Genomic DNA, 54,494 nt, shown 5'->3' with positions numbered 1-54,494 from the left:
GCCCTGCGGCACCATGGGCCACACCATCGAGTCCTTGGACACGATGAAGTCGATGACGACCGGGCGGTCGTTCGTCTCGAGGGCGAGCTGGATGGCCGCGTCGACCTCCTCGGGCTTCGTGACCCGGATGGCGAGGCAGCCGTACGCCTCCCCCAGCTTCACGAAGTCGGGGATCATGCGCGCGTCGTCGCCGGTCTCGAGGTCGGTGAAGGCGTAGCGGCCCTCGTAGAAGAGGTTCTGCCACTGCCGCACCATGCCGAGCGACGAGTTGTTGATGACGGCGACCTTGATGGGGATGTCGTTGAGCGCGCACGTCGCGAGCTCCTGGTTCGTCATCTGGAAGCAGCCGTCGCCGTCGATCGCCCAGACGACGCGGTCCGGCTCCGCGACCTTCGCGCCCATGGCGGCGGGCACGGCGTAGCCCATGGTGCCCGCGCCACCGGAGTTGAGCCACGCGTTGGGGCGCTCGTAGCGGATGAACTGGGCCGCCCACATCTGGTGCTGGCCGACGCCGGCGGCGAAGACGCCCTCGGGGCCCGTGAGCTCGCCGATGCGCTGGATGACGTGCTGCGGGGCGAGCTTCCCGTCGGTCGTCGGCGCGTAGCCGAGCGGGAAGCGCTCCTGCAGGCCGTGCAGCCGCTCCCACCAGTCGGTGAGGTCGGGCCGACCGCCGAGCACGGCGTCCTGGAAGGCGACGGACAGGTCGGAGGCGACGTCGCGCACGTCGCCCACGATCGGCACGTCCGCCGTGCGGATCTTGGAGATCTCGGCGGGGTCGACGTCGACGTGGATGACCTTGGCGCCGGGTGCGAACTCGGATGCCTTGCCGGTGACGCGGTCGTCGAAGCGCGCGCCGAGGGCGAGGATGAGGTCGGACTCCTGCAGCGCGAGCACGGCGGGCACCGTGCCGTGCATGCCGGGCATGCCGAGGTGCTGCGGGTGCGAGTCGGGGAAGGCGCCGCGGGCCATGAGCGTCGTGACGACGGGCGCGCCGATCGCCTCGGCGAGCTCGCGCACCTCCGCCGACGCGCGGGCGCGGATGACGCCGCCGCCGACGTAGAGCACGGGGCGCACCGACTGCGCGAGCAGCGCCGCCGCGGCCTGGATCTGCTTGCCGTGCGCCTTCGTGACCGGACGGTAGCCGGGCAGCTCGACGCGGTCGGGCCACACGAACGGCGCGGACTGCTGCTGCGCGTCCTTCGTGACGTCGACGAGCACGGGGCCGGGGCGGCCGGTGGAGGCGATGTGGAACGCCGCCTGCAGCACGCCGGGCACCTCCGCGGCGCTCGTCACGAGGAAGGAGTGCTTCGTGATGGGCATCGTGATGCCCGTGATGTCGGCCTCCTGGAAGGCGTCCGTGCCCATGAGGTGGCTGAAGACCTGGCCGGTGATCGCGACGAGCGGCACGGAGTCCATGTACGCGTCGGCGATCGCCGTGACGAGGTTCGTCGCGCCCGGTCCGCTCGTCGCGATCGCGACGCCGACCCTGTTCGACGCGGCGGCGTACCCCTCGGCGGCGTGCCCGGCGCCCTGCTCGTGGCGCACGAGCACGTGGCGCACGGCCGACTGCTGCATGAGCTCGTCGTAGAACGGGATGATGGCGCCGCCGGGCAGCCCGAAGACGTCGGTGACGCCGAGCAGCTCGAGCGAGCGCAGGATGGCCCCCGAGCCGGTGAGGACCTCAGGCCCCTGCACCCTCGGCGGCGTCGGACGTGGCGCGATGGTCATGGCGATCTCCTTGGCGACGCGTGTCGCGTGGCGTCAGCCCGTGACGGCTCCTTGCGCGGCGGAGCGCACGAGACGGGCGTACTTAGCGAGGACTCCCCGCGTGTAGCGCGGCGGAAGCGGCTCCCAGCCTGCTCGGCGGGATGCGAGCTCCTCGTCATCGACCTGGAGGTCGATGCGCTGAGCCGGGATGTCGACGCGAATGGTGTCGCCATCACGCACGAATGCCACGGGACCTGCGTCCACGGCCTCCGGCGCGATGTGTCCGATGCACAGGCCGGTTGTGCCGCCTGAGAATCGTCCGTCCGTCAACAGTAGTACATCCTTGCCGAGCCCTGCTCCCTTGATGGCGGCCGTGATGGCCAGCATCTCGCGCATGCCGGGTCCGCCCTTGGGTCCCTCGTAGCGGATGACGACGACGTCGCCCTTCTGGATCTCGCCGTTCGTCAGCGCATCCATCGCGGCGCGCTCGCGCTCGAACACGCGCGCGGGTCCTTCAAAGACCTCGGCGTCGAAGCCCGCCGTCTTCACGACGGCGCCCTCGGGCGCGAGCGAGCCGTGCAGCACCGTGAGGCCGCCGGTGGCGTGGATGGGGTCGTCGATCGCGCGCACGACCGTGCCGTCGAGCGGCGCCGGCGCGAGCTCGGCGAGGTTCTCGGCGACGGTCTTGCCGGTCACGGTGAGCGCGTCGCCGTGCAGCAGGCCCGCCTCGAGCAGCGCGGCCATGACGACGGGCATGCCGCCGACGCGGTCGAAGTCCTGCGCGACGAAGCGGCCGAACGGCTTCACGTCGGCGAGGTGCGGCGAGCGCGCGCCGATCTCGCGGAAGTCCTCGAGCGTCAGCTCGACGCCCGCCTCGTGCGCGATCGCGAGCAGGTGCAGCACGGCGTTCGTCGAGCCGCCGAGCACCATGGCGACGGTGATGGCGTTCTCGAACGCCTTGCGCGTGAGGATGTCGCGGGCGGTGATGCCGCGGCGCAGCAGCTCGACGACGGCCTCGCCCGAACGGTGCGCGTACATGTCGCGACGGCGGTCGGCCGACAGCGGCGTCGACGAGCCGGGCAGGCTCATGCCGAGCGCCTCCGCGACGCACGCCATGGTGTTGGCCGTGTACATGCCGCCGCACGCGCCCTCGCCGGGCGCGAATCCGCACTCGATGCGCTTGAGGTCCTCCTCGCTCATCGTGCCGGCCTTGCACGCGCCCACCGCCTCGAAGGAGTCGATGATCGTGAGCTCCTTCTCGGTGCCGTCCGAGAGCTTGACCCAGCCGGGAGCGATCGATCCGGCGTAGACGAAGACGGAGGCGAGGTCGAGGCGCGCCGCGGCCATGAGCATGCCGGGCAGCGACTTGTCGCAGCCGGCGAGCAGCACGGTGCCGTCGAGGCGCTCGGCCATGACGACGGTCTCGACGGAGTCGGCGATGACCTCGCGGCTCACGAGCGAGAAGTGCATGCCCTCGTGGCCCATCGAGATGCCATCCGAGACGGAGATGGTGCCGAACTGCAGGGGGTAGCCGCCACCGGCGTGCACACCCTCGCGCGTGCCCTGCGCGAGGCGATCGAGCGAGAGGTTGCAGGGCGTGATGTCGTTCCACGACGATGCGATGCCGATCTGGGGCTTCTCCCAGTCGTCGTCGCCCATGCCGACGGCGCGGAGCATGCCGCGGCTCGTCGTCGCCTCGATGCCGTCGGTGACCGCGCGCGAGCGCGGCTTGATGTCGATCGCCATGGAACCCGAGTCTAGGAGCGCCGCGAGCGCCGCACGGCATCCGCTCGACGCGTCCGCGTCACGCGTCCGACGCGCGAGGGCGCTAGCGTGACGCGAGTGATCCCCGTCGGACTCAGCACCATCAGCGTCTTCCCGCGCCCGCTCGAGGACGGCTTCCGCCTGTCGGCGGACTGCGGCTACGACGGCGTCGAGGTCATGGTGACGACGGATGCGCGCACCCGCGACGCCGACCGCCTGAAGGTGCTCGCGAAGGCGTACGACCAGCCGATCCTCGCCATCCACGCGCCCACGCTGCTGCTGACGTCGTTCGTGTGGGGCAACGACCACTTCGTGAAGCTCGAGCGCTCCGCGCAGCTCGCGGTCGACACGGGCGCCGAGACCGTCGTCGTGCATCCGCCGTTCCGCTGGCAGGGCAGGTACGCGGCGACGTTCGAGGAGTCGGTGCGCGCGACGGAGGACAAGTACGACGTCGCGATCGCCGTGGAGAACATGTTCCCGTGGCGCACGGGCGGCAAGGATCGCAAGGCGTACCTGCCGGGCATCGATCCGAGCCTCATGGACGTGCGGCACGCGACGCTCGACTTCTCGCACTGCGCGCTCGCCGGCCGCGACTCGCTCGAGCTCGCGAAGGACCTCGGCCCGCGGCTGCGCCACCTGCACCTCACCGACGGCATCGGCGGCAAGGACAACCGCACCTCAGACGAGCACCTCGTGCCCGGTCGCGGCAACGAGCCCGTCGCCGAGGTGCTGCAGATGCTCGCGAGCGACGGCTTCGACGGCCAGGTCATCGCCGAGATCAAGACGCGCGGCGTGCGCACCGAGAAGGACCGGCGCGCGCTCATCCAGGAGACCGTCGACTTCGCGCGCATGCATCTCGGCCAGGCCTGAGCGCACGGCGCCCCTAGCGTCCCCACGCCCGCGCCGCGAGCCCGATGCCGTCTTGGATGGCGCCCCGGTAGCGTGTGCTGCGTGCGCAAGTTCATCCTGAACCCTGGGGTCATCGCCGCCGTCGCGAGCGGCATCGGCGTCGCGAAGATGACCCGCGAGGGTCCCCGCGACTGGCGCCTCGGCCTGCTGTGGGCCTCGTGGGGCATCGGCGTCGCCCTCGCGGTCGGCGCCGTCGTCGACGAGGACAAGCGCGTGCGGGCGCAGGAGCTCGACCGCTCGCTGGGCCTCTAGGCGCATCTCGTGACTCGCATCGCCGTCGTCGGCGACGCGCTCGTCGACATCGTCGACGGTCGCACCGTGCCCGGTGGCGCGGCGCTCAACGTGGCCGTGGGCCTCGCCCGGCTCGGCGTCGACGTCGACCTCGTCGCGATGGTCGCGGACGACGAGCCCGGCCGGGCGCTCGTCCGGCATGCCGCGTCGCACGGCGTTCGGCTCGCGCGCACGCCCGCGCCGCTCGGCACCGCGACCGCCACCGCCACGCGCGACGGCGACACGATGCGCTACGTCTTCAACGAGGCGGGCGTGCGTCGCCACGTCGACGTCACGCCGCTCGTGCCGCTGCTCGACGCCGCCGACCTCGTCGTCGTCTCTTGCATGGCGCTCGACGATGCGAGCCAGGCCGGGCCGCTGCTGCGCATCGCGGACCCTGCCGCCAGGCTCGTCGTCGACCCGAACCCGCGTCCCGGCTACCTGCCGACGCCCGAGCACGTCGTGCGGTTCCGCGAGGCCGTCGAGCGCATCGCAGCGCAGGCGCGCCTCGTGAAGGTGGGCGACGAGGATGCCGAGCTCGTGTGGGGCACGGAGCCGCACACCGTCGCATCCCGACTGCTCGCGCTCGGCGCGCGCGGCGTGCTCGTGACCGAGGGCCCGGAGGGCGCGACGGCGTACGCGCACGCCACGAGCGTGCATGCGCCGATCCACGCGATGGCCGAGCCCATCGTCGACACGATCGGCGCCGGCGACGCGACGATCGCCGCGGTCTCGGCTGCGCTCGCGGAGGCCGAGATCACCGGCACCGAGGTGGGCGAGGAGTGGTGGCGCGACGTGCTCGACGACGCCATGGCCATCGCCGCCGCGACCTGCCGCGTCTCCGGCGGCCTGCTGCAGCTGCCGCCGCGCTGACCGCGTCCTCGCCTGTGGCCACCGGGCCGCGGAAGCGGCAGTGGCCGTGCGAGCGCGCACGGCGTGCGACCTAGCATGGAGCGATGGATCTCAAGTCGCTCGACCAGTCGTCGAAGCTCAAGCACGTCCTCTACGAGATCCGAGGGCCCGTGCACGCCGAGGCCGCTCGCCTCGAGGCCGAGGGTCACCGCATCCTGAAGCTGAACATCGGCAACCCGAAGCCGTTCGGGTTCGAGACACCCGAGACGATCGTGCAGGACATGATCGCCGAGATCCGCAACGCCGAGGGCTACTCGGAGTCGAAGGGCATCCTCTCGGCCCGCCGCGCCGTCGTCGCCCGCTACGAGGGCGTGGAGGGGTTCCCGCAGCTGACGGTCGACGACGTCTACCTCGGCAACGGCGTCTCCGAGCTCATCACGATCACGATGCAGGCGCTGCTCGACGAGGGCGACGAGGTGCTGATCCCCGCCCCCGACTACCCGCTGTGGACGGCGATGACGAGCCTCGGCGGCGGGACGCCCGTGCACTACCTGTGCGACGAGGCGAACGGCTGGCAGCCCGACCTCGCCGACCTCGAGGCGAAGATCACGCCGCGCACGAAGGCGCTCGTCGTCATCAACCCCAACAACCCCACGGGCGCCGTCTACTCGCCCGAGGTGCTGCGCGGCATCGTCGACCTCGCGCGCCGGCACTCGCTGCTGCTGCTCGCCGACGAGATCTACGACCGCATCCTCTACGACGACGCGCGGCACACGTCGATCGCGTCGCTCGCACCCGACCTGCTCTGCGTCACGTACAACGGCCTGTCGAAGACGTACCGCGCCGCGGGCTTCCGAGCGGGATGGATGGTGATCTCCGGCCCGAAGCATCACGCGCGCGGCTTCCTGCAGGGCATCGACCTGCTCGCCTCGACGAGGCTGTGCCCCAACGTGCCCTCGCAGTACGGCATCCAGACGGCCCTCACGGGGCACCAGTCGATCGAGGACCTCATCGCGCCCGGCGGGCGCCTCCTCGAGCAGCGCGACGCGACCGTCGCGGGCCTGCGGTCGATCCCCGGCGTGTCGGTCGTCGCACCGATGGGGGCGCTCTACGTCTTCCCGCGGCTCGACCCCGAGGTGCACGCCATCCACGACGACCAGCAGCTCGTGCTCGACCTGCTGCTGCGCGAGAAGATCCTCGTGGTGCAGGGATCGGGCTTCAACTGGCCCGCGCCCGACCACTTCCGCATCGTGACGCTGCCGCACGCCGACGACCTCGAGGTCGCCGTCGAGCGCATCGGGAACTTCCTGGCCTCCTACCGGCAGTAGTTGTTCCAGGTGACGCAAGGGCGCGAGGAAGATCGTGGATGACTGGATCTGGTCTGCACTGACCGCGCTCGCAGCCGGGCTAGTGGGCGCAGCAGTGAGCATTTTCGTGGCTCTCCGAGACGTTCGCTTTCGTGCGGTGCTGGAGCAGCGACAGTTGTGGCGCGAAGCACTGAGGACTGATCTGCCCTTCCTGCTCACGACTAGGTCTGGTCGTGAGCGTCGAAGGCTTCGCGAGGCGATCTTCCTTCGCCTCAATCCATACAAAGACCAATCCTTGCTGCGTGCCATCGACGACTTCCTCGATGAGCCCTCATCCACGAACAGCCAGCGCGTGACCCAGCACGCGCAGGCGATGCTGAAACACGACTGGGAGCGCGCAAAGCTCGAAACTCGGTTCTGGGCGCCATTGTCTTCGGGCTGGGCGGACCTACGGATAGCTCGTCAGCGACGCAAATACGGCGAGTACGAGCGTTCCCGGCGTGGACAGTAAGCGGCGCGGCTCAGCCAAGGCCGCAGGAGGCTGCGACGTAGGCGAGCAGCGCATCGCGCGTCGCGTCGTCGCTCGGCAGCTGCAGGGTGCGCTCGACGCCGTCGAGCACGACCTGGAAGACGAAGATCGTGCCCTGCTTGTCCTCGGCGATCGCGTGGGCGTCGCAGCGGCCGGGCCGCACGGCGAAGGCGATGGTCTGCGCGCCGCCGTCGGGCTCGATCGTCACGTCGAGCGGCACCTCGGTCGTGCGCTGCCCGGCGGCGTCCACGAGCGCCAGCAGCACCGTCGGCTCGACGGAGCGCACCTCGAGGGCCCCATCCCCCGTCGGCGTGAGGCGCAGCGAGACGGTCGCGTCGGCGCCGAGCGCGGGGTCGGGCACCGCGATCGGCAGCCATGCGACGTCGACGACGCGCTCGACGGCGAGGCGCGTGCACGGCGCGTCGGTGAGCGTGGGGATCTGGTCGTACGGGTCGCCGGGGTCGAGGCGCACCTCGGTGCCGTCGGCGAGGACGACGACGACCTCGTCGACGATCGGACCCGTGGCGCACGTCGGCTGGGGCAGCGTGCCGCGGAGGGCGCGGGATGCGCCGGCGGGGATCGTCGAGTCGTCCCCGCCGACGAGCGGCTCGACGAGCGCCGAGGATCGGTACTCGGCATGATCGACGACGACTTCCTCGTCCGAGTCGTTCGTCACGACGATGGCGACGACGCCGTCGCGCACGTCGCCGCGACCCTGCACGATCTCGGCGCTGAGCGCGGGCGGTGCCCCGCTCGTGCTACCCGGGTCCGCCTCGCCGCCTCCCGCCCCTGCGCTCGCGCACCCCGCGAGGACGAGCACCATGGCCGCGGCGAGCGCGCCGATGCCCCGGCTCCCGCTCCCACGTCCGCTCATGCTCATCCTGCGCACCCATTCAGCATCCGACAGATCTGAGGTTCTCGGCCGAATGTGACCTCACATCCGGCCGAGAACCTCACATCTGCTTGGCGACGCACAGAGTCGACCGCGCTGCCGAGCCGAGATGGAGCGGAGTCGCCAGAAGGGCCTCATCGTGATCGACGAGGCCCTTCTCGGTGGTACACCCCCCCGGGACTCGAACCCGGAACCAATCGATGAAGAGTCGACCGCGCTGCCGAGCCGAGATGGAGACGCAGAAGAGGCCCCGTCGTGATGACGGAGCCTCTTCGGTGGTACACCCCCCGGGACTCGAACCCGGAACCAATTGATTAAGAGTCAACTGCTCTGCCAATTGAGCTAGAGGTGCTCGGCGCATCGCTGCGAACCGAGGAATCACTTTACCACGATGCGAGCCGCGTGTCGGACCGGGAAGGATGGAGGCATGCCTCTCGCAGTCGGCGACCTCGCCCCGGACTTCGTCCTCCCCGCCCACGACGGCTCGCACGTGCGCCTGTCCGACCTCCGCGGGCAGCGCGTCATCCTCTGGTTCTACCCCGAGGCCATGTCGCCGGGCTGCACGCAGCAGGCGTGCGGCTTCCGGGACGCGATCGAGCCGCTGGCCGCCGAGGGGCTCACGGTGCTCGGCATCTCCCGCGACGCGGTCGAGCGCCTCGCGCGCTTCGCCGAGCGCGACGCCATCCCGTTCCCGCTGCTGAGCGACGAGGACCTGCAGGTGCATCTCGCCTACGACACGTTCGGCGAGAAGCAGCTGTACGGGCGGACGGTGCAGGGCGTGCGGCGCACGACGCTCGTCGTCGACGCCGACGGCCGCATCGAGCATGCCTTCTACAACACGAAGGCGAAGGGCCACGTCGAGATGCTGCGCAAGCGGCTCGGCTTCGCCGCCCCGGCAGCGGGCTGACGCGCCGTCAGGCGTCGATCGGGCGAACCATGGTGGTCGTGCCGAGCGTGGCGTCGCCCGTCGCGGCGCGCAACCACGCGGGATGCGCTCGCAGCACTTCGCGCCAGCCGTCCGCTCGATAGCGGCGCAGCGCCGCGGGATTGAGGTCGACGACCTCGAGGCACGGATGCCGCCCGGCACCCTGGACGTCCGCCACCACGGTGGCGAGGAGTCGCGATGCGAGCCCCATCCCGCGCAGCTCCGGCGCGAGGAACAGCGACGAGACCCAGGCGAGCTCGTCGACGCCGCAGCCGTGCGCGGCGGCGCACGCCTCCGCCGCGGTCGTCAGGCGTCCCGTCGGGTCGACGCCGCGATCGTCGCTCGCGGCCACGGTCGGCACCCAGCACGCGTGCCCGAGCGCACGCCCATCGAGCTCGACCGTCCATGCGCCGGCGGCGTCGTGCGCGTGCAGGAACTCCTCGACCGGGAACGGCAGCGAGTCCCGCACGGGGTAGCGCGTCTGCGGCTGCTGCGCCCAGAGCACGTCGACGAGCGGCGCGACGTCCTCGTCCCGTCGGCGCCGGATCGTGGCGTCCTGCGTGCGGTGCGCCGCGTCGAGGGCAGCCGTCATCGCTCGCTCACGATGCCGTGCTCGACGTGCCAGCGACGGTCGACGCGCACGGCGTCGAGCATGCGGCGATCGTGGGTCACGAGCAGCAGCGTGCCGGCGTACGACTCCAGCGCCTGCTCGAGCTGCTCGATCGCGGGCAGGTCGAGATGGTTCGTCGGCTCGTCGAGCACGAGCACGTTGACGCCTCGCGCCTGCAGCAGCGCGAGGCCCGCGCGCGTGCGCTCGCCCGGCGAGAGCTCGTCGACGGGGCGGCCGACGTGGTCGGCGCGCAGGCCGAACTTCGCCAGCAGCGTCCGCACGTCCGACTGCGACCAGTCGGGCACCTGCCGCTCGAACGCGTCCGCGAGCGGCGTCGTGCCCGCGAGGACGGCGCGCGCCTGGTCGATCTCTCCGACCGCGATGGATGCGCCGAGGCTCGCGGAGCCCTCGTCGGGTGCCTGCCTGCCCAGCAGCAGGCGCAGCAGGGTCGACTTGCCCGCACCGTTCGGTCCCGTGATGCCGATGCGGTCGCCCGCGCGGACCTCGAGCGAGAGCGGTCCGAGCACGAAGCCGCCGTCGTCGCCGTGCCGCACGACCGCGCCCGACAGGGTCGAGACGACGCTCGAGCCGCGGGGCGCCGCGGCGATCGCGAGCTCGAGCCGCCACTCCTTGCGCGGCTCCTCGACCTCCTCGAGCCGCGCGATGCGCGACTCCATCTGCCGCACCTTCTGCGCCTGCTTCTCGCTCGACTCCGTCATCGCCCTGCGACGGTTCTTGTCGTTGTCGGGCGCCTTGCGCATCGCGTTGCGCACGCCCTGGCTCGACCATTCGCGCTGCGTGCGCGCGCGGGCGACGAGGTCGGCCTTCTTCTCGGCGAACTCGTCGTACGCCTCGCGCGCATGCCGCCTCGCGGTGGCGCGCTCCTCCAGGAACGCCTCGTAGCCACCGCCGTAGACGCGGTTCGTCGACTGCGCGAGGTCGAGCTCCAGCACCGTCGTGACGCAGCGCGCGAGGAACTCGCGGTCGTGGCTCACGAGCACGATGCCGCCGCGCTGCTCGGCGACGAACCGCTCGAGCCGCTCGAGGCCGTCGAGGTCGAGGTCGTTCGTCGGCTCGTCGAGCAGCGCCACGTCGAACCGCGACAGCAGCAGCGCGGCGAGCCCGACGCGTGCGGCCTGTCCGCCGCTCAGGGAGGTCATGGCCGAGTCGGGGCCCACCGCGCCTGCCGCACCGAGCCCGAGGTCGGCGAGCACCTCCGGGAGGCGTTCGTCGAGGTCCGCGGCGCCGGACGCGAGCCAGCGCTCCAGTGCCACCGCATACGCCTCCGAGGGGTCGCGGCCGTCGGCACGGGGGCCCGAGTCGGCGAGCGCCGCCGCCGCGGCGTCCATCTCGGCCGTCGCCTGGGCGCAGCCGGTGCGGCGCGCGACGTGCTGGGCCACCGTCTCGCCGGGCACCCGCTCGTGCTCCTGCGGCAGCCAGCCGACGAACGCGTCCGAGGGGTCGGTCATGACCGTACCCGCCTGCGGCGCGTCGACGCCGGCGAGGATGCGCAGCAGCGTCGACTTGCCGGCGCCGTTGGCGCCGACGACGCCGACGACGTCGCCCGGCGCCACCGTGAGGTCGAGGCCGGAGAAGAGGGTGCGGTGGCCGTGTCCACCGGCGAGATCCTTCGCGACGAGACGCGCGCTCATCGCACGAGCTCCACCGCGGGCTCGGTCGCCTCGAACGAGTCCCACATCGTCACGGAGGACCATGCGATCGGCGCATCGGCGTAGATGGGCTCGACGACGTCCCACATCGCCTCGTGGTCGAGGCCGTAGAAGAAGACGTCGTAGACGACGCCGTCGGATCCGTTGCCGTCCAGGTAGCCGACGCCGGCGTCGACGAGCGCGACGCCCGCCTCCATCTCGAGCGTCGTGAGCGCCTCCCAGGCGGCCTCGTCGTCGGCAGCCGGCACGTCGGTGAAGGTCATGACGATCGAGGCGTCGCCCTGCACCTCCTCCGGGACGTCGTCCCAGTACTCGGCGAGCTCGTCGCCGTCGGCGAGATGCGCCGTCGGGATCGTCTGCTGCGGCGGCAGGAGCACGCAGCCGGAGAGCGCAGCGGCGGCGAGCATCGTGGTCGCGAGGGCCGCGGCGAGGCGCGCGCTCATCCGGCGTCGCCGTCGAGCTTCTCCTGCCGCTCCCGCGCGAGCCACTCGCGCGTGGGCTTCCGGAAGACGAGGATGAGCGCGGTGAGGGCGGGCACGAACATCGCGAGCGCGAGCGGCACGGGACCCTCTGCGCCGTTGAAGGTGCCGAATGCGATGCCCATCTGCAGCACCTGCCAGACGACCACGGCCGCGCGCGACCAGGAGCGGCCGTCGAGCACGCCGCGGCCCGCCTGCAGCAGGAAGAACGACAGGCCCACGAGGCACGCGCCCCAGAAGAGCCCCGCCGTCACCTCGCGCGCATCGGTGCCGATCACGGTGACGACCGACCAGATCGCCACGCCGAGGATCGCGACCGCCTCGACGAACACGATGACGGCCAGGATCGCCGCGGCGCGCGGCCGTTCGCTCAGCGCTGCATCCATCGAACCTCTTGCCCTGGTCTCGGCCGGTGTGGGAGCATTGCTCCTTGGGTCGCTGGCGACGACGCCGCCCCATCTGAGTCTTCGCGTGCTCGCCTGCACGCATGGAACCTCTCACCTCACATTACAAGGAGTGCCCCTATGGATTGGCGCGACGACGCCGCATGCCTGACGGTCGACCCGGAGCTGTTCTTCCCGATCGGCAACACGGGTCCTGCGATCGACCAGATCGAGAAGGCCAAGACCGTCTGCGCTCGCTGCCCCGTGACGGAGCAGTGCCTGCAGTACGCCCTCGAGACCAACCAGGACTCGGGCGTGTGGGGCGGTCTCAGCGAGGACGAGCGCCGCGCGCTCAAGCGTCGCGCCGCACGCGCGCGCCGCGCCAGCTGAGCCCAGCCGCTCGAACGACCGACGGGTCGGCCCCACGGGGCCGGCCCGTCGTCGCGTTCCCGGGGGCGCCCGCCGGGCGACGTCAGTCGCGGTCGAGGAAGCGCAGCGGCACCTGGATCGTGACCTCCGTGCCCTGATCGACGCGCTGGCCCCAGTCGATCGCGCCCGAGAGCTCGCCCGTGATGAGCGTCTTCACGATCTGCGTGCCGAGCCCGGATCCCACGCGACCGGCGGGCAGGCCCGAGCCGTTGTCGCAGACGCGCACCGTGAGGGTGTCGTCGTCGCGGTCGGCGTTGATGCGCACGAGGCCGTCCTGCCTGCCCTCGAGCCCGTGCTCGACGGCGTTCGTGACGAGCTCCGTGAGGGCGAGCGCGAGCGGCGTCGCGTAGGCGGAGGGCAGCACGCCGAAGGACCCGCGGCGCTCCGTGCGCACCTGCGCGTGATGGATCGAGGCGACCTCGCTCGTGAGCTTGAGCGTGCGGTCGAAGACGGCGTCGAAGTCGACCGACTGGCTGAGCCCCTCCGAGAGCGTGTCGTGCACGACCGCGATCGACGCGACGCGGCGCTCGGCGTTCACGAGCGCCTGCTGCGCCTCCTCGGAGTGCGTGCGACGCGCCTGGATGCGCAGCAGCGCCGCGACGGTCTGCAGGTTGTTCTTCACGCGATGGTGGATCTCGCGGATCGTCGCGTCCTTCGTGATGAGCGACTGCTCCTGGTGCCGCAGCTCGGTGACGTCGCGCGCGAGCACGATCGCGCCGATGCGCTCGCCGTCGCGCCGCAGCGGCACGGCGCGCAAGGAGATCGTCACCGCATGCGTCTCGATGTCGGTGCGCCACGGCGCGCGTCCGGTCACGACGAGCGGCAGCGTCTCGTCGACGTCGTGCGACTCGTCGATGACCTCGGTCGTGACCTCGGCGAGCGAGCGCCCCTCGAGCTCCTCGCGGAAGCCGAGGCGCACGAAGGCCGAGAGCGCGTTGGGGCTCGCGAACGTCACCGTGCCGGCGCTGTCGAGCCGGATGAGGCCGTCGGATGCACGCGGCGCGCCGCGGCGCGGACCGGTCGGCGCCGACTCGTCCGGGTAGTCGCCGACCGTCATCATGCCGAGCAGGTCGTCGGCGCACTGCTTGAACGTGAGCTCCTGCCTGCTTGGCGTGCGCTCGGCGACGTTCGAGTGCGTCGTGATGACGGCGACGGTCACGAGCTCCTCGCCGACGCGGCGCGCGACGGGCACGGCGCGCACGCGGGTGTCGCCGTCGGTGCCCGGCTCGGGGTGCGTCGCCTCGACGATGCGATGCGAGCGGTAGGCGTCGTCGATCTGGCTGCGCCATGCGTTCCGCACCGGCTGGCCGATGAAGTCGCGGTAGAAGAGCGTGCCGGACGACGAGGGGCGCGCATGCGAGAGAGCTACGAAGCCGTCGGGGCCCTCGGTGGGCAGCCACAGCACGACGTCGGCGAACGCGAGGTCGGCGATGAGCTGCCAGTCCCCCACGAGCCGGTGGAACCAGGGCACGTCGGGGGCCCCGGGGCGGGCGTGCTGCTCGACGAGCGTCGCGAGGGTCGTCACCTGCGTCAGCGTAGTGCGAACCGCATCCCTCGCCTGCGCGCGCCCCGTGCGGCGGCGCGCGCAGCCGTACGCGTCGGCTGCGCGGGCAGCAGGTCGACGGCGGTCGCCTGCATCGCCCGCCGCAGTCGCGAGCGCCCAGCGACCTCGATGAGCGGGCGAGCCGACAGCAGCGCGGCGTCGACGGCGCCCTGGTCGAGCGGCCACTGCGCGCTCGGCGCGATGCCGCCGAAGCGCTGCAGCGTCTGCGCGACGCTCGTGGCGGGTGCGAGCCCGGCGCCGCCGGTGCGCACCTTGTTCACGACCACGGCGATGCGGTCCGACGGCACGACGTCGACGAGGTCAGGGTACGCGCGCAGCAGCCGCGTCATGCCGATGGGGTCGCCGCTCGCGACGGCGACCACGCGGTCGGCGGCGCGCAACGCCGCGATGGTGGCGGCGTTGCGGCGCGGCCCGAAGACGTCGCTGGAGATCTCCTCGTCGCGCTCGAGGCTCGACGCGACGTCGACGATCGTCCAGTCCACCCAGTCGCGGCAGGCGTCGAGCACGCCTGCGACGCGATCCGCCGCGAGCTCGGGCCAGCGCCCGGCCCGCGTGATGCCCGTGAGCACCTGCACGTCGCCGAGCGCGGTCTGCAGCGTCTGCGCGACGCGTCCGAGCTCGTCGACCGTGAGGCTGCCGGTGCGCACGAGTCGCGCGGCGGCGGCGAACCCCGGCGCCTCGTCGAGCAACCCGAGCGCCGGCGCGATGGATGCGGCATGGCTGTCGGCGTCGACGAGCGCGACCCGCTGGCCGCGAGCGGCGAGCTCGGTCGCGAGCCCGATGGCCGCCGTGGTACAACCGGGTGCGCCCGCCGGTCCCCATACCGTGAGCACGCGCCCCCGCGGCCGCTGCTCGCGGCTCGCGTGCGGCGAGACGATCGCCCATTCGATCGCCGGGAAGCCGTCGGCGAAGCGCACCGACTCGACGCCGAATGCACGCGCCGCGCCCGCGTCCGCGGCGTCGTCGACGACGGCGAGCACGCGCACGCCCCTGGCGTCGCATGCGCGCACGAGCTCGCCGTCGAGGTGCGGCGCCGTCGGCGACACCAGCACGGCGTCGACCTCGACGTGCGCGAGCCGCTCGACGAGCTCGCTCGCCCGCGCGGCACGGACGGCGACGCGGTGCCCGTGCCGCCTGGCGAGCTCCGCGAGCGCGTCCTCGCGCTCGAGCGGCGCCGAGATCGCGAAGGTCGTCACGGCGTCACCGCGGTCGCGACGGGCACGACGTGGACGGCGTGCGCGTTGGCGACGGCGTCGAGCACGCCCGCGACATCCTCGCGCGGCACGAGCACCTCGAGCCGCACCGCGTCGTCGGCGATGATGCCGTCGTCCTCCACGAGGCCCACGACGATCGCGTCGGCCACGAGCACCGTCGCAGCCTCGAACGCACCCTGCTCGCCCGGCGGCGCCGCCCACACGTCGACGACGCTGCCCTCCGCGACGCTCGAGGCGAGGCCCCCGTCGAGCGCGAGCACGACGGTCGCGAGGTCGACGGACTCGGGATCGCCGAGCGCGGTCAGCGGCAGCGCCTCGCCCGCACCGACGGGCGAGACGACGACGAGGCCCTCGGGCGTCGCCGCGGCGGACAGGTACGCGTCGGTCGCGCCCTCCATGCGCAGCTCGGTCGCCACGACGTCGTCGGCACCGATGACGTCGCCGGGCAGCAGCGTCTCGCTCGCGACCCACACCGTCGTCGAGCGGCTCGTCGACTGGACGAGGAGCCACACCCCGACGATCGACGCCACCACGAGGGCGGCTCCGATCGCGAGCCGCGGGTCGAGCCATGCGCGTCGCATCCGATTCCTCCTGCCGTCGAGCGCACCCGGGTGGGTGCGTGCAGGTACCGTGCCAGAGCGCGGCCGACGCCCGTCGCGGCTGTCCACAGCCGACGCGCTCTCCACAACCCCCGATCCCGCCCAGCGCGTCGAGGAGCATCATGGGTGCCGTGATCGAGCGCCGCTTCCTCAGCGCCGCGGACGCCGCCGAGATGCTCGGGGTGGAGCCGCGGGACGTCGTCGCGCTCGTCGACTCCGGCTCGCTGCCCGGCATCCGCGTCGCGGGCGGCTGGCGCATCGAGCTCGCGGTGCTGCAGTCGTGGATCGACGAGCAGTACGAGGCGCAGCGGCGCGGCGCGCTGTGGCAGGAGTCGCAGACCGCGTCGATCGCCGATCTCTTCGGCCACGACCGACGCCGCTGACGCCGGCCCTCGGACTACGGCAGGCGCACCCAGTCGATCGCCGCGAAGGGCACGAGCTCGACGCCGACCACGTGGCGCGGGTGCCGGGTCGTGCCCGCCTCGTGGATCGCGAGGTCGAGATGGTCGCGTGCCACGCGATCGATCGTGCCGTGCAGCGGCGCGGGGCATCGCACCTCGACGGCTGCGCGCCGCCGCGAGAGGTCGCGCAGCGCGAAGCCGAGGCTGAGGCGCGCCGCGAGCGGAGGCGGCGCACCGTGCGGCGCGGGCGCGGATGCGAGGGACCGCGTCACCGCGTCGTCGTCGAGCCGCACCCCCGCGATGGAGCGCATCGGCACGATGCAGCCGGCGCCGTCGCCGCCGACGTCGCGGATCGTGCCGCTCAGCCAGTCCCTGCCGACCGCGAGTCGCTCGATGCGCAGCCGCTCGCCAGACCGCAGGCGCAGGTCGAGCGAGCGGGGCGCGGCGCGCAGCCGTTCGACGAGCTCGAGCCTGCCGACGCGGAAGCGCTCCTCCTCGGCGAGGGTGTCGCGCTCGTGCGCTCCCAGCTCGGCCTCGAGCTGGCTCTCGAGGTCGTCGAACAGGTCGTCGAAGCGCACGCGCCGACGCTAGCCGCCGGGGCGGCAGCGCCCGTCGCGCTGTCCACAGTCCCCTGGCCGTCGGCGGGCGCGATTGTCCACAGATGGGGAGTCCTGCCCATTCCCAGCATCCGCGAGCCGGTCTACGGTGTGCGCCACGACCCAGGACACGAGGAGCAGAGCACATGCCACGGGCGAGGATGTCGGCCGCAGCGCTCGACGAGTACTTCGACTACCAGCCGTGCTCGACCCGGGATCTGCCCGATCCGACGCCCCTCGTCGAGAACCTCACGCGCTGCGTCATCGAGGTGCTCCTCGGCGCCCGCGAGGTCGAGCAGCTCGCGCGCTGGGTCACCGAGGACACCTACCTGCATCTCGCACGACGATCGATCGCGGCGCGACGGGCACGGGCGCTGCGACGGCAGCAGCCCATCCGCGCGCACTACGACGTGGGACCCGTCGTCGTCACGCACCCCGGCGACGGCGTCGTCGAGGCGACGGCGATCGTGCGCTCCCCCGGCCGCACGCGCGCCGTGGCGATGCGGCTCGAGGGCCTCGACGAGCGCTGGCGTGCGACCGCCGTGCACGTGCTCTGACGGCGTCAGCCCTGGCGGCCGCCCGGCTCCGGCGTCGACGGCTCGACGGGCGAGGATGCGGCGACGCCGCCCTCGCCGTCCCTCGGCGCCTCGGCGTCCGCATCCGCCTGCTCGGCGGCGATCTGCGCGCGCACCTCCTCGCGGTACCGCACGCGCCGCACGCGGCGGTTCATGTCGAACAGCAGGAAGCACACGATCACCGCGACGACGGCCGTCGCGACGAAGCCGATGACGCCCGGCGTCACCGAGTCGGGGTCGTAGCCCTGCGCGGTCGTGGCGAGCCTGGCGAGCATGGTGGTCACTCCTCGTCGATCCCTGCGAACAGGTCGGTCTCGGGCAGGGTCTCGCCCACGGTCGAGCGCACGAGCTCGTAGTCCTCGGTCGGCCATGCGCGGCGCACGACGTCGTGCGGCCAGAAGAAGTACGGGGTGTCGGGTGCGACCTGGCTCGCATGCGCGCGCAGCGCGGCGTCGCGAGCGTCGAGGTGGTCGCTCACGTCGACGCGCGTCGTCACGCGCGGCGTGCGGTCGCGCATCCACTCGGCCATCTCGCGGATGCGCTCGATGCGATCCGACTCGGGGTCGTGCAGCTCGTAGTCCGCGAGGTACGCCTCGACCTTGTCGGACGACGACATGCGGTCGTAGTAGACCTTCGACACGGCCCACGGCTCGCCGAGCTCCGGGCTCGCGTCGCTCGCGGCGTGCTCGATCGCCCACATCGTGATCTCGTGGCAGCGGATGTGGTCGGGATGCGGGTAGCCGCCGCGCTCGTCGTACGTGACGACGACCTGCGGGCGCAGCCGGCGGATGATGCGCACGAGCGGTCGGCCGGAGACCTCGACGGGGATCGTCGCGAACGACAGCGGCCGCACGGGCTCGCCCTCGTCGGGCAGCCCGGAGTCGACGTAGCCGAGCCAGATGTGATCGATGCCCAGGGCCTCCTGCGCGCGCCGCATCTCGACGCGTCGGAGCCCCGCCATGTCGCGCGCGGCGTGCACGGTGTCGGCGAACGCCTCGTTGAGCACGTCGCCGGACTCGCCGCCCGTGCAGCTCACGACCGTCACCTGCGCGCCCTCGGCGGCGTACCGCGCCATGGTGCCCGCACCCTTGCTCGACTCGTCGTCGGGATGCGCGTGCACGCTCAGCAGGCGACGCATGGCTCCTCCGCTCGCGAGGCTAGGCTGGGATCGGGACCCAACGATCCTCCCACGGAACCGCCGACATGACCGACCTCGCAGCCCGCTACGGCCGCACCCCGGAGCGTCGGCGTCGCGATCGCATCATCGGCGTCTCCGTCGCCGTCGGCATCGTGCTCGTCATGCTCGCGTGGGTCGTATGGGGCGGCCTGGCGGACCCGCGCGGAACGATCGACGCGCAGGACACCGGCTCGACCCGCATCGACGAGCACGCCATCCGCATCGACTTCACCGTCACCGTCGAGCCGGGCACGCCCGTGCGCTGCGCCGTGAACGCGTTCGACCAGAACCACACGACGGTGGGCTGGGTCGAGCTCGACGTCGAGCCGTCCGACCGCTGGACGACGGGCCAGAGCGTGCTCGTGCGCACCGCCGACGAGGCGATCGGCGGATTGGTCTACCGCTGCTGGCTGCGATAGGGTCGTCGCCAATGCCGGTCCGCTCGGACCGGCATCCCGCATATCCAGAGAGGCTCCCATGCCCGACACCACGGAGACCTGGCTGACCCAGGAGGCCTACGACCGCCTCCAGGCAGAGCTCGACAACCTCACCGGGCCGGTGCGCAACGAGATCGCGAAGCGCATCGAGGAGGCCCGCGACGAGGGCGACCTCAAGGAGAACGGCGGCTACCACGCGGCGAAGGACGACCAGGCGCAGGTCGAGGCCCGCATCGCGCAGGTCACGCACCTGCTGCGCACCGCCAAGGTCGGCGAGGCGCCCGCGGCGAACGGCGTCGTCGAGCCCGGCACGGTGGTGAAGGCGTCGATCGCCGGCTCCAAGCAGACGTTCCTCGTCGGCAACCGCGAGATCCACGAGGCCGGCGACGACCTCGACGTCTACTCGGAGTCGAGCCCCATCGGCGCCGCCGTGCTCGGCCTCAAGATCGGCGAGACGACGACGTACACCGCGCCGAGCGGCAAGGAGATCGAGGTCGAGATCCTCGACGTCGAGACGTACCGCGGCGCCTGACGCGCACGACGACGACGGCCGCCCGCATCGCGCGGGCGGCCGTCGTCGCATGCGCAGGCGAGCAGCGCCCTGCTAGATCTCGTGCGGCTCGTAGCCGGCGCGACGCAGCGCCTCGAGCAGCCGCTGCGCGTGCTCGGGGCCGCGCGTCGTCACCGACAGCTCGATCGCGACCGCGTTGATCTGCGTCCACTCGTTGTGGCGCGTGTGGAGCACCTCGACGACGTTCGCCTGCTCGTCGGAGAGGATCTGCGCGATGATCGCGAGCTGGCCGGGCCGGTCCGGCAGGTCCATGCGGAACCGCAGGTAGCGCTGGGACGCGACGAGGCCGCGACCGATGACGCGCTCGAGCACCATGGGGTCGACGTTGCCGCCCGAGACGATCGCGACCGTCGAGCCCGCATCGCGCACGGCTCCCGTCATGATCGCGGCGGTCGTGACGGCGCCCGCGGGCTCGGCGACGAGCTTCGCACGCTCGAGCAGCGCGATGATGGCGCGCGCGATGTCGTCGTCGGCGACCGTGACGACCTCGTCGACGCAGGCGCGGATGATCTCGAACGGCAGGTCGCCCGGACGCGCGACCGCGATGCCGTCCGCGATCGTCGGCATCGTGTGGATCGTCGTGGGCGCGCCGTGCGCGAGCGAGGGCGGATAGGCGGCGGCGCCCTCCGCCTGCACGCCGACGACGCGGATCCGGCGCCCGAGCTCGGCAGCGCGCTGCTTCGCGGCGGAGGCGACACCCGCCGCGAGGCCGCCGCCGCCGATCGGCACGAGGATCGTCTCGACGTCGGGCTGCTCGTCGAGGATCTCGAGGCCGAGCGTGCCCTGGCCGGCGATGATGTCGTGGTGGTCGTAGGGCGGCACGAACGTCGCCCCCGTCTCGGCGACGTGCGCGACGGCCGCCTGCAGCGCCGACTGGAAGTCGAGGCCGCGCAGCTCGATGCGCGCGCCGTAGTCGCGCGTCGCCTGCACCTTCGGCAGTGCGGCGCCGAGCGGCATGAAGATCGTGGAGCGGATGCCGAGCTCGGAGGCGGCGAACGCCACGCCCTGCGCGTGGTTGCCGGCCGAGGCGGCGACGACGCCGCGCTCGCGCTGCTCCTCGCTCAGCTTCGAGAGCATGTTGTACGCGCCGCGGAGCTTGTAGGCGCCGGTGCGCTGCAGGTTCTCGCACTTGAGGTGCACCGTCGAGCCGAGCATGCCCGACAGGTGGCGCGAGAGCTCGAGCGGCGTGCGCTGGATAGCGGGCGCGACCGTGCGCTGCGCGTCGCGGAACTCCGCGAGCGAGGGGCCGGGGATGGTGCCCAGCGCGTCGAGCGACGTCATGCGGTCGGCACCTCCGAGACGTCTCGCGGGCGCGGGTTCGTGCGCCACGCGCCAGTCGCGATCGTCGTGATCGCGACGTTGAGGAAGGCGACGACGGGCACCGCGAAGAGCGCGCCGGGGATGCCGGCGACGATCGAGCCGCCCGCGACGGCGAGCACGACCGCGAGGGGATGCACCTTGACGGCCGAGCCCATGATGAACGGCTGCAGCACGTGGCCCTCGATCTGCTGCACGAGCAGCACGATGCCGAGCATGATGACGGCCGGGATCGGGCCGAGCGCGATGAGCGCGACGAGCACGGCGATCGCGCCCGTCGTGACGGCGCCGACGACGGGGATGAACGAGCCGAGGAACACGAGCACCGCGATCGGCACGACGAGCGGGAAGCCGCCGTAGAAGAGCCCGAGGATGAAGGCGCCGAGCCCGATGCCGACGGCGTCGATCGCGGCGACGAGCACCTGCACGCGCACGAAGTTGCCGAGCGTCACCCAGCCCGCGCGTCCGCTGCCGTCGACGGCCTGGCGCGCGCGCCGCGGGAAGATGTGGACAATCCAACGCCAGATGCGCGCACCGTCATAGAGCAGGAAGATCGTCGCGAAGATCGTCAGCAGCATGCCGACGAGCAGATGCCCGAGCGACGAGCCGACGGAGAGCGCCCCCGACAGGATCTGCTGCGAGTCCTGCTGGATCGCGTCGACGACCGCGCCGGTGTAGCGCGAGATGTCGCGCTCGGTGAGATGCAGCGGCGACTCGAGGAGGAGCTGCCGCAGCCCGTCGTACGAGGCCAGCGCGCGACGCTGCAGGTCGGGGTAGCCGCCGCGGATCTGCGACACGGCGAGCCAGAACAGCGCCGTCACCGCGGCGAGCAGCAGCACGACCGCGACCGCGACCGCGAGCCCGCGCGGCCAGCGATGTCGCTGCAGCCACTCGACGAGCGGGATCATGAGCGCCGTCAGCAGCGCCGCGACCATGAGCGGGATGACGATGATGCGCAGCTGCGCCACGAGGAAGAGGAGCGCGGCGAGCGCGAGGCCGACGACGAGCAGGCGCCACGACCACGCGCTCGCGATGCGGAGCCCGGGCGGCACCGTGTCGGCGCCGCTCGGCACGCCGCCCGCGGCGGGGCGCGTCGGCGCATCCCCGCGATCGCGCCCGCCGAACAGCCTCATGGGGCATGAGCCTAGCGACGCGCGTGCTCGCATCCGCACATGCGTCGTCCCTGCACGGGCGATGAGCGTCGGTGGCGCGCCGTAGGGTCGAGGGCATGGCGCGAGCACGGCTGTCGGCGGCGGAGGCCAGGCGCGTCGCGTTCGCGGCGCAGGGATTCGGAGCGCGACCGTCGTCGGTGGGCACGCGCCAGCTCTCGGGCGCCCTCGCGCGGCTGCGGCTGCTGCAGCTCGACACGGTCAACGTCTTCGAGCGCAGCCACTACCTGCCGATGCTCGCCAGGCTCGGCGCCTACGACCGCGCCCTGCTCGATCGGCTCGTCGTGCACGACCGCCAGCCGAGGCGCCTGGGCCGCACGACGGAGCTGTGGGCGCACGAGGCGGCGATCGTGCCGGTGGAGGACGTGCCGCTGCTGCGCTTCCGCGCCGAGCGCTTCCGCGCGAAGCCCAGGAACGCCGCCTTCCTCGCGCAGCACGCGAGGCTCGTCGACGAGCTGCGCGCCAGCATCCGCGATCGCGGCCCCTCGACGGTCGGCGAGCTCGAGCATCCGTCCAACGTGCGGGGTCCGGGCGGCTGGTGGGATCGCGGCGACGCGTACCACGCGGTCCACGCGATGTTCCGCGCCGGCGACCTCGTGGTGCTCGGGCGGCGACGGTTCGAGCGCGTCTACGACCTCGCCGAGCGGGCGCTGCCGGCCGCGCTGCAGCACGCGATGCCCGAGGAGGTGGCGACGGTCGAGCTCGTGCGGCGCGCGGCGGTCGCCCTCGGCGTCGGCACGGTCGACGACCTGCGCGACTACTACCGCCTCGCCTACCTCGCCGACGCGAGGCGAGCCGTCGAGCAGCTGGTCGAGGCGGGCGAGCTCGTGCCGGTGACGGTCGAGGGATGGGGTGCACCCGCCTACCTGCATGCCGAGCAGCGCATCCCCCGCACGATCGACGCGACGTCGCTGCTGTCGCCCTTCGACCCCATCGCCTGGCACCGGCCGCGCGCCCTGCGCATGTTCGACTTCCACTACCGCATCTCGATCTACACCCCGCCCGAGGAGCGGGAGCACGGCTACTACGTGCTGCCGGTGGTCGTGGGCGACGCGATCGTCGGGCGCATGGATCTCAAGAGCGATCGGCGCGCGGGCGTGCTGCGCGTGCAGCACGCGCACGTCGAGCCCGCGTTCGCCGATCGCGCGGGCGAGCTCGCGGCGCGCATCGCGCCGCGCGTGCTCGAGGCCGCGGCGTGGCAGGGGCTCGAGGCCGTCGCCGTCGCGGGGCCTGGCACGTGGGCGCCGGCGCTGCGCGCGACGCTGCGATCCTGACGGCTCGGCCTTCGGGCTAGAACGCGATGCGCGGCGGCTCGGCGGTGCCGCCGCCCGCCTCCTCGAACTGCGGCTCGGGGATGCGGCCGGCGTACAGCGACGTCGGGAAGCGCTTGCGCAGCGCCTCGCCCTCGCGCGTCGCGGCGTTGACCGCCCGACGCTCCTGCTGGACGCGGTCGTTCGCACGTGCGACGTCGGCCGGCTCCCCGCTCGTGGCAGCCGCGGCGGCGCGCGCCTCCTCGAGGCGGGCGCGCGCGGCGACGATCTCGTCGCGCGCCCGCGAGACCTTCCGCCCGGCGACGATCTGCCACGCCACGACGGCGAGCACGATGACGACGATCGCGGCGACGACGGCGAGCGTGATGGTGTCGAGCGGCATGGCTCCCAGGCTACCGGCGGCGCTCAGCCGATCGTGCGGCGGAGGTACGGGTTGTCGAAGGTGCGGTCGGGGTCGAGGCGGTCGCGCACGGCGCGGAAGGCCGCGAGCGTCGGCAACGCCGGCTCGAGGTCGGCCGCGGTGCGCGTGTGCAGCTTGCCCCAGTGCGGCCTGCCGCCGTGGTCGACGAGCACGCGCTCGACCTCGGCGAAGTGCTCGCGCGGGTCCTCGCGCCAGTACCGGTGCACGGCGACGTAGCCGGTCTCGCGTCCGTGGGCGGTGGAGAGCAGCGCGTCGTCGCCCGCGACGGCGCGCACCTCGACGGGGAAGGTGATGCGCCAGCCGCGGCGCTCGACGAGCGCGCGCATCGCGCGGAACGCGCTCGGCACCGCGTCGAGCGGCATCCCGTACTCCATCTCGCGGAATCGCACGCGTCGGGGCGCGACGAAGACGCGGTCCGAGCGATCGCGCACCTCGGGGCCGGCGAACTGCGTCGACGCGACCCGCGCGAGGCCCGGCGCGAGCGAGGGCACGGCGGCGGCCGCCGCGCACAGCACGCCCCAGGCGCCGTTGGCGAGCACCTCGCGCTCGACGACCCTGCGCACGACGCCCGGGCCCATCGGCGGCGCGTCGGCGGGCCCGCGCGTGCGGGTCATCGTGATGGCCACGTCCGTGCCGTGGAACCAGTACCACTCGACGTGGTCGCCGCCGGCCGCGCGCTCGCGCCACGCCTCGAGCACGGCCTCGAGCGGCTCGACGCGCTCGACGGCATGCAGCGTGAACGCGGGCGAGCACCGCAGCGTGACGTCGACGAGCACCCCGAGGGCGCCGAGGCCGAGCCGGACGGCCGGCAGCAGCTCGGGATGCTCGCTGCCGCTCACGCGCAGCACCTCCCCCGTCCCCGTCACGAGCGTCGCCGCGACGATCGTCGATCCGATGGAGCCGAATGCGAGACCCGTGCCGTGCGTGCCGGTCGAGACGGCGCCGGCGAGCGTCTGCCGGTCGATGTCGCCCATCGACTCGAGCGCGAGCCCGTGCGGCGCGAGCAGGTCGCCGATCGCGTGCAGCGGCGTGCCGGCGGCGAACGTCGCCTCGCGCCGCGCGGCATCGACCGCGAGGAGGCCCGAGAGCCGCGCGAGGTCGAGCTGGATGCCGGGCGCGACGGCGACGGCCGAGAACGAATGGCCTGCGCCGACGGGCTTCACCCGCGCGCCCCGCTCGTGGGCTGCGCGCACGATGCCCGCGACCTCGTCGGCGTCCTCCGGCCGCAGCACCGCGGTCGGCGTCGCACGCTGCGAGCGCGCCCAGTTCCGCCACGTCATCGTGCGCTCACCGGAACGTGCGGCCCTCGCCGCGGTAGGTGGGCACGGCTGCGATCGTGGCGTCGCCGTCGACGACGTGCAGCGCGTCGACGTGCTCGCACGCCTCGCCGGCCTTCGCATGGCGCATCCAGACTCGGTCGCCGATGCGCAGATCGCGCGCCGCATCGCCGCGCACGGGCGTCTGCACCTCGCCGAAGCCCTCGCGCGCGAGCGTGGCGAGCCCGCGCGGCCAGGCGATCGTCGGCTGCCGGTCGGCGCCGACGGGGCCGGACGCGATCCATCCGCCCGACTGCAGCGTCGCGACGTCGGCGCTCGGGCGGCGCACGACCGGCAGCGCGATCGCGAGCGCCGGCGCCGGCTGGAAGCCGCGGTAGCCGTCGAAGAGCCCCGGCCCGAAGAGCCCGGAGCCCGCGGCGACCTCCGTGACGGCCGGCTCGGCGCTCGTGCGCTCGAGCGACCCCGTGCCGCCGCCGTTGACGAACGCGAGGTCGGCGATGCGTCGCACGCGCGCGACGGCGTCGGCACGGCGCTCGGCGAGCTCGGCCGCCGAGACGCGCTGCATCGCGCGCACGACGGCGCTCGCCGCGTCGCCGACGCCGGCGATCTGCCCCTCGTAGGCCATGACGCCGACGAGGGAGAAGCCGGGCCGATCGGCGACGACGCGGGCGAGGGAGTCGAGGTCCGCAGCGGCGTGCACGGGCGAGCGCCGCGGTCCGACGTGGCCGAGCGGTCCGCGCCACGACGCGTCGAGCTCGAGCGCGACGCGGATCGTCGCACGCGTGCGCGGCGCGGCGACGGCGTCGACGAGGTCGAGCTGCGCGGGATCGTCGACCATGATCGTCACGCGGCTCGCGAGGCGCTCGGATGCCGCGAGCGCGGCGATCGCCGCCCGGTCGACGCTCGGGTAGCCCACGACGACGTCGTCGCACGTCTCCGCGAGCCACAGCGCCTCGGACAGCGTGTAGGCGAGGATCCCGTGCCAGCCGGGCTGCGCGAGCACGGCGTCGAGCACGGCGCGGCATCGCACCGACTTCGACGCGACGCGGATGGGCGTGCCCGACGCGCGCCGCACGAGGTCGGCGGCGTTCGCTGCGAGGGCCGACAGCGACAGCGCGGCCAGCGGCGCGTCGAGGTCGCGGGTGGCAGCATCCATCGACGGCCAGTGCGCGTCGGCGTCGAAGGGGGACGCGGCGGCGAGGTCGAGCATCCTCGCACCCTATGCCCGCCACTACTCCTCACGCGTCGCATCCGTCAATGCCCGCTCCGCCCGCGCGGGCGAGGTCTAGGAACGTATGCGGACGCCGCGCACGTGCGACGCCCCAGCCAGGTCACGACGAGGGACGGGGAGACGATGACGTCGACGGACGCGAAGGCGAAGGAGCACCGGTCGCTCGTGCCGGCCAGGATGGACCGGCTGCCGTGGTCGAGGTTCCACTGGATGATCGTCGTCGGGCTCGGGTTCTCGTGGATCCTCGACGGCCTCGAGGTGCAGATCGTCGCGGCGAACGGCTACGCGCAGACGCTCGGCATGGATGCGCAGGAGGTCGGTCTCGCCGGCACGTGCTACCTGCTCGGGCAAGTGTTCGGCGCCCTCGTCTTCGGCCGGCTCGCGGATCGGCTGGGCCGCAAGAACCTCTTCCTCGTGTCGCTCGGCGTCTACCTGCTGGGCTCGGCGATCGCGGGTCTGTCGTTCGCGCCGTGGTTCTTCTACATCTGGCGCTTCGTCGCCGGCGCCGGCATCGGCGGCGAGTACGCGGCGATCAACTCGGCGATCGACGAGATCATCCCCGCGAGGTACCGCGGCCGCGTCGACATCGCCATCAACGGCACGTACTGGGGCGGTGCCGCGCTCGGCGCCGTCGCCTCGTCGTTCTTCCTGAACACCGACTACTTCAGCCAGGATCTCGGCTGGCGGCTGTCGTTCTTCATCGGCCCCGTGCTCGGCCTCCTGCTCATCTACCTGCGCCGCCACATCCCCGAGAGCCCGCGCTGGCAGATGACCCACGGCCGCGAGGAGGAGGCGGAGCGGAACGTCTCCGAGATCGAGGACCGCATCCGCGCCGAGGGCAAGCAGATCGGCGACGTCGACGAGACGAAGGCCATCACGGTGCGGGAGATCGGCCGCGTGCCGTTCACGACGATCGCCAAGGTCCTCTTCCGCGAGTACCCGCGGCGCACGTTCGTCGGCATCACGATGATGGTGACGCAGTCCTTCCTGTACAACGCGATCTTCTTCACGTACGCGCTCGTGCTCGAGAACTTCTACGACACGCCGCCCGCGACGGCGTCGCAGTACTTCATCGCGTTCGCCCTCGGCAACCTCACCGGCGCGCTCGTGCTCGGGCGGCTCTTCGACACCTGGGGCAGGCGACGGATGCTGTTCGGCACGTACGTGCTGGCCGGTCTCATCCTGCTCGTGTCGGCGTTCCTGTTCCGCGCCGACGTGCTCGACGCGACGACGCACACGATCTTCTGGTGCGCGTCGTTCTTCTTCGCCTCGGCGGGCGCGTCGGCCGCCTACCTCACGGTGTCGGAGATCTTCCCGCTCGAGCTGCGCAGCCAGGTGATCTCGTACGTGTTCTCCATCGGCCAGGCCGTCGGCGCGGCGGCACCGGTGCTCTACGGCACGCTCATCGGCGACGGCACCGATCGCGATCCGCTCTTCTGGGGCTACGTGCTCGGCTCGTGCGTCATGATCGCGGGCGGCGTCATCTGCGGCATCTTCGGCGTGAGCGCGGCCGGCCGCTCGCTGGAGGACGTCACGGCGCCCCTCTCGCTCGTGCAGGGCGCCGAGAGCGGAGTGACGCCGGACGGGTCGGCGCCGGACGGCGCCGGATCGGGCGCGGCGCGCCGGGAGGGTGGGCGCTCCTAGTGCGTCCGACGCGGGGCGGGTGACGCCTGGGACTGGCCCCTGGGAGCCCGGCGGACCCGCTGATAGCGTCGCTACCATGCGCGGCGCTGGCCTGCTCGTCGACGAGGACGCCCACGAGATCTGCACGGTCGTGCCCACCGAGATGGGCGACCTCCAGGCGATCCTCCACGTGCCGGACGACGCGCCCCTGCCCGGACTCGTGCTCGTCGACGGCGCCGACGACGGCGACCGCTACGGATGGGGCGGCCGGCCGGCGTGGCTCGCGGATGCCGGAGCCGTGGTGCTGCGCCACGACAGACCCGGATGCGGCGGCTCGCCCGGCGACTGGCGCTCGCAGACGCTCGAGGATCGCGCGCACGAGTCCCTCGACGCCGCGCGCGTGCTGCGCGGCCGCCCCGCGACCGCCGGGCAGCCGATCGGGCTCTACGGCGTCGGGCAGGGCGGCTGGGTCGCGCTGCTCGCCGCGACGCTCGATCCGACCCTCGTCGACTTCGTCATCGTCCAGTCGGGGCCGGCGACCTCGCCGCGCGAGCACGAGCGGGAGCGGCTCGAGCGCGCGCTCGTGCACGCGGGCCTCGAGGGACGCGCGCTGGCCTCGGCGCTGGCCTGGGTCGACGAGCGCTCGCGGCTCGTCGCGAGCGACGTGCCCATCGAGGACGTCCTCGCGCTGCAGCAGCGCTACGAGCACGAGCCCTGGTTCCCCGTCGTGCGGCGCCCATACGACGACGCGGCGTCGCTGCGTCGCCTGCGCGGCATCCTGACGTACGACTCGAGCACGGTGCTGCCGCTCGTGCGCTGCCCCGTGCTCGTGCTGCTGGGCGCCGCGGATCCCACGTTCTCGATCCACGCGAGCATCGCCGCGTACGGGCAGCGGCTGCTGCCGAACGCGCGATCGGGCGGCGCGGTGCTGCCGGACGCGGATCAGGGGATGTTCGTCGCCGCCCCCGCGGACGGCGTCGACCGCCGATCGCAGCTCGCGCCCGCCTACCTGCCGCTCGTCTCGGCGTTCCTCGCCGACCAGCGCCGCTGAGGCGAGCGGCGCGCACGCGGCCCGACGACGAGAGGGCCGGCACCGATCACGGTGCCGACCCTCGTCGTGAGGTCGGGGCTCAGGCCTTCGTCGCTGCCTTCTCGTCGGCTGCCTCGGCGGCCGCCTTCTGCTCCTCGGCCTTCGCCGGCTGCGTGTCGGCGATCGGCGCGGCCTTCGGCGCCTCGACGGCGTCGGACGCGGGCTTCGGCCGCGAGGCGAACTCCTCGAAGACCTCGCGCGGCGTCTCGCGCATCGCGAGCTGCACGTCGTCGCGGCCGAGCACGAAGCCGCCCATCCAGTCGCCGAACACGCGCAGCTTGCGCTCCCACATGGGCATCGCGAGGCCGTGGTAGCCGCGGTGCGCGAGCCAGGCGAGCGGACCGGTGAAGCCGATCTTGCCCTTCTGGAACGCACCCTGGCCGAGGCCGAGGCCCGCGACGGCGCCCTGGTTGGCGTGGATGTACTCGCGGGGAGCCTCGCCGCGCAGGGCTGCGGCGACGTTCTTGGCGAGCAGCTTGCCCTGACGCACGGCGTGCTGCGCGTTGGGCACGCAGAAGCCGCCGGGGCCGGGGGTCTTCGACACGTCGGGCACGGCTGCGACGTCGCCGGCGGTCCAGGCGTTCGCCACGATCTCGTCGCCGTCGACGACCTGGAGCGTCGTCTTCGCCGTGACGCGGCCGCGCTCGTCGAGCGGCAGGCCCGTCTTGCGCACCATCGGGTTCGCCATGACGCCGGCCGTCCAGATGATGAGGTCCGACTCGAACGTCTCGCCGGTGGAGAGCTCGACGATGCCGTCGACGGCCGACTTGAGCTGCGTGTCCAGGTGGACGTGCGCCTCGCGCGCCTCGAGCTGCGCGACGACCTTCTTCGCCGTCTCGAGGCTGACCTCGGGCATGATGCGCCCCATCGCCTCGATGAGGTGGAAGTGGATGTCGTCCATCGTGATCGACGGGTACAGCTCGATGAGGCTCGTCGCGAGCGAGCGCAGCTCGGCGAAGACCTCGATGCCGGCGAAGCCGCCGCCGACGACCACGACGGTCAGCAGGCGCGTGCGCTCGGGGCCCTCGGGCAGCACGGAGGCGCGTGCGAAGTTCGCGATGAGGCGGTCGCGCACGGCGGCGGCCTCCTCGATCGTCTTCATGCCGATCGCGACGTCGGCGACGCCCGGGATCGGGAAGGTGCGCGAGACGGCACCGGCGGTGAGCACGAGCTCGTCGTACTCGAGGTCGAACGGCTCGCCGTCCTCGGGCGAGATCGTCGCGGTCTTCGCCGTGTGGTCGATGGCCGTGACGCGCGCCGTGATGACGGCGGTGCGCTTCAGGTGCTTGCGCAGCGAGACGACGGCGTGGCGGGCCTCGATGCTGCCTGCCGCGACCTCGGGCAGGAAGGGCTGGTACGTCATGTACGGCAGCGGGTCGACGACGGTCACCTCGGCCTCGCCGCGGCCGAGGATCTTCTCCAGGCCGAGCGCGGTGTAGAAGCCGGCGTAGCCACCGCCGACGATGAGGATGCGTGTGGTCACGATGAATGGGCTCTCTGCTCGTGGGAGGGGTGCTTGCGCACCTCCGATGGTACCCCTGCCCGGATGCGGGTCAGGACTCGCCCTCTACCGCATCCGCCTCGGCCGTCGCCCTGGGCCTGCTGCACGTGCAGGTCTCGGGCTGCCACTCGCTGAGCGCGAGCGCTGCGTCGCCGATGGGGTTGACGCCCGGACCTGCTGCGAGCGCGTGGGCGAGCAGCGCGTGGAGGCACTTGACGCGCGTGGGCATGCCGCCGGCGCTGATGCCGTCGATCTCGGGGACCTCGCCGTGCTCGGCCCGCTCGGCGAGGTAGGCCTCGTGCGCGCGCTGGTACGCGGCGGCGACCCCCGGCTCGGCGAGGCGCTCCTGCAGCTCGACCATGACGCCGGCGGCCTCGAGGCGCGACATCGCGATCGTCGCGTCGGGATGCGTGAGGTAGTGGAACGTGGGGAACGGCGTGCCGTTCGCGAGCCGCGGCCTCGTCGCCACGACCGTCGGCGCACCGCAGCCGCACCGTGCCGAGACGCCGACGACGTCGCGCACGGGCCGGCCGAGCTGCGCGGTCATGGTCGCGAGGTCGGCGTCGGTGGCGGGCTCGATCACGTGCGGGGCTCTCCGGTCGGCGTGGATGGATGGCGCGCTCAGCGCGGCTCGAGCGGCGTGCCCGCGGCGAGCTCGTCGGCGTCGGCGTCCGTGAGGCCCGCGAGCACGATCGACGCGATGCCCGTCTGCACCCAGTCGCCCTGCGACTCGACGAGGTCGGTCGTGAAGGTCGGCGCCGCGTCGATGGACTCGGCCGGGCCGCGATCGTCGATCACGACGTACGCCGTCTCGCCCGGGTAGACGTAGAAGAGGCGATCGCGCGCCTGCGCCTCGATGTAGGCGGGGTCGTCCCAGCGCGCGACCTGCTCGCCGAGGTCGTCGACGGCCTGCTGCTGGTCGTCGACCTGCTGCTGCAGGTCGGCGATCGTGCGGCGCTGCTCGAGCAGCAGCCCGATCGAGGGCGCGAGCGCGACGGCGCCGACGACGACGAGGCTCGTCACGACGAGCAGCGTCCACGACAGCCGCAGGCGCCCCACCTGCGCGTCGGACGAGCGGCGCGGCTGCTCGCCGCGGCGCTCGGCGCGCGCCCTCGCCGTGGAGGCGAGGGCGCGGCCGAGGCCGCGGATGCCGCCGGGCCGCTCGTCCATGCGCGTAGCGCCGATCAGCCCTGGAAGCGCGGGAAGGCGGCGGCGCCCGCGTAGACCGCGGCCTCCGCGAGGTCCTCCTCGATGCGCAGGAGCTGGTTGTACTTCGCGACGCGGTCGGAGCGGGCGGGTGCGCCCGTCTTGATCTGGCCGACGTTGAGGGCGACGGCGATGTCGGCGATCGTCGTGTCCTCCGTCTCGCCCGAGCGGTGCGAGAGCACCGACGCGTAGCGCGCGGCCGTCGCGATGCGCACGGCGTCGAACGTCTCGCTGAGCGTGCCGATCTGGTTGACCTTGACGAGCAGCGCGTTGCCGGCGCCCTTCGCGATGCCCTCCGAGAGGCGCTCGGGGTTCGTGACGAACAGGTCGTCGCCCACCAGCTGGACCTTGTCGCCGAGCTGCTCGGTGATCTGCGTCCAGCCCTCCCAGTCGGACTCGTCGAGCGGGTCCTCGATCGTGATGAGCGGGAACGATGCGACGAGGTCGGCGTAGTACTCGGCCATCTCGGCGCTCGTGCGCTCCTTGCCCTCGAAGCGGTAGACGCCGTCCTCGTAGAACTCGCTCGCGGCGACGTCGAGACCGAGCGCGATGTCCGTGCCGGGCGTGAAGCCGGCGCGCTCGATCGCGCGCACGAGCAGCTCGAGCGCCGCGCGGTTCGTGGGCAGGTCGGGGGCGAAGCCGCCCTCGTCGCCGAGGCCGGTCGACAGCCCGTCCTCGTTGAGGATCGCCTTGAGCGTGTGGTACGTCTCCGTGCCCCAGCGCAGCGCCTCGCGGTACGACGGCGCGCCGATCGGCAGGATCATGAACTCCTGGATGTCGACGCCGGTGTCGGCGTGCGCGCCGCCGTTGATGACGTTCATCATCGGCACGGGCAGCACGTGGCCGTTCGGACCGCCGAGGTAGCGGAACAGGGGCAGGGCCGCGGAGTCGGCGGCGGCCTTCGCGACGGCGAGCGAGACGCCGAGGATGGCGTTGGCGCCCAGGCGCGACTTGTTCGGCGTGCCGTCGAGCTCGATGAGCGTCTGGTCGACGATGCGCTGGTCGTCGGCCGCGAGCCCCTCGATCGCGTCGGCGATCTCGCCGTTCACGGCCTCGACCGCCTGCTGCACGCCCTTGCCGAGGTAGCGGCCCTTGTCGCCGTCGCGCAGCTCGTACGCCTCGAACTGGCCGGTGGACGCGCCCGAGGGCACCGCGGCACGACCGACGGCGCCGTCGGACAGCAGCACCTCGACCTCGACGGTCGGATTGCCGCGCGAGTCGAGGATCTCGCGGGCGAGCAGTGCGTCGATGGATGCCACGTGGACTCCTTGCTTGGGGGTGGTCTGTCTCTCTCGCGGACGGCGCGCCAGCCAAGCGCGGTCGTCCGATGCGAGCCTACGGCGTCTCAGTCCGCGGGGCGCAGCGGCTGCAGGTCGAGCTCGGCCGCGACGTCGGCGTCCGCGCGCAGCGCGAGCACGTGCGTCGCGCCCGCTGCGGCGAGCGCGTCGAGCACGCGGGCGACGTTCTTCGTGCGCCGCGCGACGCGCACCCCGCGCCCGGTGGCGACGACGCGGCGCTTGGCGGCGACGACCTGCTCGGGCGGCACGTCGCGGTCGTGGAGGATGCCGACGACCTCCGCGGCCGCATCCGCCGACAGGTCGACGAGGTCGATGAGCCGCTCGAAGCCGAACGAGATGCCCGCGGCCGGCACGTCGGTGCCGAGGAAGCGGCCGACCATGCCGTCGTAGCGCCCGCCGCCGCCGATCGAGTACGGCACGGCCGGGTGGGCGATCTCCATGATGACGCCCGTGTAGTAGCCCATGCCGCGCACGAGCGAGGGGTCGAGCTCGAGCCGCACGCCGAGGTCGCCGGCATCGACGGCGAGCAGCGTGCGCACGGCCTCGGTCGCCTCCTCGGGCAGACGCGACCAGTCGCCGCCCGCCACGGCGTCGATCTGCGCGAGCACCGCGGCGCCGTCGATGCCCGCGGCGTCCAGCTCGGCGGCGACGCCGTCCCTGCCGATCTTGTCGAGCTTGTCGATCGTGATGAGCGCGCCCTCGCGAGCCTCGTCGGCGACGCCGGCGGCCTCGAGCATCGCGTGCAGGATGCGGCGGTCGTTCACGCGCACGAACGCGTCGGCGAGGCCGAGCCGCTGCAGTGCGTCGCCCGTCGCGGCGACGAGCTCGAGCTCGGCCTGGATGCCGGGCTCCCCCACGATGTCGATGTCGCACTGCACGAACTGCCGGTAGCGGCCGGCCTGCGGCCGCTCGGCGCGCCAGACGGGCGCGATCTGGATGGATCGGAACACCGTCGGCAGCTCGGCGCGGTTCGTCGCGTAGTAGCGCGCGAGCGGCACCGTGAGGTCGAAGCGCAGGCCGAGGTCGGCGAGCTCCGCGGGGCTCTCCGCGCTGCGCAGGTCCTCGACCGTGAGGCCGCGCCGCTGGATGCCGAAGGCGAGCTTCTCGTTGTCGCCGCCGAGGCCGGCGTGCAGTCGCTCGGCGAGCTCGACGACCGGCGTCTCGATCTCCTCGAAGCCGTGGTCGGCGAACGCGCCTCGGATGACGTCGGCGACGTGCGCGCGGCGACGCTGCTCGGCGGGCAGCATGTCGCGCATGCCGCGGGGAGGGTTCACCTGGGATGCCACGTGCTCCATCCTCCCGCATCGCGCATCCGCGCCGTGTCGGCGGACGGCCCGCGTCCTTGCCAGGATGGAGCGATGGGCATCCGCCTCCGCCGACCGCTGCTGCGCGACCACGGCGTCGCCTCGCAGCTGCTGCGGCTGGCGATCGTCGGCATGGTCGTGGCCGCCGAGGCGCGCCGAGTGGGCGTGCTGCTCGACCTCGGCGCGTCGCTCGTCGTGCACTTCTCGTACTTCACGACGCAGGCGAGCGTGCTCTCGGGCGTCGTGGCCATCTGGCTCGTGGCGCAGCCGGCGACGCATCGGCCCGCGTGGTTCGACTGGTTGCGGGCGGCGGTGACGACGTGGATCCTGCTCGCGGGCGTCACGTACGTGACGGTGCTCGAGCCCGGCTCGTTCCTGAACCCGGCCGAGCCCTTCCAGAGCCTCGTGCAGCATCAGCTCGTGCCGCTCGCGATGCTCGTCGACTGGGCGCTGACCCCAGGTCGCACGCGCACCCGCCGTCGCCGCGCGTGGACGTGGCTCATCTACCCCGCGGCCTACGCGATCGTCGCCGTGATCGTCGCGCAGCAGATCGGCGCGTGGCTCTATCCGTTCCTCAACCCGGTCGCGGCCGACGGCTGGCTGGGCGTCGCGGTGCAGACGACGGGCGTGCTCGGCATCCTCATGGCGCTCGTCGTGCTCGTCGCGATCCTCGCGCCGCCGGGCTCCGGCCCCGCGCGACGACTGCGGACGCGCGACGCGCGGCCCGGCACGCCGCCGGAGGATCAGGTGGTCGAGGACCGTCAGCCCGCGGAGTCCGGAGCCCACGCGGGCAGCGGATCCGCGTAGCGCGACCACGCCTCGGGACCCGCGGCGAGCTCGATGTCGGGGAGCGCGGTCGCGGCGAGCGTCGCGGCGATCGCGTCGTGGTCGAGGTCGACGCCGATGAGCGCGAGGTCCTGCCCGAGGGCAGGGGGATCGTCGGGATCCGCGTCGAGCGGGTGCATCGCGAACGATCCGGCAGCCTGGTCCCACCATCCGACGCGCCCCGGTCGCGTCGCGAGCCCGACGAAGCCGGCCGAGCGCACGAGGACGCCGTGCCTGCCGCTGCCGAGCGCGTGCAGCGCGGCGAGGAGGCGGGCGGGATGCAGCGGCCGCACGTGCTCGAACCGCATCGCGGAGACGCGCCGATCGGTCATGTGCGGGTCGTGGTCGCCGTTCAGCACGCACGTCCAGCCGGGGTGGTCGTGCACCGCCAGGATCACGACGCGCGTGACGACCGATCGGCTCGGTCGCGTGCCACGATGAGCGCATGACGACGACGCAGGCGTCCCGAGGACTCACCGACCGGTCGACGCTCGTCGTCGCGCTGCGCACCACCGTGCTGCTCGCAGGCATCGCGGCCGAGGCGTGGAACCTCGTCGTCGTGGCGGGCGAGGGCCAGCGGCTCAGCGAGCACCTCGGCTACTTCACGGTGCAGTCGAACGTGCTCGTGCTCGTCGTCGTCGCATGGCTGCTGCTGCGCCCCGAAGGGCGTCCGCGGTGGTTCGATGCGCTGCGCGGCGCGACCACGGCGTACATCGTGCTCACGGGTCTCGTGTGGGCCGTGCTGCTCGCGACCCCCGAGGAGGCGTTCGGCCTCTCGGTCGAGTTCCCGAGCTTCGTGCAGCATCGCCTCATCCCCGTGCTCATGGCCGCGGACTGGCTGCTCGTACCCACGACGAGGCCGCTGCGCGTCGGCAGGTGCGTCGCTGCGTGGATGGCGTACCCGATCGCCTACCTCGTCGTCTCGTGGATCCGCGGCGGCCTCGGCGACGGCTGGATCCCCTACCCGTTCCTCGACCCCGCCGTGCATGGCGGCCTCGGCGGCCTCGTCGTGCCGACCGGCCAGGTGCTGCTCGCCTTCGTCGTCGGCATCGCGCTCGTCGCGACCCTCGGCCGGGTGCGGTGGCGGCCACGACCGGGGGCCGAGCGCCCGGCCCCGCGGATCGGCGCAGGGTCGCGCGCCGACTGATCGTCGCGAGCGCGCCGTCGGCCGGGAGGCCCGCGCATCGCCGATCCGCACGTCGTGCTGCTCCACGACCGGTCGATCATTCGAACGTATGTTCGATTCCGTGGTATCCTTGGAGCCTGCGAAGGCGGTGACGGGATGCGCGATCAGGCTCAGGTCGAGACCTCGGTGGTCGACGCGCTCATCGCCCTCGACATCGCCTTCTCGTCCCTCCCCGACGACGAGCTGCTGGTCGCGGTCGACGAGCTCGCCGCCCGCCGACGGTGCATCGATGCCGCGATCGTGCGCGCCGCCGCCGAGGTCTCGTCGAGGTCCGACCACCGTCCCGCCGACGAGTCGCTCGTGCGCCGCGCGGGCTACGGCTCGACCGCGAGGATGCTGCAGTCGAAGATCGGCGTCCGCTGGTCGGAGGCGAAGCAGCTGTGCGCGGTCGCCGCAGCGACGTCGGCGTCGATGGCGATCTCCGGTGGCACGATCCCCGCCCGATTCCCGGCGGTCTCCGATGCGCTCGCGCAGGGCTGGCTGTCAGTGCCGCAGTCCCACGCGATCACGTCCGGGCTCGACCGCGACGGCGGTCGCGCCGAGGTCGGCGCGGTCGAGGCGGCCGAACGCCTGCTCGTCTCGGCTGGCTGCGGCACGCACGTCGACGACGTCGAGCCCGCCGTTCCCGAGACCCTCTCGCTGCTGGCCCGGCGCTGCCTCGACCACATCGACCCCGACGGCGACGAGCCGCGGTACGAGCAGCAGCTCGCCGACCGCTACCTCCGCATGGGTCGTCGACGCGACGGCATGTGGAAGGGCGAGTTCCTCGCCACCGCCGACCAGGGCGAGGTCATCGCCGCGTGCTTCGACGCAGAGGTGAAGCCGCGTCGCGTCACCTTCGAGGACGCCTGCGGCGGCACCGACGAGCACGCGGTCGACGCCGATCCGGATCCGACCGGGTCCGTCGACGACCGCTCGATGGAGCAGCGACGGCTCGACGCGTTCGTCGCCATCGTCGGCCGCCACGCAGAGAGTCGGGCGCCTCGGATCTGCGGCGAGGCGCCGACGCTCACGATCACCGTCGCCGCCGATGTGCTGCACGGCCGACCGGCAGCGACGCTCGAGGAGCTGCCGACGCTCTCCCGGACCGGGGACGTCGTGCCGGTGTCCATCGCCGCCCGGTACCTCTGCGATGGCTTCGTGCAGACGCTGGTGCAGGACGAGACCGGCCACCCGTTGCAGATGGGTCGTCGACGCCGTCTGTTCACGAAGGCCCAACGACGAGCGATCGTCGCGCGTGACCGCCACTGCCGCGCGCCGGGCTGCACCGCCGCGCCCGGCTGGTGCGAGACCCACCACGTCACCCCGTGGTCCTTCGGCGGCACGACGGACGTCGACAACGGCATCCTGCTCTGCCAGCACCATCACACCGAGGTCCACCGCGGTGCTCTGACGATCCAGCCAGCATCGCCGCCGGCCCCCGGGCCGACCGATGCCGCAAGCCCGCGGCCACCGCGCGCCCCGCGTCGTCGACCGCGACGGTGGCGCATCACCACGGCCTACCCTCGCCGGACCCGGACACGCGCGACGCTGCGCAGGTGACGCGCACCGGTCGAGACAGATCAGCCCTCGGGCGTCGACAGGTCGCGCTGCTGCGCCACCTCGTGCACGGGACGCGCGTCGCGCCGGCGCTCGTCGGCACGCAGCCGCGCGTCGACGCGCAGGCGCGACCAGTACGGCAGCGCGGCGAGGTGCGGATCGGCGCGCGCCGCCGCCCACGGTGCCCCGACGCCCACGACCGCGAGCGCCGCGACGAGGCCCACGCCGACGACGAGGATCGGCTCGGTCGCGACGAGCCAGGCGACCGCCACCGCACCCACCGCGACGATCAGCCACACGACGACGCTCGTCATCCCCGGCGCGATCGTCCTGCCTGCCAGGAGCATCCCGCCGAGCACGATGCCGCCGACGATCGCGAGGACGACCTCGAGCCACAGCATCCTGCGCCCCCTCCCGTCGCCTCCGCCGACCCTAGCGAGCCGACCTGGGCGCCGGTCAGCGGATCGCGAGCGCCCCGAGCAGCAGGCATCCGATCGCCGTCAGATGGAGCACGAGCGGCCGCCACGAGTCGAGGAATCGCGCCACGCGCGTCCTCGGCAGGCCCGCCGTGTCGACGCCCGCCAGGCTCCGCAGCACGAAGACGGGGCGCACCTGCGTGAGCCGGTACGCGCGCTCGCGCGCGGCGAGGTCGTCGGCGGCGACCGACGCCGCGAAGCCGCGCCGGTACCACCAGACGGTGCCGAACGTGAGCACGAGCCACGCGGCGATCCAGAGGATCGGCGGCACGAGCAGCAGCGTGGCGGGCGGCGTGTGCGGCACGCCGAGCGTCACCTGCACGACGATGCCCACGGCGAGGCCGACGAAGAGCACCCCGATGCCGAGCCACCACGCGAACGCGAGATGCGCGCGGATCGTGAGCCACCGCGCCCGCGCCGGCGTCATGCGCCCTCGGCGCGCTCCGTCGCGCGCAGCTCCGTCGCCCGCAGCGCCGCATCCCGCTCGCGCACCGCGAGCCGCAGCGCGCGCTCCGCGTCGAGGCCGTGCGCCGCGGCCTGCTCGACGATCGCGAGCAGCGCCGTGCCCAGCTCCGCCTCCGTCGACGGTGCCGCGGCATCGGGCTCCGGCAGGGCGACGAGGCCGCCCTTGCGGGCGCGCTGCAGCGTCTTCTGCGCGAGCGCGAGCGCCGGCAGACCCGGCGGGATGCCGTCGAGCGCGCTCTGCCGCTGCGACTTCTCGGCGCGCTTGAGCGCATCCCACGACGCGACGACGTCGTCGACGCCCGACACCTGCGCGTCGCCGAAGACGTGCGGATGCCGCGAGCGCATCTTCGCCGCGGTGTCGCGAGCGACGTCGGCGACGTCGAAGCCGTCCTCGACCGCGGCGATGTCGGCGTGGAAGAGCACCTGGTAGAGCACGTCGCCGAGCTCCTCGCGCATCCCGGCGACGTCGCCCGACTCGATGGCGTCGACGAGCTCGTAGCACTCCTCGACGAGGTAGGTCACGAGGCTCTCGTGCGTCTGCTCCGCGTCCCACGGGCAGCCGCCCGGCCTCCGGAGCCGTGCGACGACCGCGACGAGCTCGCCGAACGCCTCGGCCGCATCGGCCTCGTCGTCGCGCGGCGGATCGCCCATCAGCCGTCCGCCCGCTCGACGGGTGCGCCGTCCGCGTCGAGCGCGGCGGGCTCGGCCGGCGTCGGCGGCGGGAAGAGCGCCGTGAGCAGCTGCGAGACCCACGCGATGAGCTCGGCGTCCGGCAGCGGCTGCGTCTGCGTGCCGGCGAGCCGACCGCCGCCCGCCGTGGGCACCGGTACGAGCAGCGAGCGCGCCGACGCGTTGAGCCTCGCGTTCGGGTACATGCGGCGCATGCGCAGCTGCAGCGACTCCGGCAGCTCTGCCGGCCCGACGCGCAGGTTCGGGCCCACGGTGATGACCTCGGACAGGCGCGAGCGCATCGCCTGCCGGCGCAGGCGCGCCATCGCGAGCAGCGTCTCGACCTGCTGCGGCGGGGGTCCGTAGCGATCGCGCAGCTCGTCGGCGACGGTGTCGATCGCGGTGTCCGACGGCGACGAGGCCGCCGCCGAGAGCTTCTGGTACGCCTCGAGCCGCAGGCGCTCGGCGTCGAGGTACGACTCGGGGATGACGGCGTCGACCGGCAGCTCGAGGCGCAGCTCGCGCGGCGCGTCCTCCGCGTCGCCGCGGAAGGTCGACACGGCCTCGCCGACCATCCGCAGGTAGAGGTCGAACCCGACGCCCGCGATGTGGCCCGACTGCTCGCCGCCGAGCAGGTTGCCCGCACCGCGGATCTCGAGGTCCTTCATCGCGACCTGCATGCCCGCGCCGAGCTCGTTGTGCACGGCGATGGTCTCGAGGCGATCGTGCGCCGTCTCCGACAGCGGCGTCTCGGCGTCGTAGAGGAAGTACGCGTACGCGCGCTCGCGGCCGCGCCCGACGCGCCCGCGCAGCTGATGCAGCTGGCTGAGCCCGTAGCGCTCGGCGCGGTCGACGATGAGCGTGTTGGCGTTCGGGATGTCGAGGCCCGTCTCGACGATCGTCGTCGACACGAGCACGTCGAAGCGCCGCTCCCAGAAGTCGACGATGACCTGCTCGAGCTGCTGCTCGTGCATCTTGCCGTGCGCGATCGCGATGCGCGCCTCCGGCACGAGCTCCGACAGCCTGGCGGCCGTGCGGGCGATCGACGAGACCCGGTTGTGCACGAAGAACACCTGGCCCTCGCGCAGCAGCTCGCGGCGGATCGCGGCGGCGACCTGCTGGTCGGAGTACGGGCCGACGAAGGTGAGGATCGGGTGGCGCGCCTCGGGCGCCGTGGCGAGCGTCGACATCTCGCGGATGCCCGTGACCGCCATCTCGAGCGTGCGCGGGATGGGCGTCGCCGACATCGACAGCACGTCGACGTTCGTCTTCAGCTGCTTGAGCGCATCCTTGTGCTCGACGCCGAAGCGCTGCTCCTCGTCGATGATCACGAGACCGAGGTCCTTGAAGCGGACGGCGTCGGTGAGGATGCGGTGCGTGCCGATGACCATGTCGACGGTGCCGTCGAGGAGCCCCTGCCGCGTCTCCTTCGCCTCCGCAGCGGTCTGGAAGCGGCTGAGGGCGGCGACCTGCACGGGGAAGCCCGCGAAGCGCGCCGTGAACGTCTCGTGGTGCTGGCGCACGAGCAGCGTCGTCGGCACGAGCATCGCGACCTGCTTGCCCTCCTGGATCGCCTTGAACGCCGCACGCACCGCGACCTCGGTCTTGCCGAAGCCGACGTCGCCCGAGAGCAGTCGATCCATCGGCACCTCGCGCTCCATGTCGCGCTTGACCTCGTCGATCGTCGTGAGCTGGTCGGGCGTCTCGGCGTAGGGGAACGCGTCCTCGAGCTCGTGCTGCCACGGGGTGTCGGGTCCGAACGCGTGCCCCTTCGACGACATGCGCGCGGCGTAGAGCCGCACGAGCTCGACGGCGATGTCGCGCACCGCCTTGCGCGCCTTCGACTTCGCCGCCTGCCATTCGCTGCCGCCCATGCGCGACAGCTGCGGGCTCTCGCCGCCGACGTAGCGCGAGAGCTGGTCGAGCTGGTCGGTCGGGATCGAGAGTCGATCGCCCGGCTGGCCCCGCTTCGACGGCGCGTACTCGAGCACGAGGTACTCACGCACCGTCTGCGTCGCGTTGCGTCCGCCCGACGAGACGGTGCGCTGGGTCAGCTCGACGAAGCGGCCGATGCCGTGCGTCTCGTGGACGACGAGATCGCCGGGCTTCAGCTGCAGCGGGTCGACGACGGTGCCGCGACGCGTCGCGAGACGCCGCGGCGCCCGCGCGTCGACCCCGACCGCGCGGCCGAAGAGCTCGGCCTCGCTCACGAGGGCGATCCGCCCGTCCTCGACGCGGAAGCCGTGCTCGACGTTCGCCTTCGTCACGTGCACGACGCCAGGCTCGAGCGTCGCGGGCAGCGCGTCCGCCTGACGGGCGGCGACGCCGCGCTCGGCGAGCACCGATGCCGCCCGCTCCCCCGTGCCGTGCCCGGCGGCGGTCACGACGACGCGCCAGCCGTCGCGGGCGAGCGCGGCGACGGCGTCGACGGCCGCCTCCGCGCCCTGACCGATGGGGTTCGGGAGGCTCGGCACCACCTCGGCGGCATCGTCGGAGAGGTCGGTGCCGAACGCCGACAGCGCGTACCAGGGCCCGTCGGCGGCCTCGCGCAGCGCGCCGAGCTCAAGGAAGCCGCCCGAGGCGAGATCGACGGGCACCTGCGCACCCGCGACGGCCGCCGACCAGGCTGCCTCGAGGAACTCGCGGTTCGTGTCGGCGAGGCTCGCGACGCGGTCCCGCACGCGCTCGGGGCCGATGACGGCGACCGCAGCCTCGGGCAGATGGTCCGTGAGCGGCACGAGCCCGGGCAGCAGGAGCGGTGCGAGCGACTCCATGCCCTCGACGACGATGCCGTTCGCGATGCGCTCGAGCATGCCCTCGACGGCGGGCAGCTCGGGCTGCAGCGCGGCGGCGCGCTCGCGCACGTCGTCGGTGAGCAGCAGCTCGCGTGCCGGCGGCAGCTCGATCGCGGGCACGGGCTCGGGGTCCGAGCGCTGGTCGGCGACGCGGAACCAGCGCAGCTGCTCCACCTCGTCGCCGAACAGATCGACTCGGATGGGGTGCTCCTCCGCCGGGCTGAAGACGTCGAGGATGCCGCCGCGCACCGCGAACTCGCCGCGGCGCGTCACCATGTCGACGCGCTGGTAGGCGTGCCCGACGAGCGCGCGAGTGAGGTCCGGGAGGTCGACGCCGCGCTGCCCGGCCTCGAGCACGATCGCGCGCGTCTCGCCGAGGCCGACGGGCGTGGGCTGCAGCGCGGCGCGCGCGGAGGCGACGACGATCGCGGGCGTGCCCGCCGGTCGCGTGCGCACGTCGTGCAGGGCGCGCCACCGCTGGCCCACCGTCTCGGGGCTCGGGCTCAGCCGCTCGTGCGGCAGCGTCTCCCAGGCGGGGAAGCCGACGACGGTCGCGCTCGGCAGCCACGCGCCCAGCTCGGCGACGAGCGCATCCGCCTCGCGCTTCGTCGACGTGACGACGAGCAGCGGACGATCGGTCGATGCGATGGCCGCGAGCAGCGGCGCACGCATGCCCTCGGCGACCGTGAAGGCGCCGCCGACGGCGATGCGGCGACGGGCGTCGGCGAGCGCCGTCTCCTCGAGGACGGCGAGCAGCGGCGCGAGGCTCACTGCGTGTAGATCACGGCGCCCGAGGCGTCGGCGACGGAGAACGAGTACGACAGCGCGTTCGGATCGCCCGGCGGCGGCGCGGCGACGAACACCTGGTTGAGCGCGAGGTCGACGCCCTCGAGGCGCTGCATCTCGACCGGGCTGCCGTACCAGGTCATCGTCGTGACGTTCTCGCCCGCGGGGCCCATGAAGACCACGTACGGCTCGGTGGCGACGTCGCCGAGCACGCAGACCGTGCCGCCGCCGCCCAGGCAGACGCCGAGCGGCTGCGACTCGGACGCGCGCTCGAGGATGACGTCGAGCGCGCCCGTCGTCTCGCTCACGTCGACCCATGCGTGGACGTCGTCGCCGATCGTGCCGCCGAGGCCGTAGCCGTTGGGTCCCGTGGGGCCGCCGCCGTCGTCGCCGCCGACGCACCCCGCGAGCGCCAGGGCGAGTGCCGTCGCGGCGGCACCTGCGGCCATGCCGCGGCGTGCCCGCTGTCGAAGACGCATCCGAACCCCTCCCGGTCGACGTCCCATGCTAGCCGCGGCCGACGAGCGTCGCGGACTGAGCGGATGCGGCTACGGCGAGTGCAGGGCCTGCTGCGCCGCGACGAGGCCGTCGCGCAGCACGTGCTCGACGGCGTCCGCGGCGGTGTCGACCATGAACGGCAGCTCCTGCTGCTCCGTGCCGCCGAAGCGCTTCAGCACGAAGTCGGCGGGGTCCTGCCTGCCGGGCGGGCGGCCGATGCCGACGCGCACCCGGATGAAGTCGGCGCCGCGCGCCGCGATGACGTCGCGCAGGCCGTTGTGGCCGCCCGCGCCGCCGCCGCGCTTGAGGCGCACGGTGCCGAAGGGCAGGTCGAGCTCGTCGTGGATGACGATCGTCTGCTCGATCGGCACCCCGTAGTAGTCCATGAGGGACGCGACGGGACCGCCGGAGCGGTTCATGAAGGTCTCCGGGAACGCGAAGACGACCTTCGGTCCGCCGACGATGCGGCGCTCGCCGACCGACGCGACGGCCTTGCGGTGCCTCGACCGCGTCACGCCCGCGCGAGCGCAGAGCTCGTCGAGCACGTCGACCCCGACGTTGTGGCGGGTGCGCTGGTAGTCGGGCCCGGGGTTCCCGAGCCCGACCACCAGCCACGCGTCGGCCATGCGCGCCGTGGGGTGCGCGCTACTCGTCGTCCGACGACGCCTCGGCGTCCTCGGCGTCGCCCTCGGCGGCCTCGCCGGCCTCGGACTCCTCGCCCTCGGCGTCCTCGTCCTCCAGGACGGGAGCCGGCGGCACGGAGATGCCGACCACGAGCGTCTCGGGGTCGGTGACGAGCTCGGCGCCCTTGGGCAGCGTCACGTCGGAGGCGAGCACCTGCGCGCCATCCTCGAGGTCCTCGACCGAGACGACGATGCTCTCGGGGATGTGCAGGGCCTCGACCTCGACGAGCAGCGTCGCGTTCTCGAGCGTGTGGATGGTGCCGGGGGCCGACTCGCCCTCGACGTGCACGGGCACGTCGACCTGGACCTTCTCGCCGCGGCGCACGACGATGAGGTCGAGGTGCTCGAGGGCGGGGATGCCCTGGAGCACCGGGTTGCGCTGGATGTCCTTCACGAGCGCCAGCTGCGACTCGCCCTCGATCTGCAGGTCGAGGATCGCGTTCGCCTTGCGGACGAGGAGGAAGACGGCGTGGCCGTCGAGCGCGAGGTGGCGCGGCTCGGTGCCGTGGCCGTAGAGGACCGCGGGGACCTTGCCCGAGGCGCGGAGGCGGCGAGCCGCACCCTTGCCGAACTGCGTGCGGATCTCGGTGACGAGCGTGTTGTCGTCGGTGCTCATGGTGATGCTCCCTGTCGTCGGCCCGATGGGGCCGGGTGGTCGTGGGTCCTCGACACGCACGCGGGGGGCAGCCTGTGGCACGCCACCGCGTCGATCACGGGCGCACGTCGCGCCCCTCGCCGAGGTCTCGACCGACGATGCTACCAGGGGCGCGCCGCCGGGCGTGTCGCGGTCGGGGCCGCGCGACGAGCCCTGGGCCGCGCGGTCAGCCGAGCAGGCCGCCGACGGCGTAGATCGCGAGCGAGAGAACGAAGCCGAGCACCGCCATGAGGCCCTGCAGCAGCGTCCACGTCGACAGGGTCTGCTTCATGTCCATGCCGAAGAAGCGGCTGACGAGCCAGAAGCCGGAGTCGTTGACGTGGCTGAAGCCGACGGATCCGGCGGCGGTCGCGAGCACGATGGCCGCGATCTCGACGGCGTTGTAGTCGCCGGCGGCGACGACGCCGGTCATGAGCGAGGCGGCGGTCGTGAGCGCGACGGTCGCGGAGCCCTGCGCGATGCGCACGATCTGCGAGATGAGGAAGGCCGCGACGATCGCGGGCAGGCCGATGCCGTTCAGCGACTCGGCGACGGCGTCGCCGATGCCGGTCGCGCGCAGGACGCCGCCGAACATGCCGCCGGCGCCCGTGACGAGCACGACCGAGCAGATGGGTCCGAGCGCCGAGTCCGCGAGGCGCTCGACGAGCGCGCCGGGCTTCCCGAGGCCCCACCCGAGCACCGCCATGGAGACGAAGACCGTGATGAGCAGCGCGACGGGCGTCTCGCCGAGCGCGCGCAGGATCGCGACCCACGGCTGCGCTCGGAAGGCGTCGGGGTCGGGCTGGGACGAGGCGGCCATGTTGAGGCCCGTGTTGAGGAGGATGAGCACGAGCGGCAGCAGCAGCAGGCTCACGATGCGCAGCACCGACGGCGACGAGCGGAACGCGTCCGCGTCGGCGTCGTCGCCCCGACCGTCGAGGATCGTCGGCACGGGGATGTCGAAGCGGCGGCCGATGCGCGAGCCGACGAGCAGGCCCGCCACGTACCAGACGGGGATGGCGACGACGAGGCCGAGCAGCAGCACGAGCCCGACGTCGGCGCCGTAGATGGCCGCGGCCGACACGGGGCCGGGGTGCGGCGGCACGAAGATGTGCATCGCCGAGAACGCGATCGCGGCGGGGAAGGCGATCGAGAGGAACGAGCCGCCGACGCGGCGCGCGACGGCGTAGATGATGGGCATCATCACGACGAGCCCCGCGTCGAAGAAGATCGGGAAGCCCATGAGGAGGCTCGCGACCGAGAGGGCGAGGCCGGCCCGCTGCTCGCCGAAGCGGGCGATCATCGCCTCCGACAGCACCGTCGCGCCGCCCGATGCCTCGATCATCCGCCCGAGCATCGCGCCGAGGGCGACGAGCAGCATGACGCTGCCGAGCGTCGGGTTGAAGCCGAAGCCGAGCGCCTCGACGAGCCGCGAGAACGGGATGCCCGCGGCGATGGCCGTGAGGATGCTCGTGAGCATGAGCGCGAGGAAGGCGTGCACCTTCGCGGCCATGATGAGCACGAGCAGCAGCGCGACCGCGGCGGCGGCGAGGACGAGGAGACCTCCCGTGCCGAGGTCCCACATGAGGGTCAGGTCGTCCATGGCGTCGCTCGTTCCGTGTCGGGGTGCGGGAGAGGTGTCGGGGGGGGCGGTGCTCAGGCGCTGCGCGCTCGGCGCTGCAGGAGCCGCTGGAGGTCGTCGACGATCTGCTCGGGGGTGCGCTCGATGTCGACGAGCACGCCGTCCTCCCAGGGGCTGAGCGGCTCGAGGGTCTCGAGCTGGCTGTCGAGCAGCGTCGTCGGCATGTACTCGTGGTCGCGGCCGGCGAGGCGCTGCTGCAGCAGGTCGCGATCGCCCACGAGGTGCACGAAGAGGAGGTCGGGCACGCTCGAGCGCAGCAGCTCGCGGTACCAGCGCTTGAGGGCCGAGCAGGCGACGATGACGATGCGGCCGGCGGCGCGCTCCTGCGCGATCCGCTCGCCGATCGTCTTCAGCCACGGCACGCGGTCCTCGTCGGTCAGCGGCGTGCCGCCCGCCATCTTCTCCTTGTTGGCGACGGGGTGCAGGTCGTCGCCGTCGATGAAGGCGACGTTGAGCCGGGCGGCGAGCGCGGCGCCGATCGTGGACTTGCCGGTGCCCTGGGCACCCATCACGATCATCGGCGGATAGGTGACCGGCATCGTCAGCTCCTCGGGTCGGCGGCGTCGTCGGCGCCGAAGCGCAGCAGCACCTTCGACGATACCGATGCGTCGCGCGCGATCCCGAGCGCGTCGAGCGCGTCGACGGCGTCGAGGACGTGCGTGACGACGGGCGCGACGTGCAGGCTGCCGTCGGCGAGCGCCGAGACGACGTCGTCGATCTCGTCGCGGAAGCGGAACGATCCGACGAGCCGCAGCTCGCGCGTGATCGCAGTCGCGATCGGCACGGCGACGTCGCCCGAGCGCTGCAGACCGAGCATGACGACCGTGCCGCCGCGACGCGCGGCGCGGATGGCGGTCGCGAGGCCGGGCAGCGTGCCGGAGGACTCCACGACGACGTCCGCCTCGACGCCTGCGAGCGCATCGGCGTCCCGCGCGTCGATCGTGCGGTCCGCGCCGACCTCGGCGGCGATGCGCATCGGCAGCGCATGCAGGTCGCTCGCGACGATCTCGGCGGCGCCGTGGTGCCGCAGCACCGCGACGGCGAGTGCGCCGATGGGGCCGGCGCCGACGACGAGCGCGCGCATGCCTGCCACGTCGCCCGCCTGGCCGACCCCGTGCCAGGCGACGGCAGCGGGCTCGGCGAGCGCCGCGATCCGCAGGTCGAGCCCGTCCGGCAGCGGCCGCAGCATGCGCGACGGCAGGGCGACGCGCGTGGCGAAGGCGCCGTCCTGGTGCGGGAGGCGCGCGGCGGATCCCAGGTAGCTCTCCGGCGTGGCGGGATGCACGGTGACGGGCGTGCCGGCCGCGGGTCCCGAGCCGTCGGCCGCCTGCACCGCGACGATGCCCGACACCTCGTGGCCGAGCACCATCGGCTCGCGCAGGATCGACTCGCCCGCCGCGCCGTGGCTCCAGTAGTGCAGATCGGAGCCGCAGATGCCGCCGTAGGCGATCGCGACGACGGCCTCGTCGGCGGCGGGCGTCGGCTCGGGCACCTCCTCGACGCGGACGTCGGCGGCGGCATGGGCGATGACGGCGATGGGGGGCATGGATCCTCGAGGGGTGGATGGGTGGACGCGGCGGCTCAGCGCAGGTCGGTCACGAGCGGCACGGCGCCGACCTCGATCTCGACGCGGTCGCCGGGCCGCGCGGGGGCGTTCGAGTACGGGGCTCCCGTCATGATGACGTCGCCGGGGCCGAGCGGCACCCAGTGGGAGACGTAGGCGACGCACTCGGCGAGCGAGGCCGGCAGGGCATCGCTCGTCGTGTCGACGACCTGCTCGCCGCCGACGCGCATGCGGATGCGGACGTCGCCGATCGGCCCCGTCTCGATCCATGCGCCGAGCGGCGTCGCGCCGCGGGCGCCCTTCGCCTCGAAGTTGCGCTGGTCGACGAGGGCACGGTCCGGGTAGGAGACGTCGTCGACCGCGGTGTAGCCGAGGATGCCGGCCATCGCCTCGCGCTCGTCGACCTGGAAGAGGTCGCGGCCGACGACGAGGGCGAGCTCGGCCTCGACGACGAGGCGTCCGGCGTCGCGTCGCGCCTCGACGGGCACGCCGCTCGCGACGACGGTGCGCGGCGACTTCAGCCACGCCTGCACGGGCAGCGGGTGGTCGACGAGGCCGCGGTTGTGGGCGATGCCGACGATCGCGAGGGGCTCGCAGGGCGCGAGCAGCACGGGCCGATCGATCGCCTCCCCCGACGCCTCCGGCTCCGCGCCGCGCGCGAAGGCGTCGAACGGATCCTCGATGCGCCGCCATGCGCCGCCGAGGCCAGCGCCGTCCGCGGGCTGGCCGATCCAGGTCGCGACGCCGTCGATCGTCGTGCGTGCGACGCGCATCACACGACCGCCGTCATGCCGCCGTCGACGTGCAGCGTCTGCCCGTTGACGAACGCCGAGGCGTCGGAGGCGAGGAAGACCGCCGCGCCCACGAGGTCGCGGACGTCGCCCCAGCGTCCCGCCGGCGTGCGGCCGCGCACCCACGCCGAGAACTGCTCGTCGGCGACGAGCGGCGCGGTGAGCTCGGTGGCGAAGTACCCGGGCGCGATGGCGTTCGCCGTGATGCCGTGCGGCGCGAGGTCGGCGCACAGGCCCTTCGTGAGCATGACGATCGCGCCCTTCGTCGCCGAGTACGGCGCGATCGACGGTCGTGCGAGCATCGACTGCACCGAGCCGATCGACACGATGCGGCCAGAGCCGCGCGCGATCATGCCGCGCGCGACGCGCCGCGACAGCAGGAACGCGCTCGTGAGGTTCGTCGCGAGGAGGTCGTGCCAGTCGTCGTCGGCGAACTCGGCGATGGGACCGCGGCGCTGGATGCCGGCGTTGTTCACGAGCACGTCGGGGGTGCCGAGCTCGTCCTCGAGCGCGCCGATGCCCGCGTCGACCGCAGCCGCGTCGGTGACGTCGAACGTCGCCACGTGCGCGACCGATCCGGTCGCCTCGGCGATCTCGCCGGCGGCTCGCTCCGCCTTCGCGCGATCGCGCCCGTGGACGACGACCGTGGCGCCCGCCGCGGCGAGCCCCTCCGCGAGCGCGCGGCCGATGCCCTGGCTCGAGCCGGTCACGAGGGCGACGCGGCCCGTGAGGTCGAACGCCGCGAGCCCGGCCGGTCGATGATGCCCTGCCGTCATGCGCGTGCCTCCGTGATGATGACGCCCGTGTGCTCCTCCTCGGTCGAGATGCGCACGGCATCCTCGGTGCGGAGCAGGTCCCTGCCTCGAGTCTCGGGCACGAGGAACGTCGTCGCGGTCGTGATGGCCGCGATCGTCGCGACGTAGAGCGCCATGACCTGCCACGTGCCGTCGGTGAGCGTCAGCAGCCAGACGCCGAGGACGCCCGCGAGGCCGCCGGCGAGCACCGCGGAGAGCTCGCGCGCCATCGCGACGCCGAGGTAGCGGTGCCGGTTGCCGAAGAGCTCGGGCAGCATGGCGCACTGCGGTCCGAGCATCGAGTTGACCGCGACGCCGATGCCGATGGCGATGACCGCGATCGCGAGCCAGCCGATGCCGAGCGACAGCGCCCACCACGCCGGGAACGCGTAGAGCAGCATGAAGACGGCGCCGAAGCGGTAGACCGCGCGGCGGCCGAACCGGTCGGAGAGGTGACCGGTGAACGGCACCGAGAAGATCCCGATGAGCGAGCCCACCGTGACGCCCCACGTCGCGACGCCGCGGTCGATCGGGCTCGCGAGGAACGCGCCGGCGCCCGCCGTGGCGACGAACGCGAGAGTGACGTTCTGGAAGATGTACGAGCCGCCGTTCTCGGCCATGCGCAGGCCGATGCCCGTCACGACGCCCGGCAGGCCGCGCGTGAAGATCTCGCGCAGCGGACGATCGGCGATCTGGTCGTGCTTCTCGAGCTCGACGAACGTCGGCGTCTCGCGCAGCCTCAGGCGGATGAAGAGTGCGACGAGGATGAGCAGGAACGACGCGAGGAACGGCACGCGCCACCCCCACGACAGCAGCTGCTCCTCGGGCAGCAGCGCGATGCCCGAGAACACGAGCGCGGCGAGCAGCGTGCCCGCCTGGATGCCGACGAACGGCAGGGCGGAGAAGAAGCCCCGGCGCGCGACGGGCGCGTACTCGGCCATGAGCACCGTGGCGCCCGCCTGCTCGGCGCCGGCGCCGAAGCCCTGCAGGATCCGCATGAGCACGAGCAGCACGGGTGCGAGGAGGCCGACCTGCTCGTAGGTCGGGAGCAGCCCGATCGCCGTCGAGGCGCCGCCCATGAGGACGATGGTGACGACGAGCACCCACTTGCGCCCGAGCCGGTCGCCGAGGACGCCGAAGACGAGGCCGCCGATCGGCCGTGCGACGAACCCGACGCCGTAGATCGCGAAGGCGCCGACGAGGCCGATCGCCGGGTCGGACTGGTCGAAGAAGAGCACGTTGAACACGAGCGCCGTCATGAGGCCGTAGAGCGCGAAGTCGAAGTACTCGAGGGCGCTGCCGACGCTCGAGGCGAGCGTCGCGCGTCGGAGGTTGGCGGCGTACTCGGGGTCGTCGCTGGGACGGGAGGCGGGGTTCGCCTGCGCCGGGGAGGACTGGGTCACGATCTCTCCTTCGAGTCGCACCCGCTTCCTCGCGGGTGCTCGTGGTCGCGAGCGTAGCAGTGGGCTGAACCGCGTTCAACCCGTTGAACGCTTAGGACGGGAAGCGTCCCAGCGGGTTGGTGAGGGCGATCGCCGCCTCCTGCAGCGCGGCGCCGACGGCGGCCACGTGCTCGGGGGTCGCGACGTCGGCGGGCAGCGCCGCGCCGATCGCGAGCGCCGGATCGCTCGGCGTCCAGGCGAGCAGCGGCACCGCGACGCCCGTGATGCCGTCGAACGACTCGCCCTCGTCGATCGCGTAGCCGCGCTCGCGCGCGGCGGCGACCTTCTCGAGCACGGCGTCGACGTCGCCCGCGGATCGCGTCGTGAGGCGCGGCGCGGGCGCGGCCGCGAGGATCGCGCGGACCTCCGCGTCGTCGAGCGCCATGAGCAGCGCGTTCCCCGTCGCCGAAAGGCCGACGTGGAGCCTCGAGCCGAGCGGCGTGCCGATGCGCCCGTGGGCGCGTCCCTCGTGCCTGGCGAGGTACAGCGCATCCGCATCCGCGAGCATCGCGATCTGCACGACCTCGCGGCGCAGCACGGGCGATCGCTCGCAGACGACGAAGAGCTCGCGCACCTGGTTGAACTGGAAGGCGTAGGCGGCGCCGAGCTCGGCGACGCGCCTGCCGAGGCGATAGCCCTGCGGCACGCGATCGACGACGCCTGCGGCCTCGAGCGCGAGGCAGAGGTTCGAGGCCGACGACTTCGCGATCGCGAGCCCGCGCGCGATCTCGGTGAGGGTCATGGGGCCATCGGCGTCGGCGAGCAGCCCGAGGATGCGGACGCCGCGCGTGACCGCGGGCGCCGGGTCGCGCTGGTCGCCGCCCTCGGGTGCGGGCGCGGCCATCAGTAGAACTCCACGGTGTCGACGACGTTGCGCAGCGGCTCGCCGTCCAGCAGCCGGCGCGCGTTGTCGGCGAAGAGCGCGACGATGCGCGCCGGCTCCTCCTCGTGCAGGGCCGCAGTGTGCGGGCTCAGCAGCACGCGCTCGTGCGTCCACAGCCGGCTGTCCTGCGGCAACGGCTCGATGGCGGTGACGTCGAGCGCCGCGTACCCGATGCGACCGTCGTCGAGCGCCTCGAGCAGCGCCTCCTCGTCGACGACCGTGCCGCGTCCGACGTTCACGAGGATCGTGCCCGGACGCACGCCGGCGAGCACCGCGGCGTCGACGAGCCGCTCGGTGAGCGCGGTGCCCGGGAGCGTGAGCACGATCGCGTCCACCTGGGATGCGGCCTCGGCCAGGTGCTCGGCGGGGACGAGCCGATCGACGTGCGGCACGGGCTCGCCCGACCGCGTCGTGCCCCACACGGTCGCGCCGAGCGCCGACATCCGCTGCGCCACCTGCGTGCCGATGCCGCCGAGGCCGACGACGAGCACCGTCATGTCCTCGACGTGGCGCATGGCCCAGCCGTCGTCCCAGCTGCGCTCGCGGCGCTGGCGCTCGAGCCGCGGCACGTCCTTCGCGCCCGCGAGCACGCCGAGCACGGCCCACTCGGCGAGGGGGGCGCCGTGCACGCCGGCGCTCGTCGTGAACGTCACGCGCTCGAGCGTCGCGGCGTCGAGGTTCGCAGCCTTCACCTGGCCTCCGCCGCCGGCCGCCATCGTGTGGACCCAGCGCACGCGATCGGACGCCGCCAGCACGCGGGCGAGCCGCTGCGGGGAGCCGGGGATGCCGAAGAGCGCGTCGCAGTCGGCGAGCGCCCGGAGCCACGCAGCGTCCTCGGCCTCGGTGCGCTCGACGGCCGCGGGCCTCGCCCACTCCCCGATCGAGCGCGCGGGCGGCACCGCCTCGACGTCGCGGACGAGCTCGATCCGCGGCTCCAGCGCCGTCAGCCGCTCGCAGAGCGCCTCCGGCAGCCCCGCTGCGATCCCGACCCTCATGCGATCCATGCCCGTCTCCTTCGACTCGTGCGCGCTCAGCCTAGCCACGAATCCAGCGTGCTGGACATGGTCCTACCTGCTGAACGCTTGTATCCTCCTGCCATGAGCCAGCGCGACGCCGTGGTCGGCGTGATCGGGCTCGGCGCGATGGGGCGACCCATGGCCGAGCACCTCCTGCGAGTCCGCGGTCGTCTCCGCATCACGGGCCGCTCCCGACGCCACGCGGACCTCGAGGAGCGGGGCGCGACCTGGGCCGACACGCCACGGGAGCTCGCCGACGGCGCCGACGTCGTCCTGTCGATGCTGCCCGACCTCCCGCAGCTCGAGGCGGCGCTCGACGGACCCGACGGCATGCTCGCCGCGGGACGCCCGCTGCTGCTGCTCGTCGCCTCCACGTCGTCGTCGGTGGGCGTGCGCGCGCTCGCGCAGCGGCTCGATCGGGAGAGCGACGGGCGCATCCGCGTCGTCGACTGCCCGGTCTCCGGCGGCGTCGACGGCGCGACGGCCGGAACGCTGTCGATCATGCTCGGCGGTGCGGACGCCGACGTCGCGGAGGCCGCCGAGGTGCTCGAGCCGTGCGGCACGCCCGTGCACCTCGGGCCGCTCGGCGCCGGGGAGGTCGCGAAGGCGGCGAACCAGCTCGTCGTCGGCGCGACGATGCTGGCGATCGCGGAGGCGACGGTGCTCGCGGAGCGATCGGGCATCGACGTCGACCGGATGTGGACGCTCCTCGCCGGCGGCTACGCCGGGTCGAACCTGCTGCGCTCGAACCACCGCAGGCTCGTCGAGGAGGACTACGCACCCGGCGGCCTCGCGCGCTACATGGTCAAGGACCTCGGCTTCGCGACCGACGTCGCCGAGGCGACGGGCACGCACGCCGCCCTGCTGCCGGCCCTGCGCGCCGCCTACGCCGAGCTCGTCGAGCGCGGCCTCGGCGACGACGACCTGTCGGTCGCGCGCCGCTTCGTCGCGGAGCGCTGAGCGCCCGCCGTCAACGGGCGCGCAGCCGAGGCCCCAGCTCGTCGGCGAAGAACGCCATGAACGCGTCCGCATCCTCGCTCGCATCCATGAGGGCGACGTGGTCGAACCCGGCGTCGACGAACTGCGACACGACCTCGACGTGGCGCTCGACGTCGGGGCCGCACGCGAACGACTCCTCCATGTCCTCCACGCGCACCGCCTGCGTCGCCTGGTCGAAGGCCGTGGGGTCGGGCAGCTCGGCGAGCACCTTCCAGCCGAGCGCGCCGAAGCGGAAGCGG

At 73.2% G+C, this 54,494-nt stretch carries 58 protein-coding genes and 1 tRNA gene (2 of these 59 only partly in view); 18 read left to right on the top strand and 41 right to left on the bottom strand.

Translation table 11 applies throughout. The features are described from left to right. Together C1N71_RS04185 and ilvD are read right to left on the bottom strand one after the other, a co-directional pair. Positions 1-1,728, bottom strand: the 5' portion of a protein-coding gene (locus tag C1N71_RS04185; protein ID WP_137755265.1) for an acetolactate synthase large subunit. Its footprint begins 60 nt before the window's first position; 1,728 of the gene's 1,788 nt are visible here — the first part of the coding sequence; its start codon is at positions 1,726-1,728; its stop codon lies beyond the left edge, outside the window. A gap of 33 nt (positions 1,729-1,761) precedes the next feature. Further along, entirely contained in the window at positions 1,762-3,453 is a 1,692-nt protein-coding gene (gene ilvD, locus C1N71_RS04180; RefSeq protein WP_137755264.1) for a dihydroxy-acid dehydratase, read from the bottom strand. A 96-nt stretch (positions 3,454-3,549) separates the two neighbouring features. On the opposite strand from ilvD, the gene C1N71_RS04175 reads away from it, so the two are divergent. The 5 genes from C1N71_RS04175 to C1N71_RS04155 all read left to right on the top strand — a co-directional run bounded on the left by C1N71_RS04175 (position 3,550) and on the right by C1N71_RS04155 (position 7,320). Continuing rightward, positions 3,550-4,341, top strand: coding sequence for a sugar phosphate isomerase/epimerase family protein (locus C1N71_RS04175; protein ID WP_137755263.1), 792 nt, complete (start codon positions 3,550-3,552; stop codon positions 4,339-4,341). Between the two features lie 81 nt (positions 4,342-4,422). After that, positions 4,423-4,632, top strand: coding sequence for a hypothetical protein (locus C1N71_RS04170; protein WP_137755262.1), 210 nt, complete (start codon positions 4,423-4,425; stop codon positions 4,630-4,632). A 9-nt stretch (positions 4,633-4,641) separates the two neighbouring features. Beyond that, the gene (locus C1N71_RS04165; protein WP_137755261.1) at positions 4,642-5,523 is read left to right on the top strand and encodes a carbohydrate kinase family protein; all 882 of its coding nucleotides are present in this window, start codon (positions 4,642-4,644) and stop codon (positions 5,521-5,523) included. A gap of 83 nt (positions 5,524-5,606) precedes the next feature. Next, the gene (locus C1N71_RS04160) at positions 5,607-6,830 is read left to right on the top strand and encodes a pyridoxal phosphate-dependent aminotransferase (RefSeq protein ID WP_137755260.1); all 1,224 of its coding nucleotides are present in this window, start codon (positions 5,607-5,609) and stop codon (positions 6,828-6,830) included. A 34-nt stretch (positions 6,831-6,864) separates the two neighbouring features. After that, entirely contained in the window at positions 6,865-7,320 is a 456-nt protein-coding gene (locus C1N71_RS04155; RefSeq protein ID WP_137755259.1) for a hypothetical protein, read from the top strand. 10 nt (positions 7,321-7,330) lie between these two features. Here C1N71_RS04155 and C1N71_RS04150 read toward each other — a convergent pair whose 3' ends face one another. Both C1N71_RS04150 and C1N71_RS04140 read right to left on the bottom strand, forming a co-directional pair. After that, a complete protein-coding gene (locus tag C1N71_RS04150; RefSeq protein ID WP_137755258.1) occupies positions 7,331-8,212 on the bottom strand; it encodes a hypothetical protein in 882 nt (293 codons plus the stop codon). Positions 8,213-8,506: 294 nt separating this feature from the next. Then, positions 8,507-8,582, bottom strand: a tRNA-Lys gene (locus tag C1N71_RS04140). 75 nt (positions 8,583-8,657) lie between these two features. Here C1N71_RS04140 and bcp point away from each other — a divergent pair. Further along, positions 8,658-9,137 (top strand): thioredoxin-dependent thiol peroxidase, encoded by a 480-nt coding sequence (gene bcp / locus C1N71_RS04135; RefSeq protein ID WP_137755257.1) that lies wholly within the window; start codon positions 8,658-8,660, stop codon positions 9,135-9,137. 7 nt (positions 9,138-9,144) lie between these two features. Here bcp and C1N71_RS04130 read toward each other — a convergent pair whose 3' ends face one another. Genes C1N71_RS04130 through C1N71_RS04115 form a run of 4 tightly spaced genes read right to left on the bottom strand, consistent with a single transcriptional unit; the run spans position 9,145 to position 12,300 of the window. Continuing rightward, a complete protein-coding gene (locus tag C1N71_RS04130) occupies positions 9,145-9,747 on the bottom strand; it encodes a GNAT family N-acetyltransferase (RefSeq protein ID WP_137755256.1) in 603 nt (200 codons plus the stop codon). Further along, positions 9,744-11,417, bottom strand: coding sequence for an ABC-F family ATP-binding cassette domain-containing protein (locus C1N71_RS04125; protein WP_137755255.1), 1,674 nt, complete (start codon positions 11,415-11,417; stop codon positions 9,744-9,746). The genes C1N71_RS04130 and C1N71_RS04125 overlap by 4 nt, the downstream gene beginning before the upstream one ends. After that, a complete protein-coding gene (locus C1N71_RS04120) occupies positions 11,414-11,878 on the bottom strand; it encodes a hypothetical protein (RefSeq protein WP_137755254.1) in 465 nt (154 codons plus the stop codon). Before C1N71_RS04120 ends, C1N71_RS04125 begins: the two co-directional genes overlap by 4 nt. Then, a complete protein-coding gene (locus tag C1N71_RS04115; RefSeq protein WP_137755253.1) occupies positions 11,875-12,300 on the bottom strand; it encodes a hypothetical protein in 426 nt (141 codons plus the stop codon). The genes C1N71_RS04120 and C1N71_RS04115 overlap by 4 nt, the downstream gene beginning before the upstream one ends. Positions 12,301-12,438: 138 nt before the next feature. Between C1N71_RS04115 and C1N71_RS04110 the strand changes: the two genes are divergently transcribed. After that, positions 12,439-12,687: a WhiB family transcriptional regulator gene (locus C1N71_RS04110; RefSeq protein ID WP_092505597.1), complete on the top strand. Its 249-nt coding sequence runs from the start codon at positions 12,439-12,441 to the stop codon at positions 12,685-12,687. 82 nt (positions 12,688-12,769) lie between these two features. Here the strand turns inward: C1N71_RS04110 and C1N71_RS04105 are convergent, their stop codons facing one another. The 3 genes from C1N71_RS04105 to C1N71_RS04095 are packed head-to-tail and all read right to left on the bottom strand — an operon-like array spanning position 12,770 to position 16,085. Next, positions 12,770-14,251: a sensor histidine kinase gene (locus C1N71_RS04105; protein WP_137755252.1), complete on the bottom strand. Its 1,482-nt coding sequence runs from the start codon at positions 14,249-14,251 to the stop codon at positions 12,770-12,772. Positions 14,252-14,256: 5 nt separating this feature from the next. Continuing rightward, the gene (locus C1N71_RS04100) at positions 14,257-15,486 is read right to left on the bottom strand and encodes an AAA family ATPase (RefSeq protein WP_137755251.1); all 1,230 of its coding nucleotides are present in this window, start codon (positions 15,484-15,486) and stop codon (positions 14,257-14,259) included. Beyond that, entirely contained in the window at positions 15,483-16,085 is a 603-nt protein-coding gene (locus C1N71_RS04095; protein ID WP_137755250.1) for an SAF domain-containing protein, read from the bottom strand. Before C1N71_RS04095 ends, C1N71_RS04100 begins: the two co-directional genes overlap by 4 nt. Positions 16,086-16,225: 140 nt before the next feature. On the opposite strand from C1N71_RS04095, the gene C1N71_RS04090 reads away from it, so the two are divergent. Next, positions 16,226-16,486, top strand: a complete 261-nt coding sequence (locus C1N71_RS04090; protein ID WP_254678092.1) for a helix-turn-helix domain-containing protein — start codon at positions 16,226-16,228, stop codon at positions 16,484-16,486. A 14-nt stretch (positions 16,487-16,500) separates the two neighbouring features. On the opposite strand, the gene C1N71_RS04085 is transcribed toward C1N71_RS04090, so the two are convergent. Continuing rightward, the gene (locus tag C1N71_RS04085; protein ID WP_137755249.1) at positions 16,501-17,082 is read right to left on the bottom strand and encodes a hypothetical protein; all 582 of its coding nucleotides are present in this window, start codon (positions 17,080-17,082) and stop codon (positions 16,501-16,503) included. A gap of 164 nt (positions 17,083-17,246) precedes the next feature. Here C1N71_RS04085 and C1N71_RS04080 point away from each other — a divergent pair, with 164 nt between their 5' ends. Then, a complete protein-coding gene (locus tag C1N71_RS04080; RefSeq protein ID WP_254678091.1) occupies positions 17,247-17,657 on the top strand; it encodes an Rv3235 family protein in 411 nt (136 codons plus the stop codon). A 5-nt stretch (positions 17,658-17,662) separates the two neighbouring features. Here the strand turns inward: C1N71_RS04080 and C1N71_RS04075 are convergent, their stop codons facing one another. Both C1N71_RS04075 and mca read right to left on the bottom strand, forming a co-directional pair. Further along, positions 17,663-17,950, bottom strand: coding sequence for a hypothetical protein (locus C1N71_RS04075; protein WP_175414093.1), 288 nt, complete (start codon positions 17,948-17,950; stop codon positions 17,663-17,665). A gap of 5 nt (positions 17,951-17,955) precedes the next feature. Then, positions 17,956-18,813: a mycothiol conjugate amidase Mca gene (gene mca, locus C1N71_RS04070; RefSeq protein ID WP_175414092.1), complete on the bottom strand. Its 858-nt coding sequence runs from the start codon at positions 18,811-18,813 to the stop codon at positions 17,956-17,958. A 65-nt stretch (positions 18,814-18,878) separates the two neighbouring features. Here mca and C1N71_RS04065 point away from each other — a divergent pair, with 65 nt between their 5' ends. Both C1N71_RS04065 and greA read left to right on the top strand, forming a co-directional pair. Further along, positions 18,879-19,271: a DUF4307 domain-containing protein gene (locus C1N71_RS04065; protein ID WP_137755248.1), complete on the top strand. Its 393-nt coding sequence runs from the start codon at positions 18,879-18,881 to the stop codon at positions 19,269-19,271. Positions 19,272-19,329: 58 nt separating this feature from the next. After that, complete coding sequence (gene greA, locus C1N71_RS04060; protein WP_137755247.1) at positions 19,330-19,821, top strand: transcription elongation factor GreA; 492 nt, start codon at positions 19,330-19,332, stop codon at positions 19,819-19,821. Between the two features lie 72 nt (positions 19,822-19,893). On the opposite strand, the gene ilvA is transcribed toward greA, so the two are convergent. Both ilvA and C1N71_RS04050 read right to left on the bottom strand, forming a co-directional pair. Continuing rightward, the gene (gene ilvA / locus C1N71_RS04055; protein WP_137755246.1) at positions 19,894-21,141 is read right to left on the bottom strand and encodes a threonine ammonia-lyase; all 1,248 of its coding nucleotides are present in this window, start codon (positions 21,139-21,141) and stop codon (positions 19,894-19,896) included. Then, entirely contained in the window at positions 21,138-22,310 is a 1,173-nt protein-coding gene (locus C1N71_RS04050) for an AI-2E family transporter (RefSeq protein WP_254678090.1), read from the bottom strand. The genes ilvA and C1N71_RS04050 overlap by 4 nt, the downstream gene beginning before the upstream one ends. Positions 22,311-22,405: 95 nt before the next feature. On the opposite strand from C1N71_RS04050, the gene C1N71_RS04045 reads away from it, so the two are divergent. Further along, entirely contained in the window at positions 22,406-23,620 is a 1,215-nt protein-coding gene (locus tag C1N71_RS04045) for a winged helix-turn-helix domain-containing protein (RefSeq protein WP_137755244.1), read from the top strand. 16 nt (positions 23,621-23,636) lie between these two features. Here the strand turns inward: C1N71_RS04045 and C1N71_RS04040 are convergent, their stop codons facing one another. From C1N71_RS04040 to C1N71_RS04030, 3 genes are read right to left on the bottom strand one after another with little or no spacing between them, the layout of a single operon-like run. Beyond that, positions 23,637-23,999, bottom strand: coding sequence for a hypothetical protein (locus C1N71_RS04040; RefSeq protein WP_137755243.1), 363 nt, complete (start codon positions 23,997-23,999; stop codon positions 23,637-23,639). A 23-nt stretch (positions 24,000-24,022) separates the two neighbouring features. Further along, positions 24,023-25,318, bottom strand: a complete 1,296-nt coding sequence (locus tag C1N71_RS04035; protein WP_137755242.1) for a D-arabinono-1,4-lactone oxidase — start codon at positions 25,316-25,318, stop codon at positions 24,023-24,025. Positions 25,319-25,325: 7 nt separating this feature from the next. Then, complete coding sequence (locus C1N71_RS04030) at positions 25,326-26,525, bottom strand: alanine racemase (RefSeq protein WP_137755241.1); 1,200 nt, start codon at positions 26,523-26,525, stop codon at positions 25,326-25,328. Between the two features lie 144 nt (positions 26,526-26,669). On the opposite strand from C1N71_RS04030, the gene C1N71_RS04025 reads away from it, so the two are divergent. Together C1N71_RS04025 and C1N71_RS04020 are read left to right on the top strand one after the other, a co-directional pair. Next, entirely contained in the window at positions 26,670-28,190 is a 1,521-nt protein-coding gene (locus tag C1N71_RS04025) for an MFS transporter (protein WP_137755240.1), read from the top strand. Between the two features lie 76 nt (positions 28,191-28,266). Further along, the gene (locus C1N71_RS04020; RefSeq protein ID WP_137755239.1) at positions 28,267-29,220 is read left to right on the top strand and encodes an alpha/beta hydrolase family protein; all 954 of its coding nucleotides are present in this window, start codon (positions 28,267-28,269) and stop codon (positions 29,218-29,220) included. Positions 29,221-29,299: 79 nt separating this feature from the next. On the opposite strand, the gene C1N71_RS04015 is transcribed toward C1N71_RS04020, so the two are convergent. The 5 genes from C1N71_RS04015 to C1N71_RS03995 all read right to left on the bottom strand — a co-directional run bounded on the left by C1N71_RS04015 (position 29,300) and on the right by C1N71_RS03995 (position 34,550). Further along, a complete protein-coding gene (locus C1N71_RS04015; protein WP_441297166.1) occupies positions 29,300-30,742 on the bottom strand; it encodes an NAD(P)/FAD-dependent oxidoreductase in 1,443 nt (480 codons plus the stop codon). Between the two features lie 70 nt (positions 30,743-30,812). After that, positions 30,813-31,307, bottom strand: a complete 495-nt coding sequence (locus C1N71_RS04010; RefSeq protein WP_137757182.1) for a DUF501 domain-containing protein — start codon at positions 31,305-31,307, stop codon at positions 30,813-30,815. Positions 31,308-31,381: 74 nt separating this feature from the next. Next, entirely contained in the window at positions 31,382-31,930 is a 549-nt protein-coding gene (locus tag C1N71_RS04005) for an FtsB family cell division protein (protein ID WP_137755237.1), read from the bottom strand. A gap of 14 nt (positions 31,931-31,944) precedes the next feature. Next, the gene (eno, locus tag C1N71_RS04000) at positions 31,945-33,225 is read right to left on the bottom strand and encodes a phosphopyruvate hydratase (RefSeq protein WP_137755236.1); all 1,281 of its coding nucleotides are present in this window, start codon (positions 33,223-33,225) and stop codon (positions 31,945-31,947) included. A gap of 86 nt (positions 33,226-33,311) precedes the next feature. After that, positions 33,312-34,550 carry a histidine--tRNA ligase gene (locus C1N71_RS03995; RefSeq protein ID WP_137755235.1) on the bottom strand — a complete coding sequence of 413 codons (1,239 nt, stop codon included), beginning with the start codon at positions 34,548-34,550 and terminating at the stop codon, positions 33,312-33,314. 72 nt (positions 34,551-34,622) lie between these two features. Between C1N71_RS03995 and C1N71_RS03990 the strand changes: the two genes are divergently transcribed. Next, entirely contained in the window at positions 34,623-35,375 is a 753-nt protein-coding gene (locus C1N71_RS03990; RefSeq protein ID WP_137755234.1) for a Pr6Pr family membrane protein, read from the top strand. On the opposite strand, the gene C1N71_RS03985 is transcribed toward C1N71_RS03990, so the two are convergent. Continuing rightward, positions 35,330-35,779 (bottom strand): GTP-binding protein, encoded by a 450-nt coding sequence (locus C1N71_RS03985; protein WP_137755233.1) that lies wholly within the window; start codon positions 35,777-35,779, stop codon positions 35,330-35,332. The two genes, C1N71_RS03990 and C1N71_RS03985, sit on opposite strands and share 46 nt — an antisense overlap. Positions 35,780-35,838: 59 nt before the next feature. Between C1N71_RS03985 and C1N71_RS03980 the strand changes: the two genes are divergently transcribed. Continuing rightward, positions 35,839-36,540, top strand: a complete 702-nt coding sequence (locus C1N71_RS03980) for a Pr6Pr family membrane protein (RefSeq protein ID WP_137755232.1) — start codon at positions 35,839-35,841, stop codon at positions 36,538-36,540. Positions 36,541-36,675: 135 nt separating this feature from the next. After that, positions 36,676-38,121 (top strand): HNH endonuclease signature motif containing protein, encoded by a 1,446-nt coding sequence (locus tag C1N71_RS03975; protein WP_137755231.1) that lies wholly within the window; start codon positions 36,676-36,678, stop codon positions 38,119-38,121. Positions 38,122-38,141: 20 nt separating this feature from the next. On the opposite strand, the gene C1N71_RS03970 is transcribed toward C1N71_RS03975, so the two are convergent. The 15 genes from C1N71_RS03970 to C1N71_RS03900 all read right to left on the bottom strand — a co-directional run bounded on the left by C1N71_RS03970 (position 38,142) and on the right by C1N71_RS03900 (position 53,244). After that, a complete protein-coding gene (locus tag C1N71_RS03970) occupies positions 38,142-38,519 on the bottom strand; it encodes a hypothetical protein (protein ID WP_137755230.1) in 378 nt (125 codons plus the stop codon). Positions 38,520-38,574: 55 nt separating this feature from the next. Next, a complete protein-coding gene (locus C1N71_RS03965; protein WP_137755229.1) occupies positions 38,575-39,021 on the bottom strand; it encodes a hypothetical protein in 447 nt (148 codons plus the stop codon). After that, entirely contained in the window at positions 39,018-39,710 is a 693-nt protein-coding gene (locus C1N71_RS03960) for a MazG family protein (RefSeq protein ID WP_137755228.1), read from the bottom strand. The genes C1N71_RS03965 and C1N71_RS03960 overlap by 4 nt, the downstream gene beginning before the upstream one ends. Then, complete coding sequence (mfd, locus tag C1N71_RS03955) at positions 39,710-43,294, bottom strand: transcription-repair coupling factor (RefSeq protein WP_441297165.1); 3,585 nt, start codon at positions 43,292-43,294, stop codon at positions 39,710-39,712. Before mfd ends, C1N71_RS03960 begins: the two co-directional genes overlap by 1 nt. Continuing rightward, entirely contained in the window at positions 43,291-43,788 is a 498-nt protein-coding gene (locus C1N71_RS15250) for a hypothetical protein (protein ID WP_137755227.1), read from the bottom strand. The genes mfd and C1N71_RS15250 overlap by 4 nt, the downstream gene beginning before the upstream one ends. Positions 43,789-43,857: 69 nt before the next feature. After that, entirely contained in the window at positions 43,858-44,433 is a 576-nt protein-coding gene (gene pth / locus C1N71_RS03945; protein ID WP_137755226.1) for an aminoacyl-tRNA hydrolase, read from the bottom strand. Between the two features lie 19 nt (positions 44,434-44,452). Further along, the gene (locus C1N71_RS03940) at positions 44,453-45,106 is read right to left on the bottom strand and encodes a 50S ribosomal protein L25/general stress protein Ctc (RefSeq protein WP_137755225.1); all 654 of its coding nucleotides are present in this window, start codon (positions 45,104-45,106) and stop codon (positions 44,453-44,455) included. 205 nt (positions 45,107-45,311) lie between these two features. Beyond that, positions 45,312-46,727, bottom strand: a complete 1,416-nt coding sequence (locus tag C1N71_RS03935) for a GntP family permease (RefSeq protein WP_137755224.1) — start codon at positions 46,725-46,727, stop codon at positions 45,312-45,314. A gap of 53 nt (positions 46,728-46,780) precedes the next feature. Continuing rightward, positions 46,781-47,305 (bottom strand): gluconokinase, encoded by a 525-nt coding sequence (locus C1N71_RS03930; protein WP_217496033.1) that lies wholly within the window; start codon positions 47,303-47,305, stop codon positions 46,781-46,783. Between the two features lie 2 nt (positions 47,306-47,307). Beyond that, on the bottom strand, positions 47,308-48,312 hold the full coding sequence (locus C1N71_RS03925; RefSeq protein ID WP_137755223.1) for a zinc-binding dehydrogenase: 1,005 nt from the start codon (positions 48,310-48,312) through the stop codon (positions 47,308-47,310). A gap of 35 nt (positions 48,313-48,347) precedes the next feature. Then, positions 48,348-49,103 carry a fumarylacetoacetate hydrolase family protein gene (locus C1N71_RS03920; protein WP_137755222.1) on the bottom strand — a complete coding sequence of 252 codons (756 nt, stop codon included), beginning with the start codon at positions 49,101-49,103 and terminating at the stop codon, positions 48,348-48,350. Next, complete coding sequence (locus tag C1N71_RS03915) at positions 49,103-49,897, bottom strand: SDR family oxidoreductase (protein ID WP_137755221.1); 795 nt, start codon at positions 49,895-49,897, stop codon at positions 49,103-49,105. Before C1N71_RS03915 ends, C1N71_RS03920 begins: the two co-directional genes overlap by 1 nt. Continuing rightward, positions 49,894-51,318, bottom strand: a complete 1,425-nt coding sequence (locus C1N71_RS03910; RefSeq protein WP_137755220.1) for an MFS transporter — start codon at positions 51,316-51,318, stop codon at positions 49,894-49,896. The genes C1N71_RS03915 and C1N71_RS03910 overlap by 4 nt, the downstream gene beginning before the upstream one ends. Positions 51,319-51,409: 91 nt before the next feature. Next, on the bottom strand, positions 51,410-52,201 hold the full coding sequence (locus tag C1N71_RS03905) for an IclR family transcriptional regulator (RefSeq protein WP_137755219.1): 792 nt from the start codon (positions 52,199-52,201) through the stop codon (positions 51,410-51,412). Further along, entirely contained in the window at positions 52,201-53,244 is a 1,044-nt protein-coding gene (locus C1N71_RS03900) for a D-2-hydroxyacid dehydrogenase (RefSeq protein WP_137755218.1), read from the bottom strand. Before C1N71_RS03900 ends, C1N71_RS03905 begins: the two co-directional genes overlap by 1 nt. 93 nt (positions 53,245-53,337) lie before the next feature. Here C1N71_RS03900 and C1N71_RS03895 point away from each other — a divergent pair, with 93 nt between their 5' ends. After that, entirely contained in the window at positions 53,338-54,216 is an 879-nt protein-coding gene (locus tag C1N71_RS03895; protein WP_175414091.1) for an NAD(P)-dependent oxidoreductase, read from the top strand. A 10-nt stretch (positions 54,217-54,226) separates the two neighbouring features. Here C1N71_RS03895 and C1N71_RS03890 read toward each other — a convergent pair whose 3' ends face one another. Next, positions 54,227-54,494: the end of a TIGR03557 family F420-dependent LLM class oxidoreductase gene (locus tag C1N71_RS03890; RefSeq protein ID WP_137755216.1), read on the bottom strand. 689 nt of this gene lie beyond the right edge of the window; only the last 268 of its 957 coding nucleotides appear in the window; its start codon lies off the right edge, out of view — the gene reads right to left on this strand; its stop codon occupies positions 54,227-54,229.

It is taken from the genome of Agrococcus sp. SGAir0287, assembly GCF_005484985.1.
GTDB lineage: Bacteria > Actinomycetota > Actinomycetes > Actinomycetales > Microbacteriaceae > Agrococcus.
The sequence above is the reverse complement of the archived record's forward strand: the minus strand, read 5'-3'. Positions and strand labels throughout refer to the sequence as shown.

Bases quoted from the DNA above. Each gene is read 5' to 3' on its own strand.
- C1N71_RS03980 (WP_137755232.1), top strand. From the start codon at position 35,839: ATGACGACGACGCAGGCGTCCCGAGGACTCACCGACCGGTCGACGCTC.
- C1N71_RS04050 (WP_254678090.1), bottom strand. From the start codon at position 22,310: ATGAGGCTGTTCGGCGGGCGCGATCGCGGGGATGCGCCGACGCGCCCC.
- mca (WP_175414092.1), bottom strand. From the start codon at position 18,813: ATGCGTCGCCTGCTGAGCGTGCACGCGCATCCCGACGACGAGTCGAGC.
- C1N71_RS04035 (WP_137755242.1), bottom strand. From the start codon at position 25,318: ATGACGTGGCGGAACTGGGCGCGCTCGCAGCGTGCGACGCCGACCGCG.
- C1N71_RS04090 (WP_254678092.1), top strand. From the start codon at position 16,226: ATGGGTGCCGTGATCGAGCGCCGCTTCCTCAGCGCCGCGGACGCCGCC.
- ilvA (WP_137755246.1), bottom strand. From the start codon at position 21,141: ATGACGTCGCTCGACGCGCTGGGCACCATCCCCGGCCCCTCGCTCGCG.
- pth (WP_137755226.1), bottom strand. From the start codon at position 44,433: ATGGCCGACGCGTGGCTGGTGGTCGGGCTCGGGAACCCCGGGCCCGAC.
- C1N71_RS03960 (WP_137755228.1), bottom strand. From the start codon at position 39,710: ATGGGCGATCCGCCGCGCGACGACGAGGCCGATGCGGCCGAGGCGTTC.
- greA (WP_137755247.1), top strand. From the start codon at position 19,330: ATGCCCGACACCACGGAGACCTGGCTGACCCAGGAGGCCTACGACCGC.
- C1N71_RS04095 (WP_137755250.1), bottom strand. From the start codon at position 16,085: ATGCGACGCGCATGGCTCGACCCGCGGCTCGCGATCGGAGCCGCCCTC.
- C1N71_RS03975 (WP_137755231.1), top strand. From the start codon at position 36,676: ATGCGCGATCAGGCTCAGGTCGAGACCTCGGTGGTCGACGCGCTCATC.
- C1N71_RS03935 (WP_137755224.1), bottom strand. From the start codon at position 46,727: ATGGACGACCTGACCCTCATGTGGGACCTCGGCACGGGAGGTCTCCTC.
- C1N71_RS04125 (WP_137755255.1), bottom strand. From the start codon at position 11,417: ATGAGCGCGCGTCTCGTCGCGAAGGATCTCGCCGGTGGACACGGCCAC.
- C1N71_RS04075 (WP_175414093.1), bottom strand. From the start codon at position 17,950: ATGCTCGCCAGGCTCGCCACGACCGCGCAGGGCTACGACCCCGACTCG.
- C1N71_RS03965 (WP_137755229.1), bottom strand. From the start codon at position 39,021: ATGACGCCGGCGCGGGCGCGGTGGCTCACGATCCGCGCGCATCTCGCG.
- C1N71_RS04030 (WP_137755241.1), bottom strand. From the start codon at position 26,525: ATGCTCGACCTCGCCGCCGCGTCCCCCTTCGACGCCGACGCGCACTGG.
- C1N71_RS04150 (WP_137755258.1), bottom strand. From the start codon at position 8,212: ATGAGCGGACGTGGGAGCGGGAGCCGGGGCATCGGCGCGCTCGCCGCG.
- C1N71_RS04025 (WP_137755240.1), top strand. From the start codon at position 26,670: ATGACGTCGACGGACGCGAAGGCGAAGGAGCACCGGTCGCTCGTGCCG.
- C1N71_RS03970 (WP_137755230.1), bottom strand. From the start codon at position 38,519: ATGCTGTGGCTCGAGGTCGTCCTCGCGATCGTCGGCGGCATCGTGCTC.
- C1N71_RS04110 (WP_092505597.1), top strand. From the start codon at position 12,439: ATGGATTGGCGCGACGACGCCGCATGCCTGACGGTCGACCCGGAGCTG.
- C1N71_RS03895 (WP_175414091.1), top strand. From the start codon at position 53,338: ATGAGCCAGCGCGACGCCGTGGTCGGCGTGATCGGGCTCGGCGCGATG.
- bcp (WP_137755257.1), top strand. From the start codon at position 8,658: ATGCCTCTCGCAGTCGGCGACCTCGCCCCGGACTTCGTCCTCCCCGCC.
- C1N71_RS03905 (WP_137755219.1), bottom strand. From the start codon at position 52,201: ATGGCCGCGCCCGCACCCGAGGGCGGCGACCAGCGCGACCCGGCGCCC.
- C1N71_RS04065 (WP_137755248.1), top strand. From the start codon at position 18,879: ATGACCGACCTCGCAGCCCGCTACGGCCGCACCCCGGAGCGTCGGCGT.
- C1N71_RS04020 (WP_137755239.1), top strand. From the start codon at position 28,267: ATGCGCGGCGCTGGCCTGCTCGTCGACGAGGACGCCCACGAGATCTGC.
- C1N71_RS15250 (WP_137755227.1), bottom strand. From the start codon at position 43,788: ATGCGTCTTCGACAGCGGGCACGCCGCGGCATGGCCGCAGGTGCCGCC.
- C1N71_RS04080 (WP_254678091.1), top strand. From the start codon at position 17,247: ATGCCACGGGCGAGGATGTCGGCCGCAGCGCTCGACGAGTACTTCGAC.
- C1N71_RS04040 (WP_137755243.1), bottom strand. From the start codon at position 23,999: ATGCCGCTCGACACCATCACGCTCGCCGTCGTCGCCGCGATCGTCGTC.
- C1N71_RS03940 (WP_137755225.1), bottom strand. From the start codon at position 45,106: ATGAGCACCGACGACAACACGCTCGTCACCGAGATCCGCACGCAGTTC.
- C1N71_RS04045 (WP_137755244.1), top strand. From the start codon at position 22,406: ATGGCGCGAGCACGGCTGTCGGCGGCGGAGGCCAGGCGCGTCGCGTTC.
- C1N71_RS03920 (WP_137755222.1), bottom strand. From the start codon at position 49,103: ATGCGCGTCGCACGCACGACGATCGACGGCGTCGCGACCTGGATCGGC.
- ilvD (WP_137755264.1), bottom strand. From the start codon at position 3,453: ATGGCGATCGACATCAAGCCGCGCTCGCGCGCGGTCACCGACGGCATC.
- C1N71_RS03900 (WP_137755218.1), bottom strand. From the start codon at position 53,244: ATGGATCGCATGAGGGTCGGGATCGCAGCGGGGCTGCCGGAGGCGCTC.
- C1N71_RS04010 (WP_137757182.1), bottom strand. From the start codon at position 31,307: ATGACCGCGCAGCTCGGCCGGCCCGTGCGCGACGTCGTCGGCGTCTCG.
- C1N71_RS04115 (WP_137755253.1), bottom strand. From the start codon at position 12,300: ATGGATGCAGCGCTGAGCGAACGGCCGCGCGCCGCGGCGATCCTGGCC.
- C1N71_RS03915 (WP_137755221.1), bottom strand. From the start codon at position 49,897: ATGACGGCAGGGCATCATCGACCGGCCGGGCTCGCGGCGTTCGACCTC.
- C1N71_RS03925 (WP_137755223.1), bottom strand. From the start codon at position 48,312: ATGCCCCCCATCGCCGTCATCGCCCATGCCGCCGCCGACGTCCGCGTC.
- C1N71_RS03930 (WP_217496033.1), bottom strand. From the start codon at position 47,305: ATGCCGGTCACCTATCCGCCGATGATCGTGATGGGTGCCCAGGGCACC.
- C1N71_RS04160 (WP_137755260.1), top strand. From the start codon at position 5,607: ATGGATCTCAAGTCGCTCGACCAGTCGTCGAAGCTCAAGCACGTCCTC.
- C1N71_RS03990 (WP_137755234.1), top strand. From the start codon at position 34,623: ATGGGCATCCGCCTCCGCCGACCGCTGCTGCGCGACCACGGCGTCGCC.
- C1N71_RS04005 (WP_137755237.1), bottom strand. From the start codon at position 31,930: ATGGACGAGCGGCCCGGCGGCATCCGCGGCCTCGGCCGCGCCCTCGCC.
- C1N71_RS04130 (WP_137755256.1), bottom strand. From the start codon at position 9,747: ATGACGGCTGCCCTCGACGCGGCGCACCGCACGCAGGACGCCACGATC.
- C1N71_RS04120 (WP_137755254.1), bottom strand. From the start codon at position 11,878: ATGAGCGCGCGCCTCGCCGCGGCCCTCGCGACCACGATGCTCGCCGCC.